We start from the raw sequence: 57,671 nt of genomic DNA, 5'->3' as shown, positions 1-57,671 counted from the left end.
GGATGAACTCCCCGAATGCTGTGGGGTTACCGTTTCATGATACATGCCCCCACGAATCACACAGACATCACCGGCATCGCATATATCCGCAGCTTTCTGAATTGTCCGAAAGGGATGCTCAAGACTGCCGTCGCTGGAATTTGAGCCGTTGGTGGCAACATAGTAAGTTTCGGATAAAACCACCACCGGTGCGAGAAGAAAAACAATACAGGCCGGGAAAGATTTGCGGGAACATTTCATGGGAAAGCCCTCTAAATCCATTTGTTTAAACGTTTAATTTTTTGCTTGAATTTACCTCCAAACATTTTTCCTGTTTAAATATAAGGAATTTTCTCGATTAAATGTTATTAATTCTGATTCAGGACCAGCCTTGCCCACAATAGCACGCTAACAACCCGGTTGCGACGGATTTACGGGCACCTGAGTAGCCAGCTTTTTTCTTAGAGCTTATCCTGAAACCTGCTTCGTTGCCGAGGCGAATTGAGAAAGAGCGTATGTGAACTCAGGGAACGGCCCTCTGGTTGTTCTTTGATGTTCTTTTATTTCTGAGATCGTTGTTTTTGCATCTCATAAAATTCGTACCGTTTTGCCGGAGTATCCAGATCCATTTTTTTTAGATAATTGTGAATCTTGAAATAGCCGCATCGATGATTGCCGTGAATCGGATCACGGAGCGCTTTTCTGATCTGCCCGGGAGTAAAAAATGGATTCTCGAAAATTATTTGCAGGATTTCTTTTTCAATGCCCGCAACCGTCGTGTGCATTTCCTTTGCAACATCGATTGTTTCCTGGGCGATGTTTCCCGATTTAAGGACCTCCATTTCGAGTCTTTGATTTTCTGATTCTACCTCTATTTCCTCCGAGAGAGGCTTTTTTTCATTCTTTCTGGAATTTAAAAATTCCATAGCCATATCGGTAGAATCAAAAAAAGAAATGTTTTCTCCGAATGAACCGTCTTTGGCATTTTCGATAAGTGACAAGGGGCAATGAGATACCAGAAGTACTTTATTTTCTTTTTTTAATGCCCGATTATGGTTACATAATATCTGCCATCCTTGTGCACTTATCTCTAAGATATTTTCAAACGAAATGACAACATCAACGCCCCCAGCGGCGAAAACATTGCATAGTATCCGCTCAAATTTATCTTCGGTACCGGTGTAAATTTTCCCACGAAGTTTCAGCAGGAAAAAAAGATGGTTCCGGTCAAGCATTTCCAGTTCAGCAAGAAGATCCTCCGAAGGCGGTGTTTCGGACGATTCGGGCCGATTTGTCTCGACCGAAGCGATTTCGGTTTTTAAATGAAGATGCTCATCGACAGCCCCTTCTATCTCTTCGGCAAAACTTTCAAAAGAATCCTGAGCGTCTTTTTCGGACATGACCTCGCCATTTTCAGGAATCGTTGCCGTTTCTTCAAGTCCCCCCTGGTGAGAGCCCCCATCTGGGGCCTGAGCAGGTTTCCGCTGCCTGAATATGAGAGTGACTTTCCCGAGTTCAATTATGTCTCCATCCTGTAAAACAGCTTCTCTTATCTTGATCTCGTTAACATAAATGCTATTGAGAGAATTGAGGTCTTTTATTCTGAATCCTTTATCGGTGAAAGCGATAAGTGCATGATGACGGGAGATGCTTTTATCGGCGATGGAAATCGAATTATCCCGTGAGCGGCCGATTGTCACTTCTTTTTCGGGTAATTCGTAAGAGACAAGAATGGCATCCTTTTCTTTCAGATCCAGTACTGCTTTGACCATAAAGTCTGTACCTTTCCGGTCGGTTTTTCTGCTTTCCAGGAAACAACAGATACGTTCATTTTTTTTCTACCTGTCATCTTTCCGGCAGCCTGGTTTATTCAATATAATTTTCTACACCGATTATTTAAAATCGGAACATCCAATTATTCCATATCGAGGAAACACTGCTTGAAAACAGTTCCGAGTTGCTCAGAATCGTCTCGAGAAGCCTTATCGATAATTCTTCGTATGAACCTTCAATGATTTTAAAGCAACCGTCGATATTTCCCCCAGCTGAATTATTAGAAGTGCCCTTAACAGGATTGAAGAACGGGCCGGTCGTGGTGAATAACTGGAGTATGTTTTGCAAAAGCCGATTAATTCCGGTTTAAAGAAAATCGGCACTATCGCTGTTAAATTTAGTATATTATTGGATAATAAAGGGATTAGGCTGTAAAATCTCCCTTCGAGCATGTTCTTTCCAATTCAACGGAGGTCAATTTATGATTTTTAATCGTCATACAAGGCTTTTAACGGTATGTTTTGCTTTTTTAATAGCCGTACCTTCTGCAGTATTCTCAGCGATTGCACCCGGCGATACCATGTACGGCTCGAGGTACAATGAAACAACCGGTGAATGGGATTGTGCATACGATTTATCAAATGATAGTAAGTATTGCGCCAGTGGCGGTGTTGGTGATTTCAATGTTGGAGACTGGATTGCATTTCAGGATGTTGATTTTGCAAACGGTTTTAAATATTTATATGTTTACTATTCATGTGGAAACCTCTGCGGATGTCTTTTTGAATTCCGGACCGACGATGTTGATAACGGCACATTAATAGTTGACAATATACAAGAACGCCTGCACACCTATCCATCGGGGGGATGGAAGGCCGGAATCATTCACCGGATTCCGGTAAAGTCCAGTGTAACGGGTGTTCATGACCTCTATATAAAAGGAGGGATGTGTGGTGGTGCAGACCCTGGCGGTGTTGGTATTATCGCATTTAAATGGATTTACCTCTCGAATGATTCCAGTGGCTACCGGTTTTACGATGAAATTGTCCCTCCCTATATCACCATTCCACAGTCCGCAACAAAAACAAAACTGTCTAGGCATACCAATCGTCGAAAGAGCTTCATTACAACAAGCTCAGGTATTCGGATCGATCTCGAACAACAAGGACAATACACTATTGCACTTTATGGTCCTGACGGATCTCTTGTAGCCAAATCCTTTCAGAGTGGTCCATCCAGATACACGCTTCCTTCACATTCGATGGCACCGGGCATGTATATATTCAAACTGACTGCTCCGGATAAAAAGCAAACCGAACACATGTTCATGAACAGAAAGTAATCTGAAAGGTAAAAAAATGAAAAAATCGATAAATACACTTTTTTATCTATGCAGCATCTTGATATTTATAACCGTAGTGGTTCATGCTTACGCTGAAAACATTGTGTTTCCTCCCGATGCCGGCATTGTTGATGTAACGCAATACCCTTTTAATGCCCCCAATGATGGTGTTACTGATGCTACGGATGCGATACAGACGGCAATCAATATCTGTGCAAATAAAAAGGTTATTCTCTACTTTCCAAACGGTGTCTACCTGATATCAGGAACTCTTCAATGGGGGAAGAATGATTTCGGTGAGGTAAGCAACCCCTATTACGATTCTACCGATCTGGAGCACGCCTGGGCGGCATCCGAAACGATCCATCCGAAAAACGAAATAGTACTCCAGGGCCAGAGTACCGACGGCACCATTATTCGACTTGCACCGGGAACGTTTACCGAGCCCACCCAACCCAAACCAGCGATTTATACCGGAGAGGCACCGGCGCAGCGATTCAGGAATTCAATCAAAAATATGACTATCGATATTGCCGACGGCAACACCGGCGCATTCGGTGTTCAGTTTAATGCAAGCAATACCGGTACTATTCGTGATGTAAAAATCATCAATAACGATCGTCAGGCCCTTATCGGACTCGACATGGCTTTTACCGGCCAGATCGGTCCTTGTCTGATAAAAAATGTGCATATTACCGGTTTCGGCAGAGGAATCAAAACCGCACAGACAGCAATTAACAGTATTACTTTTGAAAACATCACCCTGGAAGATCAGGTCATTTTTGGTTTCCTCAATCTCGGCCAGACAGTCAGTATTCGAGGGCTTGTAAGCAATAACGATGTTACTGCGGTCTCGAATACGGGTTTAGGGTTTATGGTTCTGATCGATTGTATCCTTACAGGAACCGGGGATGTTGCCAAAACAAAGCCTGCAATTACCAATGCAACAGGAACACCGGTTTTATTTGCCCGAAACATTCAAACCACAGGATATGACAAGGCGATCTATAGCGTATCGGGTGGCAGTGGTCATTTTGACGGCCCTGATATCGATGAATACGTTTCTCATCCGGTACTCTCTTTATTTGATACCCCCCAAAAGTCGCTGAATCTTTCCATTGAAGATGCACCCGAAGTACCTTGGGATGAAAATTTCGACAACTGGGTCAGCGTATCCGATTTCGGTGCTTTGCCCGATGACGGAATTGATGATGCAGGCGGAATCCAGGCGGCAATCGATTATGCAGCGGCCAACAATAAGACGACGGTCTATTTTCCCCACGGCCATAGCGGTTTGTATGATATTCATGCCGATTCTACGGTTACCATTCACGGCGCGAGCCTGACCCGTCTGATTGGCACTGAAGCAGCCCTCTGCAAAGAATTCAGCATGAATCTGACTCCTGCCATAGAATTCGGCAACGATGCAGCCGATGTTGTTATCATGGAGCATATCGATATGCCGTGCCCGATACCGATCGGCTATCTGATACATTTCAATTCAAGCAAAACACTGGTAATGAGCAGTTGCGGGGGCAATATCCATTCACAGGGAACCGGAAAAATATTCCTCGAAAATCATGGTGCCTTCCAATGTTATTTTTCCGGCGATACAAAAGTTTTTGCCCGAGGTTTAAACATCGAAAACACCGAATACAGCTCAGCATTCAGAGGGAAAATCTGCAACGATGGAGCTCAACTCTGGATACTGGGATTCAAGACAGAACGTGATGGAATAATCATTAAAACTACCGGTGGCGGTTTCACCGAATTACTGGGCGGATTCAGCTATTCGACACGCGACCCGGGTGATGCGCCGATGTTTACCAACGAATCTTCGGTGCTGTCAGTCAGTTTCTCGGAGATTAAAGGACGGGGTAACTACGATCCCCTTGTCGCGGAAACACGCCTGTGTACACTTAAGACACTTGCCGCCTCAGAAGCACCGGTCAGGTACAACCCATCGCACTCAATACCCCTCTATGTAGGGTATGAAACCGATGCATCAGGACAACCGGTTGCCGGGGTCATTTGCCCCCACAAAATACCGGTTACCCAGGGGATTAATGAAGCAAAAATAGGACCTTCCCTCTCACCCCGTAAGGTAACGGCACTCCGCCCTGCAGGCCAGGGAACCCCGATTGCTCTTCCCAAAGGAGTTGCGGGTTTCGAACTATTTGACCTCCAGGGAAGAAAGGTGTGGGAATATCGACGTGTTAATGTTCGGACAAGCACTTCAATCCAGCTGCCGCAACACGTTACAAGGAGTGTAACAACAATTAAGTATATCGATAAATAGTAATTTATCATCGATTACCACAGGAAAACACCGCTTCTGTTTTTATGACAAAAGCAGTGTTATTTTTATTTTTTACCGAGTATTCTTATCAGTCGTTCCATATCTTCCGGAAGTTCTGCTTCGATAACGCATGGTTCTCGAGTAAAGGGATGGTCGAAGGTAATCCGGGTACAGTGAAGAGCCTGGCGCTGTATCCATTTATCGGATTCTTCTGGCGACTCTGTTCCGTAAACATGATCTCCGACAAGAGGACAATCAATTGATTGAAGATGCACTCTGATCTGATGGGTTCTTCCAGTGTACGGGATGACGGTAAGCAGACTGTGTGAATTTCCGATTCTCTGCATAGTGATTATTTCCGTCTTCGAACTCTTTCCATTGTCGAGATCAATATGGTAGCGGGGGTATTTGGTACATTCAACATTTTTTGCAATCGGTAAATCTATTGTATAAGGCACTGTATGAGGAGAAGAATGAACAAGGGCAAAATATTCTTTTTTAATATTCCGGATATGGAACATCTTTCCAAGTTTCACGGCTGCATCGCTGGATTTCGCCGCTACAACAACGCCCGAGGTATTCCTATCCAGACGATTTATTACCGAAACATCTTTGTATTCCTTTTTCCGGATGCGTAACTGGTAAACAAGATTCTTCGTAAATGCCTTGCCTGCACGATGGACCAACAGATTGGGGGGTTTGTTTACCCCGATATACCATTCATCTTCGTACACAATTTGATAATTTAAATTTGCCTCAGGCTCACTAAAAGGCAACGGTTTATACGTGACAATATCACCCCGCATGACAGTGGTACCGGGTGCGGCCGGCTTATCATTGAGCAGGATGCGGTTTTCTCTGATATGAATCAGCCATTGTTCCCGGGGATGATAGGTAAAGCGTTCCGCAAGATAATCAATAAGTGTGTGTTGAGCAAGATGAGAAGGAACTTCAGATTTAAAAATCATAATTCATTGATATACAGCGGTTTATATCCGCTGAATTTTTTAGCATTGTAGTTTATGAGGATTATCTCAGTCTGTTTGTCTTTTTCAATATTAACTATGACCCTATCGATATATTTGCGGGCAATGAAAAGCCCCCTGCCGTGGCTGTCGTATAAACCGATCGGTATGCCCTCTTCGCCGGACGTAATCTGTCTGTGCAACCAGTAAAGAACATTATTTTTCTTTAGTCTGCCTCCGTTATCGAGAATTGAAATGCCGTGTTTGGTATCGTCATAAATAACCGAAGCAGTTATGGCATCGTCTTCGGAAAGCTCAAAATCAAAATCCCAGTCTTCTTTGCTTTCGGGTGATTCATTCCGAATACCGTAAAATACTGCATTAGTCAGGATCTCAAACAGTACAAGTTCGAGCTTTTTAAATTTTTCCGGTTCGGGAAGACAGTTGACTATGGTACGGGCATTATCCTCGAGGGTATCTCCCCTTTTTATAATAAAAGTGTGGCGTTCAGCATTACAATCGAAATATTTATCCACCCCGAAAACAGTATTATTAATCAGGCTTTCGATAAGCACGACGAGCTCTTCAAAGTTAAAGGGGATTGTTTTAATGAAAATGTTACCTATATCGTATTTCATGGCAAGTTCGAGATAATCCTCGACATTGTATGCAGTAATAAGAACTCTTTTAATATCCGGGTATTTTTCACGAACAGCTTTCAACAGTTCAAATCCTTTCATACCGGGCATATTGATATCCGATAGAATTATATCGATCTTTTCTTTAGGAAGCACATGTTCGAGAGCATGCGAACCACCGGGCGATTCGAACACAGTGTAACCCTTGATGTCCCGAAGATAATCAGCAATAAAACTCCGCATTTCAGGTTCATCATCTACAACCAAAACATTGGTTGAATATATATTTGAATCAGTCATCTTATGAAAACTCCGGGGAAAACAATACTACTGTTAATTCACTGGCATAGGGGAATCGGTTTCGACTCATATGCATTTTACAAAATACCGATTAAAACATTACATGCCCGGCCTGAATTTAATGCTCAGATTACCCGCATTTACAGGCTGGCTTTTCCTTTGTGCAGGAATAATTTCAGGCCACTTTGTCCTGTCTGGCCTTAGCACTATAGTGTACCCCAGAATCGGTTTCATGTCAACCGCATTGTTGCTGATTGCAGCACTAATCAGTTCAAAACTGATTTTTCGAAACATATTGATATATATTGCCGGAATTTTACTGATAACGAGTACCGTTTCTTCAGAAAGAATCGCTTATTCCAACATATCCCCCCTCCTTCATCTGAACGAACCATGCTATGTATCGGGTACCGTTACCTCTCCGGTTCTCCCCTGTTATGGAAAATACCGATTTGTTATAAAAGCCGACTCGATTCATCATCCATTCATCGGAAGTGTCCTTCATAACAAAAATTTAATATGTGTTACCGATCAACCGCTCATACAGGGCAGCAAAATCACTTGCAAGGGGGAATTTATACTCCCTTATCCCCCGAAGAACCCCGGTGCTTTCGATGAATACTCATATATGCATTCCCGCCATCTGTGGGGGAAATTCTATGCCGATTCGGTGTTGACCATCACCCACGGGCCCTCATCAGTTGCTGCTCTGTCTAATCTCCTCAGGAATAAAGTCCTGTCAACGCTTTCGCATATTAAAGATCTCGACAACAGAGCCATACTCCAGGCAGCGTTTTTAGGAGAGCGTCACCTTTTAACAAACGAAATCAAAACTCTTTTTCGAGATGCAGGGGTATATCATCTCCTGGCAATCTCAGGATTGCATCTCACCATTATCACCGGTTTCATCTATGCCTTACTCTTTCTACTGCCCCTTGGAAAAGGGGTGAAAATAGTCATTGTTCTCCTGCTTATCTGGTCCTATCTTCTTTTCATTGGATTTATACCATCACTTTTCAGGGCTGTTATAATGATAACGCTATTTTCCTCATCATTTTTGTTTCAGCGCCATAATTATTCGATTAATACGCTTGGTATGGCAGGGATTCTCTGGCTTCTCTTCTCTCCCAAAAGTCTGTTCATGCCTGGATATCAGCTCTCATTTGCCGCCACTTTCGCCATAATTGCCCTTACTCCTTTGTTAAAGGAAGGCTTTGAACCACTGATGCAAACAACTGCAGGCAAACTCATGCATCGAGCAATAATTTTGCCCCTTGAGATAGTAATAGCAGGTTTTATTGGCACGGCTCCGATTCTGGCGTACCATTTCGAAACAGTTTCACTATTTGGATTTTTTGCAAATATTTTTTCACCCTTCCTTATGTCCTTCTGCATGTGCTTCTTTCTCGCAGGACTAATGGCGCAGTCACTCCTGCCACCTCTGGCTTCAATTCTCACTTATATCGCTGAAGTTTTTCTCAATCTACTCGTTTCAAGTGCACAACTGTCCCAGAAAACGCCTCTTTCATCCCTTACCCTCTCGGTTATACACCCGGAAATTATTATTATTTATGGAATAGTTGTAGCAGGGGTAATTGGAATTACCCGAAAATTCAGAACAACCTGGCTGCTCTATACTTCAGCGGTTTTTCTCTTTGCCTTCCCTCTGATCTTCTGGCTTAAATCAAGAGATAATACTGTGGAAATTACCTTGTTCAATTGCCCCGAAAATGCTGTGGCCGGAATACGATGGCCCGGGAGGAAACTCTGGATAATCGGACTGGGAAATGAGCATCCTATGTCATCCACCTACCGGAAAATTATCAAGCCCTGGCTCAGACAACACCCCCTCTGCCGTATCGATGCTGTAATTGCTACCGGATTACAGCCAAATCCGATCCATTCGCTTGATCCGTTATTGAAACAACATAAACCAGGCTCAATTTATACCCTGAACTCTCAGCAGAATAGGAATCCCTCTTCAACTATAAAGGAATTTGCCGATGAGTTCGGAATACCAACACTCCCGATATCGCCCGACACCAGGTTTGTACCGGTTCGGCCATGTACCTGCACAGTCAGCTATGTTCAGGCTTCTAACAAAAGAATGAATGCGCCTCCGATTTTTCATATATCCGCTTATGGACACCACCTTACCCTGGGTCCCGACAACAAGGATTACTTGCTCATAGAACCTTCGGAATCAATACCCCTAAAGAATAAAAAAGAAGGCACGAACAGTATTCGAACGAATACAGGAAAGGGAGCATGGGTTTTAAAGATTAAACCCAATGGGATCAGGGAAATAAAGAGGGTTGTATCATCCCATCACCCCCTACACGACCTTTTGTAAACCGGCAATTCCAGAGTGCACCCGGACAGGAACAGTGTGCATTTTCCTCTGCTTTGCACAATGATGAAAAGGAGGTAGAACATAAACCGCAGGTAATGACCTCTATGGTTCTGTCGGCAAGCATATAGGTTGCAATTGTCGACACAGACCTGTTCTTTACAGGACATTTATCAGGACACTCCCCCTTTGAATGCCTCACTCTCTGATAAATCCCATAAGCAGTCGATGAAGAAGCTATTTCTTTTCCTTTATTTTTTTGATACTTTTTCCATTCCTCTTCGTGCAAATATGTATCCTCAAAATTCAGCCTTTTATTTTCAATTTTATCTTCCTCCGGCAAATCGACTGAAGGTGAGATATTACCCGTCAAATCAATAACATCAACAAGCTTCGCGAGTCCACCTCCCGGTGTACCGGCCCAGATCACAGAGGCATCATAATCGATATAGACTGCGCAAATCGAATTCATCGGAAGACAGGTATTTGAAGAATCGAAAGTCACCCATTGATCGGCTCTATGATAGATGAGTCCCCGGGAAAGTGTCCCGATCCAGAGGCTTCCCAAAGGATCTTCTTCTAAAACCCAAATGTAATTGCATGGTAGTTTCGAGTTTTCGGTTGTGAGATATGTCCACCCATTGTTTTCATACTGTGCAAGGCCATTTCCCCAGGTTCCGACAATTACGGGGCCCTTTCGGTTATCGATAATGCATTCCACATGAGCTATATTGCTGTTTGTACTATCAAATATTCTCCAGTCAACGCCATTGCTGAAGGCCAGCGCTCCATCCTTACTGCCGTGATTCCGTGTACCGATCCATAATTCATTTTTACGTGAAATGAAAACTGAACTGATAAGATTCGAAGGAAGATATGAATTACCGGTATCCATTACACTCCATGAATTATCATCATAAACAGCGATACCGCCTTCCAGGGTACCCGCAAAAACAGCTCCACTCCCCCTTTGGGCAAGACTCCATACGCTATTATCGGGTAATCCCGAATTATCCCGATAAAAGACATCCCACGACTGGCCGTCATACCTGAAAAGACCGTTGCCATAGGTACCAACCCACAAATGTCCATTATTATCTTCTAAAAGCGACAGAATATGCGATGATGGGAGACGATTCCCATTTCTGTCATGAAGAGTCCAGGTATAATTATCGTATCGTGCCAGCCCGCGGCGAGTACCCACCCATAGAGTACCGAACCCATCTTTCAAAATGCATTGAACGGAATTTGCAGGAAGAGAAGAATTATGTGTGGTGAAGGTTACAGAAGAATCCTGGGCACGTGCTGAAAACAATAAAAATGCGATACAGAGTGATACCGAAATACTGCCGCTCATCCGCCCTTTTGCCATGCTCTCCATCATTTCCTCCCGAGCATACTGCATCTCTGTCGTATAACAAAGATACAGGATATCCGAAAGGATTTCGCTTTTCCCCAAGGCATATTTGGGGAAATCTCTGTTTTTTTTGAGGAATTTATAAAGAGCACCCGAAAAGAAGCTTGACACAACCACATCCTGTATAATACCAGGAAGTTAGGCTTGAATATTAACAACGAATATTATGCAACCATGGTAACTTCTTTATTTTTCATAAGATTAGCGGGTATAAACTGAAATTCATCGTTCAGATTTCTTCATCCTCTTCTTCTTCATCGGGAGAATGAGGCTCCAAACGCTTTGTTTCGGCTACATAGGTGTCAACAATATTATTCTTCGAAGAAAGATATTCAACAAGTTCTTTGCATTTCTCTTCATCGAGAATAATACGGCTTTGTTTGGTTATTTTCGATGTATGCTCCCACGTTTCGAGTACGTCGGGAGTTAGCTCGAATGCATCTTCACAGGAAACAAAACATATATCATCAGCCCGAAGAGCGATGCAGGAATCAGCATTGATACAGGGAGTGTCACTTAAATAGCGGAGATGAATCCTGTTAACATCGGCAGTTTTAACTATCCGATAATAACCGGTCACCAGAATCTTTTCGCGAAAGTCCTCTTTGGTACCTTCATATTTTGTCATAAAAAACAGATAGCGGTGCTTTGATTTTGTAAATGTAGTTCGCGCCTTATTCCGTATGCAGCCATAAAAACCATACGTACCGGTTTCGTAATTTGGTTCGGGTAAAATATCGGTGGATGGAATCTCTTCCGGTACCTCGCGAATCGGCAGTTCAGATACCGGATCAGAGGAATACATTACTATCATTCCCGAATCCGAAGCCCGATAATCCTGCCAGGGAATGCTGTCAACTGATTTTTGAACTGTTCCTTCAGAAAATAACACGATTCTTCTCCTTGGAAGAGCATTAACAATAAAATAAAGCCCGTATTATTTATACGGGCTATCGTACTCAAAGTATATGTTATGAAAGATAACTCTCTGGTGCCGTATGAGTCAAATCAAAGAGATGATCAATAATGTTGTTTTGTTAGGGAATTAATACCGGAAAATTATTTGTGTGTTAGCTCTTTGTCTGAAATTGAAATTACAAACAAACGGTAAGCAAAGAAATTGACAATAAATTTCTACAAGACAATCATGGCATCACCATAACTGTAAAAACGATATCCTTTTTCAACAGCTCCTTTGTATGCTTTCATTACAAAATCAAAGGATGCAAATGCACTGACAAGCATAAGCAGTGTGGAACAGGGAAGATGAAAATTTGTAATGAGTCCATCGACAACATTAAACGTATAACCGGGAAGAATCATCAGTGAAGTTTCTCCCTCTGATCCTTCACCACGACTCAATGAATCGGAACAATGCTCAAGCACCCTTACAACAGTTGTACCGACAGCGATTACCCTTCTTCCCTGCCGATGAGTTTCTTTGATTTCTTTTGCCGCACTGTCGCTCAGTATGTATGACTCTTTATGCATCGGATGTTTTTCGGGATCCTCGTCTTTTACAGGGAGGAATGTTCCGGCTCCTACGGACAGTGTTACAAACGAGAAGTCTATTCCATTTCTGCGCAGTATATTCATAATTGACGGGGTAAAATGTAAACCGGCAGTAGGTGCGGCAACCGCGCCGGGATTTTCTGCAAAGACTGTCTGATACCGGTCTTTGTCGATAGCTTCACTCTTTCTTTTAATGTAGGGAGGCAAAGGCATATCTCCGTAGTGCTCGATAATATCGATAAGTGAACCATTGCTGTCTGCAGCTCGTACCGACACGTATCCTTCAGAGAGAATATCATCTATACTAACACCTTTATCAGGAGACTTTTCAATGCTCAGGTGCATCCCCTTTTTTAACCTTTTGAGCGGTTTTGCCAATGCTTTCCAACGTCCGGAAGCATCCGGTTCAATAAAAAGCAGTTCTATTCTGGCGCCGGTTTCTTTTGTACAGAAGAGACGAGCAGGAATAACTTTTGTATCGTTAAAAACAAGGCGGTCCCCCGGCGCAAGAAGGGTGGGAAGATCTGAAAATTGCTTATGGGAGATCTGTCCGTTCCCCTTATTCAGCGACAGCAACCTGCTTTCACCACGGCGAGAAGGCGGGTACTGGGCTATAAGCTCCGGGGGCAGATAATAATCGAAATCACTTGTTTTCATTACTGTTCACCTCTCATTACCCGATTATTTTTACCCGACCATCCAATAACCCGTTCATTTTGCAATGTAACACAGACCGGCTTCCCGGTTTTGTCTTTATAAAACCATGTTCGATGGTCTCCCAATCCGAGAATGAATGCCATTTCGGCATGTAACGGCTTACCCCACGAAGCCCTTACCTGTTCTTCAGTCATATCCATGCAGATCTGACCATTTCGTACGGCCCGTTGTATTCGCCGGGGCCATTCCGGATGTTTGCGTAAGATAACCAGCCGCCGTTTTTTGTCCTCATCCCCCTGAAGGCGGCCGGCAATGAAATCTGCATTTAAATCAGAAACATATCTGATATTCTGCGCCCGTACCCACCCACTCGCCTGATCGTTTACAACCCGGAACCATGGTTGTTCTGTTGAATCGACATGCAGACTCTCCACATAACAGGTATCCAGCTTGTCGATATAGTTGCGCGGCAAAGTGCCTTCAACAGGCGTTTCAAAACAGGGTACCGACTTAAGAGCAATGGCCGCTCTTCGATTTTCTCCGGCTAAAACCAGAAAAGGAATGCAGAATAATAAAAAATATTTTAGCATTTAAAACTCATTTCCGGATCTTACTCTTCATGGAAGTAAATTAAAATAACTTTCGTTCAGACCTTTTTCCTCATTTTAAAAAACAACGGTAAACAGATGGAAAGTGAGGAAGCTCCGGGGAGCAGTACTAATCTTCATGAATAAATGAAAGCATTGTCTCGGCCTGATCGTATTCCAGAAGAAGGTCGGTTTCAAGAAGGTCAAGGGAAGACTCATCAATTTCAATATTGTGTTTTTTGAAAATATCCCATAATTGTTCATCGGGCGCAAGAGGACATTTTCGACCTGAATTGCCGATTGAGGCCTTATGGCAGAGATAATTACTGAGTGATACGATTGCCACAAGCACCGACTCAAATCGGGATTCCCATGGTATGTGATGGAAACGGATACTTTCGGCTATTATTTTGGGAAGTCGCCATTTATCGGCGAGCCATCCACCTATTTCCCCATGGCTCGTTCCCAGCACCTTCTCCTCTGCATCATCAAGGTTTGTCTCTCCATTTTGAACAGAAACAATAATCTCATGAAACTCTTTGGAAACATAATGATTGAGTATGACTTTTCCTATATCATGAAGTAATCCTGCGACAAAGGCCTCTCCTACCAGACGGCGGTGAAATCGACGAGCGAGCATTTTAGCACCAATACCACAGCCGACTGAATGCTCCCAGAATTTCGATATATCAAAAACATCTTCTTCACCCTTATTTTTGAAAACATCCAGAACAGTTAGTGAGAGCCCCATATCCCTGACACTATTAAATCCGAGTACAACAATTGCCATATCGACAGTATATATTTCCCGGGGGAAACCATAATAAGCCGAATTAGCGAGTTTGAGTATACGGGCGGTAAGGGCCTGATCGGTTGATATCAGTCGAGCCAGAGATGCAGCCGAGGTTTTCGGATTGTCGACAAGTTCAAGCATTTTCGATACGACGGTAGGCAGTGTCGGAAGGCTGATTATGCTTTCCGTTATCCGTTTGATCCGTTGAACCTGTGTATGGGAATTTTTCATTGATTACCACATGCCGCGCAGAATTTTCCGTTAAAGAGGTTTGATTCAGGCATCAATATCCACAAATAGACCATTATTGCGAGGTCGTTTGTGCTCATTCGTATTCTTGTTTTTCCGCCTCTTTTTCCGCTCGCCTTCAGCCTGTTCTCGCCGTCTTTCTTCAGGATCGATATTCTTTCCTTCAGTCTCATCAGGTTGAACCGGCATTTCTACACGCTGAGCGGCTTTCTGCCGGGCAATCTCAGAATTGCGTTCCTGATTTAACAACGGAGCCTTGTGAATATCCTGCTGATGACGATCGAGTTGAGTCAGATTGTTAAGCGATGCCCGAAAATCAACACCTTTCATTGAAGCTGCCCTTGAGAAATATCACCCTGTACCGGAGCATGTGGCCTTGAGATAAAGCAATGGAATGGTGGAACAGTCAAATAAAATATATGAGCCTCAAATGAATATGCTGCCAGGATACTCTTGTTCATCTGTGCCACCACTTCCATACACTTAATAATCATGCATTAATCCGCTGCAAAAGTCGGCCCCGGAGTTTCAGGATTGCCTTTGAATGGATCTGACTGACCCTGGATTCAGATATTTCCAGGACAACTCCGATTTCTTTCAACGTAAGTTCTTCATAATGATACAGAGCAACAACCAGCCGTTCCTTTTCCGGCAAATTTGCTATTGTTTCCTTTAAAATGTTTTTTATTTCTGCAAACCCGAGAGCTTTTAAAGGGTTTTCGCTTCCAGGATTCTCAATGGTATCAATAAGCTTGATTTCCTTGGAATCGGCTTCTCGATTCGGCATAGCTTCCTCGAGTGAAAGGATTGTTGTGGGAGTGACCTCAGAAAGCAGCTCTTCATACTCCTTCATAGACACTCCCATTTCCTGGCATACTTCATCATCATAGGGCATTCTTCCCAATTCATTTTCTAATTTTGAATAGACCCGCTGGAGGTCTTTTGATTTTTGCCTGACCGATCGTGGGACCCAATCGAGTGCCCGCAATTCATCCAGGATAGCCCCTCTGATTTTATGCCCGGCATAGGTTTCGAATTTAAAACCCCTTTCAGGATCAAAGGTCTCGACAGCTTTAACCAGCCCCATAATGCCTGAACCGATCAAATCATTTTTATCAACTGACGCCGGCAGATTTACTGCAAGACGATAGGCAACATATTTCACAAGATGTGCATATTCCACCAGCAGCTTATCTTTTGCAATTTTCGACTCAGTTTCCCTGTATTCCTTCCACAGGGCTTCTATATTGGCCATAGGAATCCCTTTCCGAGGTCCGAGATGCTTTTCTGGTTGCCCGGGGCACCAGCGGCTATCCTTAATATTGTAAAATCACGGCTCATTTCTATCAAGTGGTAGTCCCCTGTTTTTTGCCTGTTTGCTGGATGCCGTATTTTGAGCGTTCTTTTTCTTCCCGTACACGCTGCAATAAACCATCATCGAGAACATCGTTTTTTTGATCATCAATATCCTCAAGAAGGTTTTTTAAAATGATATCGGCCAGCAAGAAACTGCAGAGCCATACCAAAACCGCGGCACCGCCTCCCTTAAAGAACGCCCATGCAACGGTACCGGTGTTCAACGGATCATAAAAATCCAGACTGAGAAAAAAAATTATAAAAAACGATCCTGCACTGACGGTTTTTGATATTTTTTTAATCCAATAAATCATTACCCAGATTCTCCTCTATGAATTCTTTCCAAAAAGCCTGCCGAAAAAACCTTCCTCGCCACGTGAAGGTACCGAACAGAGCGAACGGGCAATCGATTTTATACGACAAGACATCAATTGTTTCGGTTTTTTTAAAAACAGAATTTGTTGTTTCCGTATCAGTTGAGGAACAGCTTTATCATAGGGTAAAATTCCGCTTAATACCACCGAACGGTTCAGAAACTTTTTTGCGATTGAACCAAGCTTTAAAAATGCTTCTTCCCCTTCCCTGTCCGAATTGCTCATATTGACGATTACTTTGATATCCGAAGAACGTTGTTCATAGAGCACCTTAATCATGGCATAGGCATCTGCCAGCGATGCAGGTTCGGGGGTCATCACCAGCATTACGGCATCGGAAAAATGAATAAACTCCGTTGTCGAGGCACCGATACCGGCCCCGGTGTCGATCACGATAAAATCGTATTCCTGTTCGAGTTCGTTTAACTTCCTGTGAAGAATCCCAAGTGCCATCGAATCCATATTTGCCATCTGGCGTATTCCCGAAGAGCCCGGTACAATATCGATACCAAGCGGCCCTTTGCAGATTGTGTCCCGGGCCGAACACGCTTCATTGGCAACATGAGACAAATTAAACCGCGGCGACAATCCAAGGAGGATATGAACATTTGCAAGTCCGAGATCTGCATCAAAAAGAAGCACTTTCTTATTGAGTGAGGAGAGTGCCATACTCAGCATAAGAGCAATATTGGTTTTTCCCACGCCGCCTTTACCACTGGTTACGGCTATGCTACGAGGTAGCACACCTTTGGCTTCTTTCCTTTGCACGAGACTTTCGGTGGTGGCGCCATATTTTAGCCGTGCCATATGCCTTAACTTCAACGCCTGATCTTTCACAGCCTTGTTCCCTCCCAGAGCCTGCGCATAAACTTCGATGAATGAGCCGGTTCAATATCATCAGGCACACTCTGCCCGGCGGTAAAGTAGGATACCGGTATCTGGGTCTTATCGACCAGCGTGTAGATATTTCCCACGTGACGGGTTTCATCGAGTTTAGTAAAAAGTAGACGATTTACATTCATTTCTCTGTACCTGCCGACGATATCTTCCAGATCGGAGTCTTTTGTGGTAGCGCTGAGCACAAGATGAACTTCATCCGGATGAAGGACTTTTAACTGCTCTTTCAGCTCGTTCATATGTTCACTGTTATTCTGACTTCGACCTGCCGTATCGACAAAAACAAAATCATCATTTTCGCATGCAGCAAGGGCATCGGGGATCTCTTCGGGGGAAAAGACAACATGAAGTGCAATACCGGTGATATCGGCAAATGTCCGGATTTGTTCTATTGCAGCAATTCGGTAGGTGTCGGCCGTAATAACCGACACCATATTTTCCTGCTCCAGAGCATATCCGGCGGCAAGTTTTGCCAATGTTGTGGTTTTCCCCGCACCAGTCGGTCCTACCAGGGCAACAATCTCAGGCCCATCCATCTTCGACCTGATAGGCCCCGATACCGGAAAATACCGTTCGAGTTCTCGAATAAATGTTTCATCGATGGTAACATCGTCGGTTTCATACTTACTTCTGATATTAGCGATAAGCCGCCCGGCCGAATCAGGCTTCACTTCGGAATCGACAAGGCATTTATACAAAACAGCCCAGCCCCGTGTAAAGCCCCCTGCCGCCATCGTATCCTCCGGCCTTGCCAAAAGCCGAACCAGTTCTTTCAACTCCCTGATCTCATTTTTAATCTCATTATAGCTTTGAATCTGAACAGGTTGCGGGCTGCTGCTTTTGGGGGCGCTTTCCTTTTGGGGAAAAGCCGGTTTGACAGGAGTAACAGCGGGAATGGCTGAATCACCCGCACGGGTCGGACGGGGCCGCCGGTATACCCCGGGATCGGCCAGATGAATGGGATTTGCCTTTTGTTTTGAAGGACCGGCATTTTCATCGATAGCAGCAGTGACTTCAATCTGATCACCTTTGCCCAAAGCAAACAGGTTGCCCTGCAGCTTATTTGTCTTTAAAATAACCGCTTCTTCTCCCAGATCATCCTTGATCTTCAGAAGAGCTTCCCGCATGTTTTTTGCGGTATATTTTTTAATTCTCATATATCAGCCTTCATTTTTAACATACTTTTCTTCCTGTCTCCCCACAATCATCCCTGTGACGGCTTATCAGCCTGTGGTCTTTCAAGTGAAATCATTCCTGATGATCGTATTTCGATTCCGGGAATAATCTCATTATATGACAGCACAACAAGATCTTTGAAATTACTTTCCGTCAAACGTTTTATTTGAGAGCGAATGGTCGGCGAGCATATAATTATCGGAATTTCATTCCGTTTCTTGGCATTGTCGACCTGAACACCACAGGCATCGAGTATCCGTCCGACTTCCGAGGGCGATAAGGCCAGCCGGAATCCGGCCTCGGTTTCCTGAATATTGGCTTCAAGCTTGGCCTCGAGATTTGGATCGACCGTTATTACAGGAATAATATTCGACTCATCTTTATAGATGTCGCAAATTTGTGGCGCCAGAGAATTGCGTACATATTCGGTCAGAATTTCGGGGTTCTTATTTTTCACACCCACATCGGCCAGAGTTTCCAGAATTATCGGTAAATCACGGATCGGGACCTTTTCCCGGAGAAGGTTCTGCAGTACCTTATGAACTTCTCCCACCGTAAGAATATTGGGAATCAACTCGGAGACAACCGTCGAATGCTCGTCCTTTATATTGTCAACAAGATTTTGTACATCCTGACGGGTCAATAAATCATGCGCATGGTTCTTAACTAACTCGGTTATATGAGTCGCCAGTACGGCCGGAAGTTCGACAACTGTATAACCTGCCAGTTCTGCATTTTCTTTCTGGCTCTCGGTAATCCAGAGTGCAGGAAGGCCGAAGGCCGGTTCAACGGTTTCGATACCCCGTATTTTTTTTGTTGCAGTCCCCGGATCCATCGCCAGATACGACCCGCTCATCAATTCGCCTTTGCCCACCAGGATTGTTCGAATTTTTACTCTGTATTCATTGGGCTTTAATTGAATATTATCGCGAATCCTTACCGGGGGGATGATTATTCCGAGTTCTGTGGCGAGTTGACGGCGAATCATGGTAATCCGATCGAGGAGATCTCCACCTTGCGATTTATCAACAAGTGGAATAAGACCATATCCGATTTCGAGTTCCATGGGGTCAACATGAAGGTAGTCTTCCGCACGTTCCTGTTCCGGCTGTGCGGTTGGAACCGCTTCAGCCTGCTTCTGCTCTTCCGCCTTTATTCTTTTCATGCCGATATACCCGGTTGCGATAACCGAAACCCCCAGAGTGATAAAGGGAATCTTGGGAAAGCCGGGTATCATAGAAAAAAGAAGCATAACTCCGCCGGCTACAAACAGAACTTTATGATTTTTTAAAAGCTGGGTACTGATTTCATCACCCAGACTGCTCTTTGAAGCCGCACGGCTTACAAGAATACCGGCACCGGTAGAAATCATGAGTGCGGGTATCTGACTGACAAGACCGTCACCAATTGTCAGACGGGTATATGTTGAAATGGCTGTCTGAAAGTCCATTCCCATCTGAGCAATACCGATAATAAAGCCGCCGATAACATTAATAATAGTAATAATAATGCCTGCAATGGCATCACCCCGCACAAATTTGGAGGCTCCATCCATGGCCCCGTAAAAATCGGCTTCCTGAGAAATTTTCATCCGCCGATCCCGGGCCTGTTCTTCAGTAATCAATCCCGAGTTGAGATCGGCATCGATCGCCATCTGTTTCCCCGGCATAGCATCAAGAGTAAACCGCGCAGCAACTTCGGCAATACGCCCTGCACCTTTAGTGATCACAACAAACTGAATTAAAACAATGATAATGAATATGATAAATCCGACCAGCGCATTTCCCCGGGTAACAAAGGTACCGAATACCTCAATTACCTGTCCGGCATCCGCCTGGCTCAATATCAGACGGGTTGTCGCAACATTAAGTGACAACCTGAAGAGTGTCACTGTCAACAATAAGGCGGGAAACACCGAAAAATCCAGGGCCTCCGAACTGTACATGGTCGATAAGAATATTATCAGCGCCAGGCAAAGATTCAACGTGAGCAGAATATCCATGAAAGCCGTGGGAATCGGAATTACCATGACAATGAGTATGGAAACAACTCCGATGACGATCAGCAGGTCTTTTCGCTGCGCAATACTCTGCCAGATCGGACGATTAACGGTCGCGCTTATGGCATTTGATAGGTTCATATCCCGGATCCTGTTACAGAAATTTCGATATATTTTTCCACCAGACCATCCTTTGAATCTGTTACTCTGAGTGATAACGTATCGGCATAGGTGGAATCCTTGCAGACAAAGGTCGCAGTGTCTCCGACCGCAATTTCAGTTGCATCATTCAGCCATGCATATCCAACCGAATCACCGTGCACGGTGTCGGGATCTGCCGCATAGGCTTTTAAAACCAGAGTATCGGCACCGTTCTTTGCATAGGAATACAAAGAAACATCACTGGTAAATGTCGTGTCGGTACCGCCGGACACAGAAATACTGTCGAGAACAGGATCATTATTGAAGACATTGATAAAGACCGCTTTACCGGTATCAAAGACGCCGTCGGTTGACGTAACCAGTATTCTGTCGGTATACGTCGAATCTTTCGCGATATACCGTGCTCCTGTATCTCCTATTGCTGTTACACTTACTCCCGGCCCGGTAAAGGGTACCCATGTTGTGGTGACCGAATCCCATGGATCGGTATCCGAGGTGTATATCCGTAAAGTAAGTGTGTCACCCTGAAAGAGGTTGATATCGATGGTGTCACGCTGTGTTGTTGTGTCGCCAATGCTCATACTGTCAATAACCGGCGGAATATCGCCGTGAACGACCTGAACAGCCACAGTGTCGCTGTTATTCCGAGGGTCGGTAACGGCAATTTTGATTGTATCGACAATAACCGTTGTACGCAGAGTGTCGCTGCAATTGCTTGCCGGGCAAATGTAGGAACCATGGGTAGTGTCGGAAGAAAGGGCGGTTGAATTCCGGGCAAGCCAGGTATAGGTCAATGTATCCTGATCGGCATCACGAGCAAAAACGCTTAATGCCATTGTGTCTAGTGACAATTTACGATAACGGAAGATACCGGAACTCCCCCAAAAGGTAGTACTGTCTACCCGTACGCTGTCGATAACCGGTGATGTATTGGGACTCAGCCGGTAAAGGATCAATGTTTTCCGCGCATGCCCGCCATCACCATCATAGGCCTGAATATATACGGTATCTCGGAAATAGCTGCCTGGGGTCGTATAATAGTTAAGGGAGCCTTTCCGGGATGCCAGCCTTGATGTAAACGGTTCGATCGGACGAAGGGTATCTAAGGTATCGCTCGCTGCGTACCAGGTAACATCATAAGTATTGGCATCATCATAATCATTCGCCACCACAGAGATGGTACACACGCTTGTTGATTCGACCTTATACTCCACAACATCAAAATCGGGGGATAATTTTGTGCTGTTTACCTTTATTTCATAGATAACCGGAGGAATATTGTATACATAAACTTTCACCACATTGCTTCGCAGCTTTTCGCCCCCTACCGTGACAAACACAGTATCGTAGGCCATACCTTTTGCCGAATCATAGTTCTGAGGAGTATATAACCAGGTCAATTCGACTTCCATGCGACGATATTTTTCCTCAGAACCTGCATAAGGATACTCGAGAAATCTGGCTTCACCCATATTCCAGTTCAGATCTGAAAAATAGAGTGAATCGTTGGGAATAATAATAACCTTTACAGGATTGCCGCTGAAGGTTGCTGTTGTTTTGTCGAGTTCATCCAGATAGATCATGATCGGGAATTCATCTTCCTCAACATTTGTTGGTGATACACAGGTGAGAAACATGCCGATCAGGCACCACCCGGTCAGGATTCCCCTGAGGATCGAATTTTTATTTGCTCTCATGCAGCCACCTTATTTTTGAGCCGGTAGACATAGGCCAGAATTTCGGCTATAGCGGTAAAGAATTCTACCGGGATATCTTCACCGGGTTCGACTTTATCGTACATTGCCCTTGCAAGTGGTTTATCTTCTACAATAGGGATTTCATGCTCCCGTGCTGTGTCCTTAATTTTTTCAGCAACATGCCTTTTCCCCTTTGCCAGCACGCGGGGTGTCGCATTTTCCTCGGGTTCATACCGAATGGCAATGGCGATATAGGTAGGGTTTGTTACAACGACAGTCGCTTTCGGAACTTCCTGCATCATCCGCCGCCGGGCCATTTCTCTTTGCAGTGATCGGATTCTCGATTTGATCTGGGGATCCCCCTCCATCTGTTTCCGCTCTTCCTTGATCTCTTCTTTTGTCATTTTCAAATTTTTTTCATGTTCATACCGCTGATAGAATAAATCGAGCAGAGCCAGAATAATCAGGACAAGCACAATTCTCCATACAATAGTGAAAGCCGTGGTCATGAAAAAGACCCAGATGGCGCCGGGGCCTGTATCCGCAAGTTTCATAAAGTGAAAAAACCGGCCTCTGATAGTTATATACGCAATTATGGCAATGATTGTAATTTTCATGAGATTTTTAAATGTTTCAACAATCGATTTCATAGAAAAAAGTCTTTTCATCCCCGAGAGAGGATTTATTTTTTCGAGTTTCGGCTGTAATGGTTTCAATGTAAAAAGCACCCCGATCTGCAAGTAGTTGGCAATCAGCCCGGCCACCAGAATACCCAGAACGAGCGGCATGGCAACTTTGGCAACCATAAAAGCAGCGTCTCTGAAAATGCCGACAAAGATAGCGGGCGACATCCCCACGTCGGATAACATACCAAGATAATAATTGAAAATCCCCCCGATATCTTCGAGCATTCTCCGGCCGAACATGCGTAGAAGAATGAGACCGGTAAGAAGAATAATAACCGAATTTAATTCGGTGCTCTTCGGAACATTACCTTTCTCGCGCGCCTCGGCACGCCTCTTCTCGGTTGGGGCTTCAGTCTTTTCCTGAAAGCCATCTTCAGCCATAGTCTGCTATCCTCTACGATCAGGCCATTAAGTACAACAGTTTCCATAAATCCTGCATCAATGCATCAAACATCTTTTTAAATACAGTTGTCAGCATGGGCAGGGCAACAATCATTGAAACAAGTCCCACTCCGATTTTGAGTGGAAGACCCACAAAAAAAACATTAACCTGCGGCACAGTCCGCGCTACGATTCCCATTGTGATCGAGGTCAGAACCAGCGCGATAAAGACCGGTGCCGAAAGCTTCAACGCCGCGACAAAAACATTCCCGGCCATCGATACCAGAAGAAATGCTATCTTTCCTCCGGGCATTGATACTCCAAGAAGAGGAATAACCTCAAAACTTTTCTGGATTGCCAGAATCAGAAAAAAATGACCATTTATCAAAAGGAAAAAAATGGTAAAAACCAGTGTTTTAAACTGCCCCATGGTCGACACCCGAGCATCTGTAAAGGGGTCGATCAGCTGAACAAGAGCAAAACCCATCTGGGTATCGATAAGTCGCCCGGCAAACTGAACTGCGGCAAAAAGGAAGGTTGATGCAAAGCCGATGAGTAATCCTACAAATACCTCTTTGATAATCATTACAAAAAAATGAACCGTCGAAAACTGATCAAGCCTTGTTGAAGGTATCGGCACCATGGGAAAAATTATTATCGCCAGAACAAATGACAAGATAACCTTTACATGTACCGGAATATTCTGGGAGCCGAGAACCGGCAACAGCGATATCATCGCGGTGACACGAACAAAGACCACCAGAAAAAACTGTACATTTTCAAAGGACAACCAGGTCATTATTATCCCGTAACCGTTGGAATGATTTCAAATATACGAATAGTGTAATCGATGAATTTTATCAGCATCCAGGGCAGCAATGCCAGAAGCACACCGACAATAGCCAGAATCTTCGGTATAAAGGTCAAGGTCATCTCATGAATCTGTGTAACGGCCTGAAATATTCCGACCAGCAGACCGACAACAAGCCCGGCAAGCAAAAGAGGACCGGAAATGAAGAGCACCGTAATCAATGCTTCTCTTCCAATATCGACTGCTACTAATGGTTCCATTATTCTTCGACCTCATCTCCGTCGGTTATTGAAATGAAACAACAAGTTGCCTTACCAGCAAGTGCCATCCATCAACGAGTACAAAGAGTATTATTTTAAAGGGCATCGATATCATTATTGGCGGAAGCATCATCATTCCCATCGACAAGAGCACACTCGCTACGATCATATCAATTACCAAAAAGGGAATATACAGTATAAAACCGATGATAAATGCCGTTTTTAATTCACTGGTAATAAATGCCGGTATCAGAACTTCGTAGGGAAGGTCGTTTGCATTTTTCGGTAGAGGCGAACTCGAAATCCTCACAAAAAGAGCGACATCTTTTTCATTGACCTGTTTGAGCATAAATTTACGCAGCGGGTTCCCCGCCCTTTCTAATGCCTGTTTCCAGTGAATCTCTTCGGCAAGATAGGGCTGAAGAGCTTCGTCGTTAATCTGCATAAATACAGGCATCATGATAAACATGGTCAGAAACAGTGCCAGGCCAACCATTACCTGATCGGGCGGCATCGTCTGAGTCCCCAATGCCCTTCTGAGAAAGGAAAAAACAATCACAATCCTTACAAAGGAGGTTACCATGATCATTATGGATGGAGCCAGGGCAAGAACGGTGATCAAAAAGAGAAGCTGCAGGGCCACTGCAACATCGGCAGGCTTTTCGGCATCGGCAACCGACAAGGTTACTTTTGGCAACACCTGAGAAAAGAGGGGTGAAACTAAAGCCAGGCAAAAGAAGTATGAAAGGACAATTTTTTTCTTTGAAAAAAAACTGCTCAAGCTTCTTTTAAAAAGAGCCGATACCGATAATGGAGAGGTCTGTGGATGCGTGCATTTCACGATGATTTTTTTCCCATTTTTCCGACAAAATTCTCAAGTGTATCCTTGAACCCGTTAATGGAAACGCCTCTCTTCGAGGATGATATTATTTCGAGGGCCTGAGGCCCTTCGATTTTATCCAGAACATTGATAGTATTCTGTGTTTGCCCTAAAAGTATCACCTGATCCATCACCCGTACCATCAGAAGGCTTCTGTTTGTTCCCAAGTGAAGGACTTCCAGGATATCCATTGAGCCTCCGCCTATTTTGGAACCGCCGGCAAACCCTCCCTTTCTGACCAGCCAGGCAATTGCAAAAATCAGTACGACAATCAACACAAGATAACCGGTAATTCGCAAGATTACCAGAATAAGATTTTCCGACTCTTCTTCCCCTCCGGTTGCGGCTGAATGAGCCGGGGCGCTGTCGCCGGAGGCCGATTCTGCGGCAACCAGCCGCTTGACTTCTTTTAGATCAAGCTTGCCCTTATCATCCTGCGCCGTGCACAAGGAGGTTCCAAACAAAACAATAGAGATCACCAACAGACACCCCGTACACCTGATTATCGACATTAGCGCAAACTCCTTATGCGGTCTTCTGCAGATACCAGAGAAACAATCCGGATTCCGAAATTTTCATCAACGACGACAACTTCACCTTTTGCGACAACTTTATTATTCACCATAAGATCGACCGGTTCGCCTGCCATTCTATCCAACTCGACGATTGAACCCGGTGCCAGCTCCAGAATCCTTTTAATAGAAAGGGATGTTCTTCCAAGCTCAATGGAAACATCAAGATCCACATCCATAAGCATATCGACCGAATCGCCCTGCGATTTCGATCCTGAGGATTTATCCATGAGCGGGGATTCCTGAAACGAATCACCGCCGTCAAAATCTGAGGATACCGAAGCAAGATCATTGAGCTCATCCGCGCTGAGGCCGATACCTTCATCCAGATCCTTTTCTTCACCGCTCCCCTCGTTTGCACTTCCCTGGCGCGCGATCATTGCTCCGCTTATCTCATCGGAAAGAACCATGGCGATAGTAAACCCCTCCATGCCTTCAACCGTTACGTTTAGAAGGGCCATATCAGAGGCAGCACTATCAAAGGGTAGTGATCCCGAATCGCATTCCTGAACTTCGATATTACCAAAGGAAACACTTTCACCGAACTTCTCTCCAAGTTCAACCCCGAAGGGATTGATCATCTGACTCGCAAGTTCACTGATTGCATCCTTGTGATCGTCAACATATTCCGCGGTACCATCACCCATCATCATAAGATCAGAAAGCACCGCTACCGCATTTTTAGTGATAACCAGAAACAGATCACCGGACACTGCGCCTTCTGCAGTTATCTTTATGGACAATAAATCACCGGAAACAGTTTCCTGAATGGCCGATGTATCGGTTTTTTCACAACGAGTGATTTCAAAACCGATTTGTTTATTGAGAACGGTGGTCAATACATTCTGGGCATGATTATTGAATAATTCAACGGTTTTCTGTAATGTATCGTAATTTTTTTCACCACCCGAATCATTTCCCCCGCCCATGTCAAGGGAATCCGCGCTAATACCTTCCCCGGTATCCTGGGACAGCAAATCGTTAATTTGATCTTCTGATAATGGTTCACTCATCGCTACCCGGAACCTCCTTCTCAATTATCTTTGTAACTTTCACCGCTTTTTTGCGGCCTATCAGGCCGGTTTTTCCCGCCATTTTTGTTTTACTGCCAACCTGGATCGCCAGATCGCTTTCGGCAGGTTTTTCGAGGCACAAAACATCCCCACGCTGAAGCTGTAAAAGGTCTCTGACTTTCAGTTTAGTCTGACCGATCACCGCCGAGACCGGAAGCTTGAGCGCCTCGATTTCATGTTCGAGAACCTGTCGTGTCTCAACTGTGGCGGTGCTCTGTGACGACATCCACGATTCACCCGAAAGTTTACTGATAACACTTTCTAAAACAACATAGGGAAAACAAAGGCTCATCAACCCCGATGCATTCTGCATCCGGACTTCCAGTGAAATCAGGATAACCGTTTCACCGGGAGGAGCAATCTGAACAAACTGGGGATTAGTTTCATACGTTTCGATTCGTGGAGTAAAGACACCGATATGCTCCCAGACATCTTTCAAATCACTGAGCCCCCGGTCGACAATGCGCCGGATTACATTCTCTTCAATGAGCGTTAGCTCTCTATTCTGTTCCGAAGGCTTGCCCTGACCGCCGAACAGACGGTCGATAATGAAAAAGACCAGTGATGGATTGATTTCCATTATCGCATTGCCCTCCAGGGGATCCATCTTGAAAACGTAGATACAGCTTGGATTGGAAATCGACATTATGAATTCGGAGAATGTCAATTGATCCACACTGACCAGTTCGATCTCCACGAAGGTGCGGAGAAAATTTGTCAGGGATGTTGAGTATTGGCGTGCGTAACCCTCATGCAGATTCTGCAAGGTGCGCATCTGATCTTTGGAGACACGGTCCGGACGGCGGAAATCGTAAAGCGAAAGTGCTTTTTCCTGCTCCGCTTCTTCTTCGCCCCCTCCCATCGATCCTTCATCAAAACCGCCAAGATCGCTGTCGCCACCGGCGGAAACCGCACTCAACAGGGCATCGACTTCATCTTGTGATAATATGTCACTCACAACTCATTCCTTTTCTCAACTTACTGGATTATAAACTGATCCAGATAAACATTACTTACTTCCCCTATTTTCGGCGGCAGAGTACTGTTTATCCGTCGTAAAAATTCTTTCCGGATCTTTTCCTTTGCTGCAGGTTCACTGAGTTCCATTAGAGTCATCTGCGAGAGCTGGTCAATGAGAATATTTTTAAACCGCGGCGCCCGCCTGACCAGTTCCTCGGGGAGATCTTTATTACTTTCATTATATTCAAGTATGACCACCACTTTCAGAAAACGTTCGCCGTCAGTATCGGCAATATTGACAACGGCTTCTATAGGCTCCGAAGTCGCCCCCATTGCCGTTGTCTCTTCCATGACTGTCTGAGCCGAATCCACGGCAACTTCGGCTGCTTGATCTTCTTCGCTCTTGGGCCTGGTCACATTAAAAAGAATGAATGCCATGATCAGATTTATAACGACAATGCCACCGATAATTCCGAAAAAGAGGATTGTATTCGATCCTTTTTTTTTCTCCCCCTTTTCAGAACCTTCCCCTTGTCCCTGTTGTTCCTTCTGCTCCTGTTTTTTTTCTTCCTCTGCCATGGATTCCTCCGTTTACACTGATAGTCCTGTGCGCCATTTATCGTTATGAGGCTTCAGCTCTTTAGTTCGTCCATTTCTTCTTTCTCAAGATATTCGACATAAATTTCGATCCGGCGGTTTTTTTGTCTGCTTTCCGGCGTATCATTGGGAGCAACCGGCCTATATTCCCCGTATCCGACGGCGCTCAGTCGTGCCGGTTCAATCCCGCATTTATAAGCGAAAAATTTGACGATATTAAGCGCCCGTGCCGCGGATAATTCCCAGTTCGATGGAAATTTCCGTGTGTTAATCGGCACATTATCGGTATGCCCCTCAACTCTGATCTGCGCATTGGGATCGATATTGATAATCTTGATTAATTTATACAACAGATCAGTAAATTCAGGCTTGATTTGCGCCTCCCCCACATCAAAGCCGATGGGATCGGCAATCTTTATCGCCAGCCCTGCATCGGTGACTTTAACCTTGATACCATCCTGCATATTCTCCTGTTTTGCCACTTTCAGTATTCTCCGGCGGGCATCGATAGCCATACGTTTATTCTGCTCATCACCACCTAAACGGGGTATCAGAATGTCTTTGCTGATAAGTATGGATGGAAAATCTTCAAGAACCCCGCTGAATGCATTCTGAAACGAGGATGCCGCAACATGGAATTTAGCCGGATCAATAGTTGACATTGCAAGAAGCATCACAAAAAAGCACAACAGAAGCGTCATCATGTCACCATAGGTGGTCATGTACTCCGGTGCGCCTTTTTTCTGTTCTTCCTTTTTCTTTTTGCCGGCCATTACTCGAATCGTCCTTACTTCTGCTGCTTCATTGCCTGAGCGCGCAGTGAAGGTTCAATGAATGCGGTCAATTTTTGCTCCACGATACGGGGATTATCCCCCGACTGGAGTGACATAATTCCTTCAAGCATCAATTCTTTTATGAGAATTTCATTGGCTGAATAAACTTTGAGTTTCTGATTTATTGGAAGGCAGAATACATTGGCGATTAAGGAACCGTACATCGTTGTCAGCAGCGCAACGGCCATATTCGGTCCGATCGACGAGACATCCGCCATATTACCAAGCATGAGGATAAGACCGATAAGCGTTCCGATCATACCAAAAGCCGGAGCGAGAGTGCCGGCAAAATCGAAAATAACGGCGCCGTCTGCGTGACGGCCTTCAATAAAAGTTATTTCGGTGCTTAAGATATCTTTTATCAGATCCGGTTCGGTACCGTCAACCGCCAGCTGAATACCTTTTTTCAAAAACTCATCATCGATCTCAGATGCCCGCGCCTCCAGCGCAAGTATCCCCTCCCGACGGGCTTGTTCGGCAAATTCTACAAGCTGCTTGATAATCTGGACTGGAGTATTCTGCTTTACAAAAATCACATTTTTAATTACACCGCCCGTTGCAAGTACCCGGGATAGAGGAAATGCAGTAAATACCGCCCCCAGAGTACCTCCAACAACGATCTGCACCGATGGAATATCGATAAATGCTGCAGCATTACCCTTCATACCAAGAATTATCAAGGTAATTGCCGCAATTAGACCGCCAATCGTTGCGATATCCATATCAGCTTCTTTCTCCGATCACTATTCTTATTTCCAGATTTTGTATTCTATTGATTCTGCTCATTTTCGCCATTCTTCTGTACTACATTAACTGTCTGATTACAGAGCTGTTTATATTTGATGGTCTTTCTGACAATATCTTCCACCCCATTCCTTACAACAATCTTTTTGCCCGTAGAAAGGGTGATAATCGAATCGGGAGTCGATTCCACTGATTCAATAAAATCGGCGTTCAGAACGAATTCATCACCATTTAACCGTCGCAATGCAATCATTATTTCCGGTTCCTGTCATGTAACTTGTTATAGATGACTACCTTAACAAATTTTAATTTAAAAGCCACTTTAGGTCAACCCTATTATTACTATTAATCATTAATTATATACAAGGACAGAGGCGAACTTTCAGTTCGCCTCTGTTGTAATCATTTACCGGACCAGTTGTACAAGTTCCTGAAGCAGCGTGTCACTCGTGGTTATTACCCTGGCATTCGCCTGATAGCCACGCTGTGTGGTTATCATATTAGTGAATTCGCTGGCCAAATCCACATTGGACATCTCCAGAGCTCCCGGTTTCACTTTTGTTGTCGAACCGACTCCGGCCTCGAGCATTACCGCTTCTCCGGAATTATTGGACTGAGAAAACATACTGTTGCCGGTTTTTATCAATCCTGCAGGATTATTGAATTCGGCCAGATAAATCTTGGCGATCGACATATTGATACCATTGGTATAGATACCTTCGATTTCACCGAACTCATCAATGGAAATTTCCTGCAGATTGCCCATGGGATAACCGTCCTGATACCATGCGGCGGTAGTCGATGCCGAACGGAATTGTGTAATACCTTCCACCGATCCGGGTGAACCGGTATCGAGCGAAACGGAAACCACACTCGAGCCATTCATGGGATCGAATCTCAAACTGGTAGAGTTGTCATCGAATGTAAATGCAGCAGGAGTACCGTCCTGGCCAAAGGAGATCCGTCCGGTATTCCCGCCCAGGATCTCCTCCCCACCTTCGGTGGTAATTTCCCAGAGCCATTCCCCCGGTGTTCCCGAATGAGTAAAGGTAGTGGTCATAATATGGGCATCACCCGACTCATCGTAAACGGTAATCGAGGTTGAATGCTGCCCCGTATCCCGTGCGGCCTGTATCTCGGTAGCAACCATATTGGTGTTAAACCGGGTAGGCGCCGTTGAATCGTTGTCGTTATTGGTAGCCTGAATCGAAACATTGTTCAGGGCAAAGGCAAGTTCCGGCTGGCCTCGCACAACAAGAGCGCCGTCGGGTATACGATCATCGGGGGTGTTGGGATTATTGATATCCACCGACTGGTTCTGATACTGCGTTGCGTCGGTTGGCGGCAGTTGAAAAGCCGACCGGACAAGATCGGCCAGTTGTCCCAGGGTAGTTACCCCCCCCTGAACAAGCCCGGTTGAATCGACCGTGCCGGTAACAGGAGAAATTGTTCTTCCGCCTATTGCACCGTTAATACTGATCGTATCACCGTCTTCAAGCCCCAGTTGATTACCGCTTGCATCGTAGACATCTGCAATGTTGTCGGTCTCATCGGCCGGAGCAAGAACCTGGCTTGATGCCGGAGCTCCACCAACAGCAATTGATGGACCCCAGTTAAAAGTATTGGCGACATAGGGAGCTGATATGGGATCACTGCTTTGTATCCGAAGGTTATTAACCGCACTTCCAAGCGCACTGACCACAATGGTCCCATTTGCCGGATTAACTGCAGCCGAATTTGCCGGATTCACCGAACTGACAGCCTGTGAAATTGCACCGGCAAGCTCCTGAAGCGTTGTTGTATCGGTAACGTTGAGTGTTACCGGAGTACTTACCCCATCGGCGGAAATGGTTAAAACATCTCCGGCACCGATACCGAGACTCTGGCCATATTGGTCATACATTGAAACCAGGTAATCGGTAGAAGCACTGGTTGCAAGAAACCGGTTGGTATGTGCGACAGTTCCCAGACCTTCAGAATCGGAATCGAGATTGCAGCGATACCTAACGTCGGTGGTTGCATTTGCCGGCGCTTTTTCCCCAAAGGGAATACGGAGATCGCTGATCCGTGTACCCGGAGGATACGTACCGTCTTCGGCAGCCATCATCCCCTGAAGCCGGAAACCATTGGTTGGCGCCACCAGGTATCCCATTGAATCCATCTGGAGGGCGCCGTTACGGCTGTAAAAAACACCGTCACCGCTGGAATAGGCCAGAAAAGCTCTGCCTTCAAGGGCAAGGTCGGTAATTTTCCCGGTTGACTGCATGTTTCCCTGAGTCATCAGCATATCCACAGATCCGACATTCATACCAAGCCCGATCTGCTGAGCATTGGTACCTCCCACACTTTCTGTTGGCCGTGACGCTCCTTTGAGCATCTGCGCCATGGCCTCTTCAAACGTGACGCGTCCTGCTTTAAAACCTGTCGTATTGACATTTGCAATATTGTTACCGGTAACATCCATTGCCACCTGATGGTTCTTCAGGCCGCTAATGCCTGAATAGAGTGATCTGACCATTGGATTCCTCCTCGAAGCTGCAGACAGGTTCTGTGATTTTACTGCTTTCAGTCGGTCGGCAGCTATGAGCCCCTGTTTTCGGTGCAATGCAACGAAAAAAGTCCAGCTCTCTTAGTCCGCAATCACAGTACTGTCTATGTTTGTGACCACATTGTCTTTCATACTGTTACCATCCATGGCCGTTACTACAGTCCTGTTTGGAATATTGACGATAAACGCCATATCGGAAAGCAGGATAAGCGAATCTCTGGAGCCCTTGGCCCGGGCACCTTCAACAGCCTTGTCAAGCTTTGCCGTCATTTCTGGCGTCATGGTAATGTTGCGGCTGACAAGCCGGCTTTTCGCATGGGCCGAAAATCGTACGTTCCTCCGTGATTGTTCAAGGATCCGTCCAAACTCAATGCCGTTCTTGTCCTTGTGGGCATTATTAGGCCGCACCGATGGTCCTATGGTCCCCGGAGTCCTAATTCCATGAGTTCTCATAATAATTCCCTCCTATGAGTTTACCACCGGCGCAATATCAATGATATCCGACAGTGGTACCAATACCCCGCCTATCCGTAGCCGGGAAGTTCCATCCAGATTTGAAATGCCTTCAACCGTTCCTTCGGTAAAAGCATACACATCCGGATTATACGCTGCTTCCTCGATAACAATAGAATATGTACCGGGCTCTGCAAAGTCTGTTCCGTTCATAAGCCTGCCGTCCCAGGTCACGCTAGCCGTTCCATCATCGTTAAGCTGAGCCGGTAATTTCCGTACTGTTTCGCCTTTGTTATTTTGTATATTGACCGTTGCACTTGTAAGGCGCCCGGTATTGAGCTGGATGGTATGCTGTTCATTGTATTGCGCATTGTGCGAAATTTCATTACGCGCTACACGAACCTGCTTACCGAGAAGCTCGATAGCGGAAGACGAAGAAATTGTCCCGCCGCGCTTTGAGTTCTCACCAACCGATACATCAAGAACATTATCGATTGACAATTCCTTTCCGCCAACCTTGATAAGTGCTCCATCGGAAGCAAAGCGCACACCCTGCACCATATCCTCGACAAAGGCATACAGGGCCGGGTTGGTATCCTGACCAACAATGTTTATCTCGTAAGAACCCACCTGAGCGTAGGTACCGTCATCCAGGGTACCGTCCCACAGTATGGTGGCGGAATTTTCCGCATCCTTACCATCGGCACCAAGTGTTCTCACGACATTCCCATCGGAATCCAGAATCTGAACTTCCGCAGAACGGGCGTTTCCGAAATGGACCCGAATCGGAATGCTTTCATCGGGTTTCCCATAGTACGTGACCGCCTGCTCAAGAAGCCGTACTTCTTTACCAATCAGAGAAACAGCAGCAGCATTGGTCATCGATTGAGCACTATACTTCTGCGCATCAACGGTTCCGGCAAAGGCTTCTTTTAACCCTTCGATAGCCTGCTGGGTATTGTTGGCGCTTTCCAACTGCCGCATCTGGGTGAGTTGAGCCATGAACTCGTTATTGTCCATGGGTTGGAGCGGATCCTGCATTTTCATCTGGGTGATGAGTAGCAATAAAAAGTCATCCTTTTTCATTTCATTGCTCTCTTCAGCGAACAATCCGCCGTTCCGATCCCCCGTCACCTTCGTAGTCGATGGGTCAACCGCACCATCCTTTACCGACGCGGTGGCCGAATAAAGTGCTTCGGTGCTTTTTGATGTCAATGAACTGATGTCGCTTGTTAAGGCCATAGGAATTTCACCTCCTTTCGTCAGGCAAAATATTCAATAGTATTTGTTCCATATCGACGGCCGGTATCGGTTCCGGGCTCTGCAGACTCCGTTTCCTGCAACGATCCATCGGTAACAGGATTGTCTGTTGAAGACCCCTTCGGCGTTGAACCGCCGTCAGACTGCGCAGTTTCTCCGTTTGAACCATTGCCGACATTGACACTAAACTCCCCTGTTTGAAGGTTATGTTCGGCAAGAGCGTTTTTGAGGTTCTGAAGGTTGCTTTCGATAATCTGCTTTACCTGCTGACTCTCTACATTGATCCTTGCGACAACAACTTCTTCGTGAACCTGGATTTTCATCCGTACTTCACCAAGAGATTCGGGACGAAGGGTCAGGCGAATTTCGTTAAGACCGTTTTTGAGGACCGTGTTCATTTTCTCCACGATCTGTTTCATGACAGTCTCTTCGATATTACGCATCAGCGTCTGGCTCATCTTGGGACCGAGCAGATTCGTAAGCGTATTCATAGCCTGGGATTTTCCTGCGATTTCAGTTACCGGCAAAGTTCCCTGATCCGACAACGACATCTCTTTTACCGATGTTTGCAAAAATGTCAAATTCCAGGAGCGCACATTTTTAAGCACATCCGGTTTCGGCATTACAGTATCGGCAGAGAAAGCCATCCGATCACTACCCTGAGAATCCTTCCCGTCAAGCTTCAGCATTTTGCGCATAACCATCGTGTCAAAAGTTCCAACGTCGGTTTGCTTCACTAAATTCGACAAATCCGCCATACTTTTCGCAGCATTTTTCATTTCCTCTTCGGAAACGATTGCCGATGCTGCGATATTTTGCAGCAGATTCTTCATTGCAGCTTCCCTGGAAGCAATGTAGGTACTGAAAAACTGTCTGATTTGATCTGCCGGCATATCGACTTTGTCGGGATTAGCGGCCTGGAGAAGACCGACATCCATTGGCCGGTTTTCAAACTCCGCAACCTTCATGGCCACGTCTTTTGAAATACCGAGCTTCGCAAAAGCAAACTCGATGTGCAGAAGCTGGGTACGGACAACCTGTTCGGTTTGCAGCGCCTGGGCCGGATCAAGAGTTGTTCCCTTGATTTCAACCGATTGATTGTTCTCACCTGCATCAGCAAGGAGTAATGCTATTTGCCGCAGAATATGGACCATTTCCGACAACTGGTTAACAATGCTCTCCGATGGAGCACTAATTTCCAACTTATCCAGATCCTGTGCAAGCTCGAGATCCAAAGCCTCAGACACAACCTCAAGTGACGTTCGAATCATATCAGTTGCATCTTCGGCCGTATCCGATTCTTTCGGAATTTTTCGAGTCTCTTCTGCGGCATGCTTCTCAATGCACTCCTTCATGCTCCCAGCTTGCGCATGAACGGCATTGTCATCTCTGCGCACTTCAACTTCCTTATCATCGAAGCGCCCATGATTCTCTACCGTCTGAAATGCTTCCCGGTTTTCACGAGCAACTGATCGATAAACATTCCTGAAATCTTCAGTTCCAAATCGATCCGATACTGTGGCCCCGTCATTTCTACGGGCAAGCTGTGCATTGCGGTCCATACATCGAGACTTATTTCTCGTCCCTTCAATAGTGACTTTCAGCAGATTTAAAATGTTAGGCTGTTGCATCATTTTTTTCACCTCCTTTCTTCTGGTTAAAGGTTATAATCCAAATGTCAAGACTTTTGTCTTCTTTATTATATACGTGTATACTCATACGTTCATTCTTACAGGTCCGACAGTGATTTTCCCATTTTTTTACTTATTCGTGAGGCTTTTTTCTGCGAAATTGCAGCAACAATTTTTGCTTTTTGACGATCATCATTGATCGAATTCAAAATTTTAATCAAAAGATCATCATCGAGAGTCTCCAGAATCCGTGCAGCTTCCGTGGCTCTCATGGATCCGTACACTTTGGCCAACTGTCGTATACGCTTTTTCTCGAGTTCCGATGTCTCCTTAACCAGTTGCTCCATTTCCTTCTTCTTTGCTATCAATTCGGTTTTTGCAGATTCAAGCTCCTGTTGCATTATCGCCACATGTTCCTGCTGTTTTATCAGCTTTTCCCGCTCCTTTTCGAGTTCTTTGAGTTTTTGCTGATTTGCCTGAAAAGATTTGGAATGGACAGCAGCGAGTGAATCAATCCGTTCCGATTGTTTTTCGAGACGAAGTTCGCCCTCTTCCCTTTTATCGAATTCCCGTGGCCCGAATTCAATGCGGGCATGGCCGGTCATGAAAAGGACTGTCATATACATAACCGGGAAGGACAGTATTGCGACCGCACCGATTGCGATCAATTCCTTGAGTTTCAGATTGGGAAGCTTCATAGGCCTATTCCTTATTTATGTATGGTACCGGTGAAAATTCAGCAATGCCTATGCCATGTTGATGGAGCATTACCCACAAATATTCATAACATTCTGATTAATTATAAGATAGGAGAAATTCCCCTTCACCACAAATGCAGAAATTCTATCCTTTCTGCCCTGGAAATCAGGTTGTGAAGGGGGAAGCAAATGCCGGGGAGAGGCAGATAATGCCTATTAGTGGCGGCCTTGATTCAACCTGTTTAATTTACCGTAATGAACATACGGAACAGGGGAATACATATGCATAAACAGCGCCATACAGATGCGCGGATCGAAATATTTGTATTACCGGAACCAGCCCGAACTCGGCCAGGATCAGACCTCCGATACAGAGACGATGACAGTCATAACCGGAATACATGATATGAAATACCGAAAAACGTGTAGAGAATTATTTAACCATGGATTTTCTTTAACGATCGATAAATAATTAATCGTGGTCTTCGGCTTCGCCGTTGAGACGTTCCTGTTCCAACTCTTCTTCAGTCCAGTTTTCCTTACAGGTTTCACAATAATCACGCTGAAAACAATCAGGACACCATCCCGTACAGCCATCAATAATATGATTAATTCCGAAATCATTATCAGGCAGTGTGTCTTCCCGGGGAATATAATCTTCCACCAGAAATTTGTATATGACCTCGTCGGGAACATCGTTTGCAAGCTCGAGATAAATGTTGTGTTGCTCGAAGATGTCAAGAATCGTATCAAGTTTATTCTCCAATTCCTCTTTGGACATCTCCTCAATTTTAGGAAAAGAAAAATCCGGAGGGAAAAGAGAAGTCATTTTTACTTTCGGTAATTTGTCGAGTTCCTCATAGTTTTTTACATAATTCAGGAAATTGTTTTCGAGTTCGGGATCAATATCGTTTTCTTTATGGAATTCTGCTCCTTGTAATTTCAGGTCGAGTTCCAGAGCTTTGTTTTCCAGCTCCAGATCGATCTTTTTATCGTCTTCGCTTCGCCAATCTTCTTTAAGCATAATTACCACCTCAATATAGAGTTTTTTTTAAAATACATCGAAAATTACCAAATAAAAAGCAATAAATTGTAGAAATCAAAAAATTTCGTTTATCGGATACGATTATTATATACAGCTGTTATTCTGCAAAGAGAGTGCATACTTAACTGCCCACCACCCCATACAAGCCCGACAAGCCCTACTGTTTTGCCGGCCTCTTACCGCATGGCGCCCAAAGGCAAATAGAAGGTTAGCGCCAGGCTGCTCCATTTAACCTGTTGGTGATTTGAAAACCCTTGTTGCCATTAGTTGTAAAAAGGAGTATATTGAGATTTAATATGAAAACACGAGCCGAAAACAGAATGAAATTCTGGATGATTGCCGAAGGTCTGCTTATGCTGTTTTCAATGACTTCAGCAAATGAGCCGCCCTTTCCGCCAGTGAAAGATTTCGAGCTGGATCGCTATCTCGGGACCTGGTATGAAATCGCCCGGTTGCCGAACTGGTTCGAAAAAGGTTTGACCAACGTAACCGCAACCTATTCCTTAAAAAAGAATGGCATGGTGAAGGTTGTCAACAAGGGTAAAAAAGATGGAAAGATCAAAAAGGTGGTTGGGAAAGCCAAATTTGCAGGCCCCAGAGATATCGGGCATCTGAAAGTTTCCTTTTTCTGGATTTTCTATTCGGATTATATTGTTGTCGAACTGGCCGATGATTACTCCTATGCCCTCGTTACCGGTGATTCTCACGATAACCTCTGGATACTTTCCCGCACGCCGGAGTTGGACCAAAAAAGGGTGGATATGCTCGTAAAACATGCTCAAAAGCTTGGTTTTGATACTACGAATCTCTATTTCACCCCCACCCCCCATACGAAGTAATTATTTTCAAAACCATAAAAAAATGGGATTTTGAAAGCAGATCCTGCTCACAAATCCCCAAAAGACCGCATCACCTACACCCCGGCGGTTATCGTTGGCATATCCAACCTACATCATCATTCCAGTTTTCGGTGATCTTATATGTACTTTTCCGTTGCCAGATACCATTGGTATCTTTTCGATAAACATACAGCCGTGTTACCTGTGCCCGATCTTCTTTTCTTTCAAGCCAGCTTCTTACCGCAACGCAAACGCCTTTTTTAGTTTTCCGCATGATCTGTCCGCGTCCCTCAACCCAAACTGTTTCACCACAGCCAAGACTGATATCATCACGACACCACACCGGAATCTCGCCAACTTCAGCAAATTTCCAGTTGTAGCAATCGCTTTTGTAAATTCCATCATATTCAGACTTCATCTTATTATAATCCCGCTCGATCCGGTCGGCAAGATTTTCATATTCTCCTGCTTGTGTACCGAAGGAAATCATCAAAAGAATCAGTAAAAACAGCATAACATCCTCCTTAAAAGTTTTATGAGTAACGGCGGCTTTCCATTCACTTATAATTATAAAATACTCTGTTAAAAAAAACGGAAAGATCATTTCCGTTCTGCATTATAGGGGATAATTGAAAGGAGGATGAAATACGGTAGACTGAATTAGATATTAAATGATATGCCGGTCAATTTCTCTGAAATATCCCAGAGTTTTCCGGCCCTATCCTGATTATAAGACTCTTTGCTTGATTGAACCTTTTGGGGATGCCCGTGAAGCTGAAAAAGGCCATCGGGCCCATAATACTCACCACCACGAACGTTATCGGCGGTGGCTGCATACAGCATTGGCCAGGCACCTTTCTCGGGTTTCTGAGCGAAAAGAGGGTTAAATATCCGAAAAAAGAATGAATTTCGCTGCAAATTGGTAGCAGCGTATCCCGGATGAGCGGCTAATGCTTTTGAATCGGTATTTACCGACTCAAGTTTTCTCTGTAATTGGTAAGTAAAAAGCAGATTCGCAAGCTTGCTTCTTCCATACGCAGGCCAGGGAGAATACCCTTTTCCCCAATTCAGATTATCAAAATCCATAGAACCCATATAATGAGCGCCGCTGCTCATCGTAACAATCCGGGAATTTCCGGTTTTTAGCAGAAGGTCGAGAACCAAGCCGGTGAGGGCAAAATGTCCCAGATGGTTGATGCCGAATTGAAGCTCAAATCCATCCGATGTTTTCGAATATGGCGGCGCCATAACCCCGGCGTTATTGAGAAGATGGTCGATTCTGTTGAATCTGGTTTTAAATTCATCTGCAAACTTCCGCACCGAACTCAAACTGGCCAGATCGATTTTCATAACTGAAAGGCGGGCATCATTAGATAACGCTCTAATCTTTGCTGCTGCAGCCTCACCCTTATTAATGTTTCTGCATGCCATGATTACTGTGGCGTTTTTCTGCGCCAGTGCCGATGCCGCTGCAAAACCCAGTCCACTGTTGGCACCGGTAATGATGGTTATTCTGCCGGTCTGGTCGGATATATCATGATGAGTCCATTTGTGCATATCGAGATCCTTTCGGATGAAAAAGTATCGCCCAGATCTGAATATATATTTTTCCGTATAGTATTTTATCTGCTTCCATGGAAAATAAAGTAATGAGACTGGCCCGGACGGCTGTCCGGAGAGGACTCGCCGAGCCCGATACTCCGCTGGTTGGCATGCGTAACAATACCACTGTCTGGAACCGCAATGACAGCCGTATACCGGAACTCGAAAAGGCATTATCGTTGCTTGCGGTCAATTCTCTTTTTTTCGGCATCCCCAAAGAACCTTACCGTACAATAGTAAATACGTTTACGGAACTCTATGAGAACACCATCAATCCCACCGACTGGGAATCCCGTGTCTATTTCCACGATATACCTATTGTTCCACATTTCAGTGCCGTCCGGATTGCAGGTGCGCTTACAAAGCATAAAGCTGCGCTTATCGCCGGTGAAGGAATCATTACGGTCGACACGGTCGATCCCGAAAAAGCATACGTCTATTATAGCTCTGTTTGTTTCGCCTTTTTTGTTAAATTTTTTGTTGATTACTTATCAGAGTTGCGCACCTCGATACGCCCTTCAATTCCTCCACATATTTTCGAACGCGTGTGTTCTTTTCTTCCGCCCGAAATATCCGGACAATGGGTTCTCGAACAGGGCCCCTTTTCAGAACCGGAAACTGTTTATCCAGCAATTAAAGAAGTGGGGAAACTGACGGTTGATAATGGACTGGTCGATTCTGTCCAGGGCAATATTTCATATGTTCTCGATAAAATGATCCATATCACCCGGTCCGGCGCACCCTTGGATAAACTTGACGGCTGCATTGTCGCCTGTCCTGTTGAAGGTTCTTCGCCTGCAATAGCATGCGCATCCAGTGAACTTCCCGTGCACCGGGCAATAGTCCAAAACACCCACTACCGGGCAATCCTTCATAGCCATCCGAAATTCCCGGTCATACTCTCCATGGATTGCAACCGTCATGGCTGTCACCCATCGGATACATGCTATACCGGCTGCCCCTATAAACGGTACATCGGAACAACACCGGTGGTTTCAGGTGAAGGTGGAGCGGGAGAGCATAGCATAAGCAAGACAGTTCCCCCGGCTATCACCGGGCAATCGGGCGTAATCATATACGGTCACGGTCTCATTACTGTGGGCGAAGATGATTTCACCCTTCCATTCAATAAGCTTGTTGAGATCGAGAATTTCTGCCGGAACGAATATTTCAGAAAAGTTGCAAGGGCATATGAATAGGAAGCCAAAGTCACAGATCAAAAATTGCAGGTAATCAAATCCTTCGCTTTTCAATTCTGTTTCACTTCAATCAGTGTTCCGTCGGGGTCTTTGCAGAAAAACAATTTGCCGCCGATGAGCTGTGTAACCATTTCACAACCGGCATCTTTGAAGGTTTCGTAGCATTTGGCGACATCCCCTACGCCGATTGCGATATGATTGGCGCCGAGATACCGGAGTTCTTCAATAAGGGAACCGGTGGGCTCTTGGGTTTTGCAGGATTTATAGGGCTGTAGTATTTCGAAAATAACAGTATCAAACTGAAGTACGACGCCTTTGATTTCAAGTTCGGGCTTTTCAAACCGTTTTGTAACCCGGCAACCGAAATGATGTTCGTACCATGCAATCGAACGATCAATATCCGACACACTCAAACCAACATGAATAAACCTGGCCTGCTTTTGTAGCGATGACATCAAATAAACTCCGCCTTATCAACAAGAGGGTGATAAAAAGAGGACAAAGACATTATTATTTGTTTGGCTCTATGATAACCTTCAGACATTCATCGGGCTGTGCGCCAATCGAAAAGGCCTCCTGTATTTGATCAATACCAAACCGGTGGCTGATCATGTCGGTAACGGTAACAACCCTCCGCCCGATCAACTCGAGTGCCTGCATATTATCCAATGGCGCAGCGCCGTAACATGTTTTGATAGTGATATCATTTCTCCAGAAAGGATTAAAATCAACGGGGATGGTTTCTTCCGGTTTTGGTACGGCGAAAAAGAGGACAAGCCCTCCTTTATCCACCGATTGGAGAGCCGATTCTGCAGCAGGAACTGCTCCGGCGCAGATAATAACCGTCTCCGCAGAACGGCCATCATTTACCTCTTTTACAAAGGAAGGTATATCCTCGGTGGCCTTTGCAGTATGATCCGCTCCGAATTCCTTCGCTTGTTTAAGGCGATATTCACTCATATCAGTGGCTATAATATTTCCGGCACCGAGTGCTTTAGCGAGTTTAATGAAAAGCAGTCCGGCAATACCACTGCCGCACACGAGAACCGACTGTGCAGGTTTCAGCTCAACCGTACGAAGAGCTCTTACTGCTGTGGCCAGCGGCTCGATAAACGCTCCCTGCTCCCAGGAAACATCATCAGAAAGAACAAATGTACCGGTATGAAGGCTTCTTCCGGTAATACGGAGATACTGAGAAAACCCTCCCGGATCGAAGTTATTTACGCTTTGAAAGACCGTGCAAGCGGTTTCATGTCCTGTTTTGCAGTAAAAGCATTCATCACAGGGCACATGATGAGTTGTAAAAACCCTGTCACCGATTTTAAATTTCTGCACCTTTGAACCAACCGCGATAATTTCTCCCGCAGGTTCATGGCCCAGAACAAGAGGTGCCCGCTTGATACGGTACCATTCCATGAGATCGGATCCACAAAGACCGCTTGCCATGACCTTGAGAAGGATATCATTATCACCCACCTCAGGAATGGGGCGCTCTTCAACACGGACATCACTGTTAGAATAATAGACAGCTGTTTTCACTGGTTTTTCAATTCCTCATATAACTGATAAGCTTCTTTCACCGACATATTCTGATGCACGATTTTACGCACCGCTTTAATCATAGCGACCGGAGCATCAGACTGAAAAATATTCCTTCCCATATCAACACCACTGGCCCCCTGATCGATAGCATCTCTGGCCATTTGAAGGGCATCTTTTTCGGGGAGTTTTTTACCTCCGGCAATGACGATCGGAACGGGACATCCCGCAGTTACTGTTTCGAATCCGGGGATAAAATATGTTTTCACAAAAGATGCACCGAGTTCGGCGAGAATTCTGGTGGCCAGTCCGATATACCGGGCGTCACGGGTAAGCTCTTTGCCTACTGCGGTTACCCCGAGAACCGGGATACCGTATCGCATTCCCATATCGACCAGGCGGGTCATATTATTAACCGTCTGAGTCTCGAAAGGACCGCCGATAAATACCTGAACAGCCATGGCGCTGACATTCATGCGAAGAGCATCTTCCATATCGACCGCCAGATGTTCGTTGGACAACTCCTTGAGAATACTCGGACCACCGCTTGCACGCATAACCACGGCCCTATTTGTCGACGGCTCTATCATTGTTCTGAGCGCCCCCCGGGTAAGCATGAGTGCATCGGCATAGGGGGCCAGCGGACGAATTGTCACGTCAATGCGCTCCAACCCTGTTGTCGGCCCCTGAAAATAACCGTGGTCAAAAGCCAGCATGACTGTTTTACCCGAATCGGGATTAAAAATGCGGGAAAGACGATTTTTCATTCCCCAGTCATAGGCATTGGAACCCTTGAGAAAAAATTTCTCGCTGGTCTGTGGTATCTCAAGATGAAAATTCTTTTCCTTTGAAACATTATCAGCTTCAGGCATGGTAATACCTCCTGTTAATACAGCAACAACACAATTTATATTAAGGATTTCATCGTTCCGGATACGGTCGAAAAATATAGGTTGATACGATTGGGGGAGTCAAGCCGAAAATGGAGATTCCACTCCCATCGATACAGAAAAAAGCAATCCCGATGTCATTTCATTTTCAAAATCTTATTCCTCCGTCGAGCACGGGCTATGTCTCTTTCTCTGCGCCTGATCTGGGATTTTACAAATGATTTCAGTTTCCTGGGTTTCGGGTTTTCTTTTCGGGACCCCGTGACAGTTTGATATTTTTTTATCAACTCTGCCATGACATCTTCAGTAGAACCATTGATATTATTAATCCCAAGGTATCGAACATAAAGATCATACTGGCCTTCACCACCGATATGCGATTGAATCCAGCTGTGGAGCTTGCAAAGGTCCTGATGATATTCAACCGCTTTGGCCGATTTCTTTTTGAATTCCTTATACAGCTCCTTCCTTCTATCCACAAGGTACTGTTGGTAGGCAAAAATAAGCTCATCCACAGTAGCTTCTGAACTGATATATTCCCGTTTGATAAGAGCTTTTTTGATCTGTTTTGTCAGCGCCATAGGGGAAACATCAGGGTTTACCCCCAAATCCTCGGCAAAACCGCTATAAGTAGGATCTTTCCCCAGATCCCGTTGCATTTTTTTTGCCGGTTCGACCAGAACGGCAACGCCATCAAGAGCCTGGTAAACATCCTTCGATACCGGATCGGTTCCCTGGGAAACCAATTCCAGAGACAGCAGTGAATCACGCACTTCGTCAAGATCGATATTCTCTGTGTTCACATCAAGAAATGCGGCTATACCGGGATAGGCCTTGAGATTACGAAATATCGCTTGTTCCCACTTATTTTCTGCTGTTGTATTTGATGCCAAGAGGCATAAGAATATCATAGATATGTATACCATATTTTCACCATATAGTTGAAGCGCTTAATATGATTTGGGAGTGGAATTAATGAAAAGAAAAGGTATTCCTCCTTCCCCGCCCCCACGGGCTTATAAATCTCAAATAATAATATAAGCCAGGGAGGCAAACCTCGACAATCCTGCAATGCAATTCCGAAACAAGGGAGACCTGATCGTTAATAACGGTACCCGCCGGGAGAAGTCCGGATCGATTAAAAGGGGATTCAGGATTCTTCCAAGGGCCCGAATTCCCGGCCATCATCCTGATTATAAACCTGGACATCATCACCCCGTCGAAGCATTACTTTTCCGAGTTTGGGGAATTCAGCAATATCAAGATCCCTGATTTCGCCGCCGACAAGATAGAGAAGATCTTCATTAAAAGGGTTTCGCAAATGATGCGCTGCTGATGGAATTGGAAAACCCATGAAATCACCGGGACCAACTTCATATTCCTCCTCATCGATTTCAGCAATCCCCTTCCCTGCAAGAATATAAATCCACTCTTCCTCATTTGAATGGGAATGATAGACAAAACTCTCCTTGCCGCCGGGAATTCGCAAAATATTGACACCGGTCCGCCCAAGCCCGGTCAACACACCAAGTTCGACACCGAAAATCTGGGAATTTTTATTCCAGGGATGAGAAAATGCAGCTTCCCTGTTCTTAATGTCTTCCGCTTTGATCAGCCGGTTTTTACTGTATTCGAACATAGATTCGCTCCGTTCTACCCGTATATTTTTGCTGAGGTTTCTGGCTGATCTATCAATATAATTTGCACCACCAAAATCAAGGCTAATTTTTTCCTTTTTTTATACCCTGATTTTTATAATGATTAAGCTTACGCAGAAAATTATAATAACTATTTCGCTTATTATTTCAAAAACTGGAAAGGACTGAAAAGTCATGGGGATTCACAACCCAAGCCCTTTCAAATCCCGATTTATCCGCACGATAATATTAACCGTCTGGCTTTTCTTCGGAATACTGCAAACTCTGTTTTCTTTCTGAATGACTCTCCCCCCATTTTCTTGTAAATTATTTGGGGGGCTTTGAAATCCTCGTTTCTTTCTACGATGAAAGTATGATGGCAAATACATTTTTTCCCCACGGTGATACTATCGACCTCAAAATAGTCGCAAAAAACAGAGGACTCTCCAACCTTTCGAATAACGTAATGGTATCCATATTTGTTTACCTCCCCGAGCCGTCTCTTTATATTCTCTCAATTTTTGATATCAGCGGGAGGCTGATTCTGAAACGATATGGTTTGAGGCCAATTGATAAACATGTCGAACTCGTCGATGTAAATATTTTAAAACCAAAAACTTATATTGTACAGATCAACCACCGCACAAAATCGATTGTTACCAGATTTGTATTATCGAATAGCCCATCTCATCATTGTGCCGCTCCAGAGTTCACTGTTTAACGATCGACCGTATAAAAGAATATCACTCAAGTTAAGAAAAAACTTCACACATTACTTTAACTTTCCGATAAGCATTATATACCATCACCGACAAGGAGACAAAATGGCTCTGAATTCAATTATTCCAACACCGAGTGAAAGCGTTATTTTGCCGACCAGCCCCCAATCTTCTAAAAAGGCTGAAGAAATAGATAAATCGCTTGAGACATCAGATCCTGAGCTCAATCAGCAGAAAGACTTAATTGAAAAAATGTTCGTGAAAAAGAAGGATGAAGCAACTAACGCTCCAAGTATAGTAGTACGTAATGAAAGCGATAGTGGCGAGATGAAAGACAAAGCTTCTATCTCCAAAGAATCCATGGAGTTATACAGACAAACTCAGGCAAAACTTGAAATTGAAACCCATAGAGGAACGTTCAGTGTAAGCTATGAAAGTGAAAAATATGCTCGTGTTGAACTCGAAGGGCAGGAAGTAGAATCACAGGAACCACTTGTTTTCGATCTTGATAATGACGGCGTTGAACTTACTGATGTCAGAACCGGTAACGGTGTTTCTTTCGATATTACAGGGGACGGTAACAATGAAAAGGTATCGTGGGTATCGCCGCATGATGGATTACTGGCCTTAGACAAAAATGACAATGGAGCTATCGATAATGGCAAAGAGCTTTTCGGTGATCAGAATGGTGCCCTTCACGGCTTTGAAGAACTCTCGAAATATGATGACAATCAGGATAACATAATTGATTCTAACGATAAAATATTCAACAAGTTACGTATATGGCAAGACTTTAACCAGAATGGACATTCCGAAGGCAGTGAATTATTTGAACTTGATCACTATACCATCAAGTCGGTGGAACTTTCTGCAAACGGGGAAAAAGACGTTGTTGCAGGGAACAGCATCGAGGGCTATGGAGCCTACCATACTGCTTCGGGTAATGGAAAAATCGGTGAAGTTTATCTGAATTACCTGGCCTGATATGTTTTAATATTTCAAACACCATCATTCCACTCTTCCCTTGTCATATTAAGGACCGGAAATATCAGTATATTCCTCCCTTGCCGGTAATTTCAACTATTTCGGTTACAAATTGGTTCTGAGCCGCAAGACTTCCTTATCATCTCACAACTTCAAAATTTTCAACACCTTAAATATAGGCTCATCAAAGATATATGTCTTATTAACATAAACTAAATAATTCTATTTAATTTTTTAATTGCTTTTTAAATTGGAAATTAGTATACTGCATAGCTCAACCTATTTATTAGCAAAGGACATTCGGTGCAGGCCGTATTAAAAAGAACAGTCAGAGAAACCCTGAAAAGCAGTTATCATTCTCTGGATAGAATAGCATCTTCCCTGGGAAACAAACTCAATATCCGTCTGATGACCAGCCCTGATTCAAGTCCCCCGGACCAGACTCGGCTGAACAGGTATCATGAAAAAGTTCGTACGACCTTTTTAAATCATACCCCTCCTATTGAAATTGGTGATTATATCGGCACCGGAGGATTTGCCGATGTGTTCAAGGCGACTTCGGAGTATGATGGGACCGGGAATTTTGCCATAAAAATTCTCCGTCCGGATCTTCTGAAAATCCACAAAGGCTCCGGTTTTAATCCGGCCGAGGAACAAATGCGGCTAAAGGATATCAAAAAGAGGTTCAGCAATGAATCGTATATCCAATGGCATCTTTCAAAAAGCCTCTCTAAAAATGTTGCCGAAAGTGTGGTGCAGGTATATGATCACGGAGAATTCGGTTATCCCGATAATTATCGCTTTATCCTTATGGAGCGGATGGGAATGACATTGCGTGATTGTATCAACGATAAAAGGAATTTTACTCATGACCGTGATGTGCTTGTTTATAAGACTATCCTCATGACAAAAATTGCGGATATAATCAGGAATGTGCACCATGAAGGAATTATTCATCGTGATATAAAGCCCGAAAATATTCTGTTTCCCTATAGACCCGCAACATCCGATACAATGCTGTACGATTCTCCTGCCAAGCGATGTGCCAAAAACATCCATGTAAAACTCGCAGACTTCGGTACAGTCAGATGGATCAAATCATATACCGACCGCTATGACGGTGTTATAATCGGTTCCCAGTTTTATATGTCTCCAGAGCAGATATTTACCCCTAAAATGATAGATGCCCGTACCGATATTTATTCTTTTGGTGTAGCCTGTTTCGAACTTCTCTATGGATATCACCCTAAAAATGTTAATCACAGCACCTCCGATCTTCTCGAACGGCTTGCTCTGGAAAAACCATTGATGCCCACACCTCCAAAAGATTTTACCGTACTGAATAATATCATTTATCGCTGCATGAAAGATATCAATCAGCGTTTCCAGACTATGGATGAAGTTTTCGATGAGCTTCGTGATTTTACTCTTAATTGCCTGCGATTGGATGATGAATTATTGCATTGTTAGGAATTTCAGAGGAACTGAATCACCCCCTGCCGACGGATGTGTCTCTGCAGTTTTCAAGATTTTTGACCGATATGCCGATAATAAATAATATGGGGTATGTCTCATGGATAATATTCAACAAATTAAAGAGATTGCTCACTACCGGCGCCGGTTATCCAGAATAGCCGGTAAAGATATCCCCTTCAATACAGCTGCCCGTATCTGGGTCCGAAAGTATGCAAAGCTCTGGCGTTTACGCCATCCGGATTTCGAACCCTGTTCCTCTTACCATTGTGTTTCGGCATAAGTTCGTTGGCCTTCATTGATTTTCCTGTGGAAAATGTGCGATTTTTATTGTTGCCCGGTACTCATCCCAGGGTTAATAAAAAGCAGATATTATTTTCTCTTTTATACCTTCATTTTAACCGGACCAATTGAATCGATGGTATATTCTTGAGAGGGCCCTGTAATGTCACACCTTTTTAACCCCATTCTTATTTCTTTAATTTCATTCATTGCTATAATTTTATGTAGCTGCTCGCGTTCAAATGCTCCTTTCAAGCACACATTTTACCGTATGGATACGATTATTCGAATCACCCTTGTAGCGCACCCCGATGATAAGAGGGTGGATTCAACCTGGACATCGATCGACAGTCTTCTCAGGGATTGGGAAGAACGGTTTTCACAAACCCATGAACGTTCGGAAGTCTTTGAAATTAATACCCTTGCTGATGACTCATGTGCGGCAATCCCCTCCCCGGTTCTGGGTGAAATGCTCTACGACGGACTTCGGTATGGAGATACTCTCGATGGGATGTTCGATATAACGATCCTTCCGGTAAAGAAACTCTGGGGATTTGGAGAAAATGATCAAAAGCAAAAAATCCCGGATTCTTCATCGCTCAAAAAAACACTCGAACGGACCGGGTATCACAGTGTATGGCTCAGTAGTGATAAAGACACCATCTGCTTTGGCAAGAATACCATGGCAATAGATGTAGGCGGTATTGCCAAGGGATTTGTCCTTCGTGAAATCTCGCTACTCCTGAAAAGACGGGGGGATTATGATTATCTTATCGAGGCAGGGGGTGACATTCTGGTTCATGGTGAGCGAAGTGACGGTTCGGAATGGAGAATCGGTGTTCGTCACCCGAGGGAATCAGAGCTTCTGGTAGTTTTCCCTCTCGATAGCGGATGCGTGGTCACCAGCGGTGATTATGAGCGGGTCTGGTTTCATGAAGGCCGGAGGATTCATCACATTTTTAATCCTCATACAGGATATCCATGCTCGACGATTCAGAGTCTCACGGTGTGGAGTATGGATCCGGTGGAGGCGGATATTGTAAGTACCGGACTTTTCTGCTATGATAAAGATTTTATACTCTCATTCATAGAAACCCGCCCGCGGTTCGAATGCATTATTGTCGACAGTGGCGGTGAAATTACGGTAAGTGATGGATGGAAACGGGTAGTCGAATTAAAATAACAGTCCATTTTGATTTCAAAAGGAGGATGACATGAAAGCAACGATAATTGGAGCAGTAATGGCGCTGGGAGTAATTCCGGTATCTCTGCAGGCTCAACCTTTACTGGAGAAAAGGATTCAAACACTGGAAGAGCGTGTTTCCAAGCTTGAAAAGCGGGTGGCGCAGCTCGAAACGCCAAGTGTTGAAAAATCTTCAGAAAAAATCCGCCCATCCTCCAAAAACCCGCAAAAATCAGAAGCTACACCTTTACCTGCCGAAGAAAAGAAAAAAGATTATCCCACAGATAAAGTAAAGGTCGAGCTGATTAAAAAGGAGGCCAATCAGGTTGCGCTGGAATCGGGCGATGTAGCGAAACAGCTCCAGATCATGCTGATGTTCACCAATACAACCGGCCATAACGTTACAAAATGCGAAGGCATAATAGGATTCAAAAAGACTACCGGAGAAGAGATCGTCTCCTTTGATCTAACCTTCGATAAAACACTGGAAGCGGGGAAACAGGCAAGCTGGTATGGAGCCATCGATATCAGTACCCCCAAAAGCCGAGACCTTCTGCAACTCGACAAAAAAGACATTGTTTCCGAATACGGCATAAAATCGCTAACCTATGCCGACGGGACCGTTAAGACCTATTAACCCGAATTCCGCAATTGAATTCCGGCAATCTGCATACGCTCTTGCGCGATTTATCCTCGCAAAAAACCTCAATGAGGCTCGGCCCCCTTATGTATCCATATACTTGCCGGTATAGGCGTCCACTTCGCCTTCCACTATCGGCAATCCCTCGTCGCAATCGATATCCTCGACACTTTCACACATCAATGGGGGGCCACTTTCCACCCGGATACGGACTGCCCGGCAGGTCATTTGCCGAACATCACGGCAGATCATACCCTTTTTTGCTTCCATATAAATATTATTCAAGGTTACATCGGTGACAGGCATCTCCGGGAGTCCTACAAAGTGAGGTCCCTTTTTGGCGCCGTCGGCCATAATATTCGAAAATACGAGTTTTCGAATCGAAGGCGTCGTTTCATCAACCGGATGAGGATTCCGGTCTTCCTCAAGATCATAGTTATACATATCGATTACAATGGGATAGGCAACATCGTGCATAACAAAATTGGAGAAAACAGCATTTTCCACCCCGCCGCCGAGTCCTCGCCGTTCCTTAAGGCGGATACCCCGGTGGTTGCCGATACATGTGCAATTTGACACCGTCAAATTCCTTACCCTTCCGTTTAATTCATTGCCGAAAACGATTGCTCCGTGGCCGGCGCCGAACGTACAATTTTCAATCGTAAATATTTTCGCAAACGCCGTAAGGGCGTTCGGGAAGTCCGGCTTTCATACAAATACAGTCGTCACCTACCGAAATATGACAGTTGGTAATGCGCACATTGCGGCAGGACTGGGGATTGAGCCCGTCGGTATTCAAAGAATTCTCGGGATTTACGATGCTGAGTCCCTCAGCGAGAACATCATCACACTGCAGAAGATGAATGTTCCAGGCAGCAGAATTCTGTGCGGTAAACCCGGCCAGACGGACCTTCTTACATCGCTCCATCCTGACCAGTTGCGGACGCAAAGGACGTCCCTCTTTTATGCCCAGTGCATCACCGCGACCATCATGTTTTTTATGCCAGATCAAAAACTCATCCTGCCATACTTTGCCGTTGCCGTCAATGGCGCCGTACCCCGTAATACTCACATTTTCAGCATCCTTTGCATACACAAGGGAACGGAGCTTGATTGAAGGATGCACCGAATTGAAATCGGTATCCGTATAGTCTTCCCTTTCACAGGCGCCAAGGATCGTTGCCCCGGGGTGGAGAAAGGGGGTAACATTTGATTTTAGCGCGACAGAACCGGTGAGCCAGGTTCCGGAAGGGATTATAACAATACCGCCCCCCGCCTGCGCGCACGTATCGACAGCCTTCTGAATCGCGGCAGTGTTTTTTGCCTCGCCGTCACCGCGAGCGCCGAAACGATCGATTGAATACTCCCCTGAAGATTCTGAATAGGCCATAGTATATCCTTGTTGATTCGGTGATAGAGAAGGTGGAAAATAAAATAATTATTGTAGCCACATAGGTCATCATGGATAATCCGGGCTACCATTCCGGCTTTGGCCGGGATAAACGGACTACTTTTTAGAAGCAGTGTTTTTTCGGCGAACCAGGCCCACACCGAAAAGGCCCAGCAGTCCGGACGCCAGGAGGGTAATCGTGGAAGGTTCGGGGACCGATACCGGGGGTTCGGGGGTCGTGATACTGCGGAAAGATATCGACAGGTTACCGGTAGAGGTTTTAATGCCGCCGGGTTCCGGCCAGGCTACCGTCGCAGTGTTAAAATTGAATGAATAATTTTTGTTTGCAGTTAAAGTTCCGGTGGTCGAACCGGACAATTCATTCTCCGAATCGCCGCCGGTCGCCCCAACGGTGAACGATTCGTTGACAACATCTTCACTGTATTGATAATTGCCGAACAGGGGTTCGGTAGTGTTGCTTGCATACAAACTGACGTCATACGCCGCGGTGCCTGCTCCATCCATACCGTAAAACCCGGTAATAGAGTATTCGACATCAACGGAAGGCCTGAATGTAACATAACCCCAATCGCCCGCCAGGGCGCCGCGGATATCACTGTCGACCAGATGATTGAAATTTATTGTCAACTCATTGGCCTGTTCGCTTTCGGTAAAAACTATATCGGTTGTAGCGGCAAGACCGGTATAGCTTGACTCCAAAGTAAAATCAAAAGCTCCGGACACAGGGACATCGGCGAGTACCGTGTCGGCGAAAAAGAAATTTATATCATCAGCAACGAAATTCTGAAGGTCGCCTCGCTGGATTGATACAGGTCCGGCAACCACGGCCAGGGAAAGAAGAAATACGGCGAAAGCTGTGTTGCTTTTCATAATCAAACCCTCAGTGCTGTTGATATCATACATAAAATCTTCACTTCTGAATATATTATTTGTTGTTTAATAATGCAATATATTTTCTCCGCCTTACCCTTCCACCCGTTAAACATCACACTGCATCGATTATCATATCCGCCAATTGACGGGCGTCCTTTTCAGAAGGGGCTTCGGCATAGCAGCGGATTATTGGTTCAGTATTTGACGGTCGTACATGGACCCATGATTTTTCTCTGATAATTTTAAGGCCATCTTGTGTATCGGTCGTTTCATCAGAAAATTTTTCAACGAGCCGGGCAATAACATCGTGAGGACTTTTATTTTCACAGGGGATCTTCTCTTTGACTAATGCATAGGAAGACCACTCTTTGACAAGAGATATCAAATTTGTCATTTTTCGGGCCATAAGCTCGATGATCAAGGCCATAGCGGTAAACCCGTCACGAGCGGTCGATACCCGTGGATAGATTACCCCTCCGTTTCCTTCTCCGCCTACAGCGCATCCATGGGCTTTCATTCCCTCAACGACATTGGCCTCACCGATTTTTGTGCGATACACTTTCACGCCAAATTTTTCGGCAACATCATCGATAACCCGGGAAGTTGAAAGATTTGTGACAATATCTGATTTTTCATTCTCCAGTACCGCATTCAGTGAAAGAGCAAGTGTCATTTCTTCAGAAACAGCCTCGCCATGCTCACCCATGGTTATGAGACGGTCGGCGTCGGGATCAAAGCCAAAACCGGCATTCAGCCCTGAAGAGTTTTTCAGAAACTCTGATAACTGAATGAGATGTTCGGGGCGGGGTTCGGGATTATGAGCAAAATTGCCGCTCAAATCGGTGTTAACGCCATGCCAGGAGACACCGAGTTTCTCGAGCAGAAGCGGGAAAACCGCTCCTGCCGCGCCGTTTATTGAATCAACTGCAACCGATAAACCCATATTCCGTATGGTGTCGACATCAACAGCATTTAATATCAGTTCCACGTGCAGTGCTGATGCATCAACGGTTCGACCGGGTGTGCCGTCATGCGCTGCTATTTTTTCCTCATATATTTCCTTGCTATTTCGATACCTGTTATAGACCTCTTCGCATTCGGCGCCGGTATAGAGCCTTCCGGAGTGGTGCACCATCTTGTAGCCATTGTACTGAGAAGGATTGTGGCTGGCGGTTATAATTATGCCGGCCTGCGCATTCATTTCCTTAACTGCCACACAGGTGGTAGGAGTTGGCGCAATACCGATATCCACCGGGATCCCTCCGGCCGCACGGACCCCTTTGCATATCGCCTTCATAATACTCTCGCCCGACGGACGTGTATCCCGGCCAATAATAACATCTCCTCCACCAGCAATCTTTGTCTGGCAATAGGCCATACTACTGCATAGTTCCGGAGTAAATGATTCTCCAACTATCCCCCTGATTCCCGACACCGACATTATTGGCTGATCACTCATTTGTTATCCTTTTGTTGAAAAAACTATGTTACAAACTATATTATAAGAAAAGAGTACTTGATATTGAATTATCAATATAATTTATGAATTCTATAAGAAAGCACCATTCAGAAAGGCATCGGATTTAACAATATGTCTATTGAGCTTCTTTATATTATCCCTCTTGTCGCTCTCAGTTTTTTTGCTTTGATAATTCTTCTTAACGTTCAGAAAAAAAATGAAAATAAGGAAAAGGAAGAACATGAGCTGATTAAAGAAGTCGAGGAATTCAACGCAGGAACGCCATCCCAGACCATATCACCCAAAGATATTCCCGGAACTCATCTGGGCGAAATAGAGAAGACCATATCACTGGTTAGCAGCATGCTTTCCAACCAGCAAAGTATTATTGAAGGAGTTCAGGGAGTCAACATCAATTATACTAATGAGGTAAATAAGCTGAAAAACCGCCTCAGGGAGCTTCAAAAAGAGTACGATATTGTTCTCAGCGAGAATTACTCCTTACGGGCCAGGATAAAAAAGCTTTCTGAACGACTCGGAGAAAAACCACCTGAAATTGCTCAGGAATTTCATATCCATGAGTCTGATTCGGGGTTGCCGACAAAAACATCCAGCGAAAACGGCAGGTGTTCGGCTCTTCTGGACGACACCCAGATCCTGCAGAAAATAAACCTGGATGATACAACAGAAATAAATATTTCCGAATTAAGAGATTTTCACGACTGATATGCCCGCCCCCTTTCCACTTTTCTGAAAATATCGGATAATGAATTTTCATTATTGCATGATCGATGAATAAAATGTATCTTTTAGCAATTTGGATACTTACAGGTTTAACCTTTTGCAGAATGCCGTATTTAATCCATGAATGCATGTGCCAGTAAAATTATCGTATGGGCTTTTCTGATTTTTATACCTTGTTGTCTTAATGCGCAAGTCATTGAGGGCACATCAAGAATGAAACTCAAATCTCCCGTTACCCGGGAGATTTCTTCAAAAGCGCATGATCGAGCAAAAGAGAATTTGAAAAGGAACATTCTCCGATGGATGAGAGACAATGGGAACACAATGTTGGACACCTCGAATCCGGTTATTTCCTATCACCTTAATTCGCTCATGCTCTCTGCGCTGGACAAAGCCCGCAAGGATACGCGATTCGAACAGCGAGACTGGATACTTACCTTATCTGTTCCAGAAGAAATAATGCGTTCGGCACTGCAGGCCTATATTGCTCAATCCGATCAACTGGCTACAAAATTCTGGAATGAAGCACTTACTTTCAAAAAGCCAGAGACTCTCCCCTCCTTTGTCGGCAACGGCCTGAAATCTCTTTTTTACAATCTGGGATGTTTTGGAGGATGTATGAACATGCCGGCCGAAGCTGCGGTTAAACAAACCCAGGAAGTCATTAATAAACTCACCCTCAAAGCAGACGAGATCGTTATAAGCGGAAAACCAGGTCAAAAAGCAAAAAGTGCACCGGTTATCCATGTGATGATCGATTCCATTCCGTTTTCGGGAATTCAACTGGTTGGAAAATTGCCCTCCGATGAACGGGTATTTGCACTGCAAACAGGGCCGGAAGGGGTGGTGAAACTTGACGATATGAATATACCTTATGTTGCCAAGGGCACCTTTCTCCATATTCAACCCTACTATGGCGCAGTCATTGGCATTCCAATCGATTTTGATGCTGTCGATCTTGGCCTGCAGGCCGGAAGCAATAAAGAGATCTCAATGATTTTTAATATTACACGGCCGGTCTATTCACTTAAATATAAAGTCAATGCCGCCAGCGACATTACCATTCCCGAACATTTTGCCGGCAGCGCCCACCTCGAACAGTATCTGCAGGATTCATGCTACATGGAAAAACAATCAAGCGATGACATTGCCGATTTGCTGATAGAAACCCTGTGCCAGGTGTCGATGTATTCCAGTGATGAAACTGAAGAGGTATACATTAAAGTTGAAGGTAAGTTTATCGTTCATCCAATCCAGGAGGGAACCCGCATTGAAAAGGATGTTTTGATTCATTCAAAAGCATTCGAGGCGGGCAAAGACATTCCATTCGGTCTTTTTTTCTGGGAAAGCGCTACAGCGCTCAAACATAAAGTTAAAGATCTAATCAGCAGTCTATAGGGACAGCATAACTACCTGCCCGTTTGGCCCTTTATTAAAATCCTCTCCCCCACCACTGCTTATTGCTTCAGTTCGGGGGATTCTTCCAAAACCTTTTTAACCCGTTTCCTCAGCAGCCAGTGCTTCTGTATGGCCTTTAGAATGATCTCGGTTTCCCCCAGATCTCGCTCCAGAATGTTGAGTGTATTGGAGAGTTCTTTGGGAACGGACTGGACATTGCCGACTAACGTATCGAGCCCCACAACAAACTTCTCGAATTGATTGATCATGCATACAACCGAATCGATCAGCATTCCGCCATCCTTTCCAAGGTCGGAAAAGGAGACAATGACCGAATCAAAATTGGATAAGGTTGTATTCGCTCCTGCTGCGATTCCGGTGACTTGCCTGGTTATTCCGTGGATCTGACGATAGAGTGAGTCCTCCATGAGGATGCGGCCTACCGAACCCTTGCCTTCTGAAACATGGGTCAGGATCGTCTGGATCGTGCCAACCATATCGGTTATCTGAGTGATAGTCTTACCCAGCGGCAAGGGCAAAACAGCCTCGAGAGTATCACCAGCTGTTGCAGGCGATGCCCCGGGGCTTCCCATAGTCAATGCTACTTCCCAGTCCCCTACTGCAAAACCTTTCTGCTTGAGTTTCGCCTTGCTGTCTTTTTTCACCAGGGGCATGTACTTTTCCTTGATTTTAAGCGCAACCTGAACATAGCCCGAATCATCAAGGGTCATAGTTTTGACATGCCCTACTTTAATACCGTTTATTGTAATGTCATTACTTGTATTCAGACCTGTTGTACTTGCGTATTTCACATGTAATTCGGTCCATTTTTCCATAAAGGAGAG

At 44.8% G+C, this 57,671-nt stretch carries 58 protein-coding genes (1 of these 58 running past the window's edge); 13 read left to right on the top strand and 45 right to left on the bottom strand.

All coding sequences use genetic code 11. The features are described 5' to 3' along the window. Window positions 1-261, bottom strand: the start of a protein-coding gene (locus GF401_10580) for a T9SS type A sorting domain-containing protein (GenBank protein MBD3345496.1). Its footprint begins 2,070 nt before the window's first position; only the first 261 of its 2,331 coding nucleotides appear in the window; its start codon is at window positions 259-261; its stop codon lies off the left edge, out of view. A gap of 278 nt (window positions 262-539) precedes the next feature. Beyond that, the gene (locus tag GF401_10575) at window positions 540-1,751 is read right to left on the bottom strand and encodes an FHA domain-containing protein (protein ID MBD3345495.1); all 1,212 of its coding nucleotides are present in this window, start codon (window positions 1,749-1,751) and stop codon (window positions 540-542) included. Window positions 1,752-2,233: 482 nt separating this feature from the next. Here GF401_10575 and GF401_10570 point away from each other — a divergent pair, with 482 nt between their 5' ends. Next, window positions 2,234-3,094, top strand: coding sequence for a carbohydrate-binding protein (locus GF401_10570; protein ID MBD3345494.1), 861 nt, complete (start codon window positions 2,234-2,236; stop codon window positions 3,092-3,094). 16 nt (window positions 3,095-3,110) lie between these two features. Next, complete coding sequence (locus GF401_10565) at window positions 3,111-5,393, top strand: endopolygalacturonase (protein MBD3345493.1); 2,283 nt, start codon at window positions 3,111-3,113, stop codon at window positions 5,391-5,393. 65 nt (window positions 5,394-5,458) lie between these two features. On the opposite strand, the gene GF401_10560 is transcribed toward GF401_10565, so the two are convergent. Together GF401_10560 and GF401_10555 are read right to left on the bottom strand one after the other, a co-directional pair. After that, window positions 5,459-6,361, bottom strand: coding sequence for an RluA family pseudouridine synthase (locus GF401_10560; GenBank protein ID MBD3345492.1), 903 nt, complete (start codon window positions 6,359-6,361; stop codon window positions 5,459-5,461). Then, the gene (locus GF401_10555) at window positions 6,358-7,296 is read right to left on the bottom strand and encodes a response regulator (GenBank protein MBD3345491.1); all 939 of its coding nucleotides are present in this window, start codon (window positions 7,294-7,296) and stop codon (window positions 6,358-6,360) included. The genes GF401_10560 and GF401_10555 overlap by 4 nt, the downstream gene beginning before the upstream one ends. 70 nt (window positions 7,297-7,366) lie before the next feature. Between GF401_10555 and GF401_10550 the strand changes: the two genes are divergently transcribed. After that, a complete protein-coding gene (locus GF401_10550; GenBank protein ID MBD3345490.1) occupies window positions 7,367-9,649 on the top strand; it encodes a DUF4131 domain-containing protein in 2,283 nt (760 codons plus the stop codon). On the opposite strand, the gene GF401_10545 is transcribed toward GF401_10550, so the two are convergent. The 29 genes from GF401_10545 to GF401_10405 all read right to left on the bottom strand — a co-directional run bounded on the left by GF401_10545 (window position 9,594) and on the right by GF401_10405 (window position 37,933). Further along, window positions 9,594-11,174 (bottom strand): hypothetical protein, encoded by a 1,581-nt coding sequence (locus GF401_10545; GenBank protein MBD3345489.1) that lies wholly within the window; start codon window positions 11,172-11,174, stop codon window positions 9,594-9,596. The genes GF401_10550 and GF401_10545 overlap by 56 nt on opposite strands. Before the next feature lie 118 nt (window positions 11,175-11,292). Beyond that, entirely contained in the window at window positions 11,293-11,955 is a 663-nt protein-coding gene (locus GF401_10540) for a hypothetical protein (GenBank protein ID MBD3345488.1), read from the bottom strand. A 242-nt stretch (window positions 11,956-12,197) separates the two neighbouring features. Then, complete coding sequence (gene queA / locus GF401_10535; GenBank protein MBD3345487.1) at window positions 12,198-13,232, bottom strand: tRNA preQ1(34) S-adenosylmethionine ribosyltransferase-isomerase QueA; 1,035 nt, start codon at window positions 13,230-13,232, stop codon at window positions 12,198-12,200. Next, entirely contained in the window at window positions 13,232-13,822 is a 591-nt protein-coding gene (locus GF401_10530) for a hypothetical protein (protein ID MBD3345486.1), read from the bottom strand. Before GF401_10530 ends, queA begins: the two co-directional genes overlap by 1 nt. 127 nt (window positions 13,823-13,949) lie before the next feature. Then, window positions 13,950-14,843 (bottom strand): HDOD domain-containing protein, encoded by an 894-nt coding sequence (locus GF401_10525; protein MBD3345485.1) that lies wholly within the window; start codon window positions 14,841-14,843, stop codon window positions 13,950-13,952. A gap of 45 nt (window positions 14,844-14,888) precedes the next feature. Continuing rightward, window positions 14,889-15,191, bottom strand: a complete 303-nt coding sequence (locus GF401_10520) for a hypothetical protein (GenBank protein MBD3345484.1) — start codon at window positions 15,189-15,191, stop codon at window positions 14,889-14,891. Window positions 15,192-15,351: 160 nt separating this feature from the next. Beyond that, the gene (locus tag GF401_10515) at window positions 15,352-16,116 is read right to left on the bottom strand and encodes a FliA/WhiG family RNA polymerase sigma factor (GenBank protein ID MBD3345483.1); all 765 of its coding nucleotides are present in this window, start codon (window positions 16,114-16,116) and stop codon (window positions 15,352-15,354) included. 91 nt (window positions 16,117-16,207) lie between these two features. Further along, window positions 16,208-16,531 carry a hypothetical protein gene (locus GF401_10510; GenBank protein MBD3345482.1) on the bottom strand — a complete coding sequence of 108 codons (324 nt, stop codon included), beginning with the start codon at window positions 16,529-16,531 and terminating at the stop codon, window positions 16,208-16,210. Between the two features lie 15 nt (window positions 16,532-16,546). Further along, window positions 16,547-17,398 carry an AAA family ATPase gene (locus tag GF401_10505; GenBank protein ID MBD3345481.1) on the bottom strand — a complete coding sequence of 284 codons (852 nt, stop codon included), beginning with the start codon at window positions 17,396-17,398 and terminating at the stop codon, window positions 16,547-16,549. Between the two features lie 26 nt (window positions 17,399-17,424). Next, on the bottom strand, window positions 17,425-18,645 hold the full coding sequence (gene flhF, locus GF401_10500) for a flagellar biosynthesis protein FlhF (GenBank protein ID MBD3345480.1): 1,221 nt from the start codon (window positions 18,643-18,645) through the stop codon (window positions 17,425-17,427). A gap of 47 nt (window positions 18,646-18,692) precedes the next feature. Further along, on the bottom strand, window positions 18,693-20,750 hold the full coding sequence (gene flhA, locus GF401_10495) for a flagellar biosynthesis protein FlhA (protein ID MBD3345479.1): 2,058 nt from the start codon (window positions 20,748-20,750) through the stop codon (window positions 18,693-18,695). A gap of 50 nt (window positions 20,751-20,800) precedes the next feature. Beyond that, window positions 20,801-22,522, bottom strand: coding sequence for a hypothetical protein (locus GF401_10490; protein MBD3345478.1), 1,722 nt, complete (start codon window positions 22,520-22,522; stop codon window positions 20,801-20,803). Continuing rightward, window positions 22,519-23,589: a flagellar biosynthesis protein FlhB gene (flhB, locus tag GF401_10485; protein ID MBD3345477.1), complete on the bottom strand. Its 1,071-nt coding sequence runs from the start codon at window positions 23,587-23,589 to the stop codon at window positions 22,519-22,521. Before flhB ends, GF401_10490 begins: the two co-directional genes overlap by 4 nt. 19 nt (window positions 23,590-23,608) lie before the next feature. Further along, complete coding sequence (fliR, locus tag GF401_10480; protein ID MBD3345476.1) at window positions 23,609-24,388, bottom strand: flagellar type III secretion system protein FliR; 780 nt, start codon at window positions 24,386-24,388, stop codon at window positions 23,609-23,611. A gap of 2 nt (window positions 24,389-24,390) precedes the next feature. After that, window positions 24,391-24,660, bottom strand: a complete 270-nt coding sequence (fliQ, locus tag GF401_10475; GenBank protein MBD3345475.1) for a flagellar biosynthesis protein FliQ — start codon at window positions 24,658-24,660, stop codon at window positions 24,391-24,393. Window positions 24,661-24,685: 25 nt separating this feature from the next. Further along, complete coding sequence (gene fliP / locus GF401_10470; protein MBD3345474.1) at window positions 24,686-25,414, bottom strand: flagellar type III secretion system pore protein FliP; 729 nt, start codon at window positions 25,412-25,414, stop codon at window positions 24,686-24,688. A gap of 83 nt (window positions 25,415-25,497) precedes the next feature. Further along, window positions 25,498-26,052, bottom strand: coding sequence for a hypothetical protein (locus GF401_10465; GenBank protein MBD3345473.1), 555 nt, complete (start codon window positions 26,050-26,052; stop codon window positions 25,498-25,500). Beyond that, entirely contained in the window at window positions 26,052-27,125 is a 1,074-nt protein-coding gene (gene fliN / locus GF401_10460; protein ID MBD3345472.1) for a flagellar motor switch protein FliN, read from the bottom strand. Before fliN ends, GF401_10465 begins: the two co-directional genes overlap by 1 nt. Further along, on the bottom strand, window positions 27,118-28,143 hold the full coding sequence (gene fliM / locus GF401_10455) for a flagellar motor switch protein FliM (protein ID MBD3345471.1): 1,026 nt from the start codon (window positions 28,141-28,143) through the stop codon (window positions 27,118-27,120). Before fliM ends, fliN begins: the two co-directional genes overlap by 8 nt. Before the next feature lie 20 nt (window positions 28,144-28,163). Next, window positions 28,164-28,724, bottom strand: coding sequence for a hypothetical protein (locus GF401_10450; GenBank protein ID MBD3345470.1), 561 nt, complete (start codon window positions 28,722-28,724; stop codon window positions 28,164-28,166). Window positions 28,725-28,777: 53 nt separating this feature from the next. After that, on the bottom strand, window positions 28,778-29,515 hold the full coding sequence (locus tag GF401_10445) for an OmpA family protein (GenBank protein MBD3345469.1): 738 nt from the start codon (window positions 29,513-29,515) through the stop codon (window positions 28,778-28,780). Window positions 29,516-29,529: 14 nt separating this feature from the next. After that, entirely contained in the window at window positions 29,530-30,297 is a 768-nt protein-coding gene (locus tag GF401_10440) for a motility protein A (protein MBD3345468.1), read from the bottom strand. Window positions 30,298-30,344: 47 nt separating this feature from the next. Beyond that, window positions 30,345-30,572, bottom strand: coding sequence for a flagellar protein FlbD (locus tag GF401_10435; GenBank protein ID MBD3345467.1), 228 nt, complete (start codon window positions 30,570-30,572; stop codon window positions 30,345-30,347). A 153-nt stretch (window positions 30,573-30,725) separates the two neighbouring features. Then, window positions 30,726-32,837 carry a flagellar hook-basal body complex protein gene (locus GF401_10430; GenBank protein ID MBD3345466.1) on the bottom strand — a complete coding sequence of 704 codons (2,112 nt, stop codon included), beginning with the start codon at window positions 32,835-32,837 and terminating at the stop codon, window positions 30,726-30,728. A 111-nt stretch (window positions 32,838-32,948) separates the two neighbouring features. Continuing rightward, window positions 32,949-33,320 (bottom strand): flagellar biosynthesis protein, encoded by a 372-nt coding sequence (locus tag GF401_10425; GenBank protein MBD3345465.1) that lies wholly within the window; start codon window positions 33,318-33,320, stop codon window positions 32,949-32,951. Between the two features lie 12 nt (window positions 33,321-33,332). Continuing rightward, complete coding sequence (locus GF401_10420) at window positions 33,333-34,562, bottom strand: hypothetical protein (GenBank protein ID MBD3345464.1); 1,230 nt, start codon at window positions 34,560-34,562, stop codon at window positions 33,333-33,335. Window positions 34,563-34,582: 20 nt separating this feature from the next. Then, a complete protein-coding gene (locus GF401_10415; protein ID MBD3345463.1) occupies window positions 34,583-36,214 on the bottom strand; it encodes a hypothetical protein in 1,632 nt (543 codons plus the stop codon). Between the two features lie 95 nt (window positions 36,215-36,309). Beyond that, window positions 36,310-36,909: a hypothetical protein gene (locus GF401_10410; GenBank protein ID MBD3345462.1), complete on the bottom strand. Its 600-nt coding sequence runs from the start codon at window positions 36,907-36,909 to the stop codon at window positions 36,310-36,312. A 472-nt stretch (window positions 36,910-37,381) separates the two neighbouring features. Next, on the bottom strand, window positions 37,382-37,933 hold the full coding sequence (locus GF401_10405) for a hypothetical protein (protein MBD3345461.1): 552 nt from the start codon (window positions 37,931-37,933) through the stop codon (window positions 37,382-37,384). 317 nt (window positions 37,934-38,250) lie between these two features. Between GF401_10405 and GF401_10400 the strand changes: the two genes are divergently transcribed. Next, a complete protein-coding gene (locus tag GF401_10400; protein MBD3345460.1) occupies window positions 38,251-38,793 on the top strand; it encodes a lipocalin in 543 nt (180 codons plus the stop codon). 88 nt (window positions 38,794-38,881) lie between these two features. On the opposite strand, the gene GF401_10395 is transcribed toward GF401_10400, so the two are convergent. Together GF401_10395 and GF401_10390 are read right to left on the bottom strand one after the other, a co-directional pair. Continuing rightward, a complete protein-coding gene (locus GF401_10395) occupies window positions 38,882-39,307 on the bottom strand; it encodes a hypothetical protein (protein MBD3345459.1) in 426 nt (141 codons plus the stop codon). A 146-nt stretch (window positions 39,308-39,453) separates the two neighbouring features. Next, window positions 39,454-40,350 (bottom strand): SDR family NAD(P)-dependent oxidoreductase, encoded by an 897-nt coding sequence (locus GF401_10390; protein MBD3345458.1) that lies wholly within the window; start codon window positions 40,348-40,350, stop codon window positions 39,454-39,456. A 77-nt stretch (window positions 40,351-40,427) separates the two neighbouring features. Between GF401_10390 and GF401_10385 the strand changes: the two genes are divergently transcribed. Next, entirely contained in the window at window positions 40,428-41,594 is a 1,167-nt protein-coding gene (locus GF401_10385; GenBank protein MBD3345457.1) for an rRNA adenine dimethylase, read from the top strand. Between the two features lie 50 nt (window positions 41,595-41,644). Here GF401_10385 and GF401_10380 read toward each other — a convergent pair whose 3' ends face one another. The 5 genes from GF401_10380 to GF401_10360 form a co-directional block, all read right to left on the bottom strand. Beyond that, window positions 41,645-42,049, bottom strand: a complete 405-nt coding sequence (locus tag GF401_10380) for a hypothetical protein (protein MBD3345456.1) — start codon at window positions 42,047-42,049, stop codon at window positions 41,645-41,647. A gap of 55 nt (window positions 42,050-42,104) precedes the next feature. Beyond that, window positions 42,105-43,133 (bottom strand): alcohol dehydrogenase catalytic domain-containing protein, encoded by a 1,029-nt coding sequence (locus tag GF401_10375; GenBank protein ID MBD3345455.1) that lies wholly within the window; start codon window positions 43,131-43,133, stop codon window positions 42,105-42,107. Then, window positions 43,130-44,005, bottom strand: a complete 876-nt coding sequence (lsrF, locus tag GF401_10370) for a 3-hydroxy-5-phosphonooxypentane-2,4-dione thiolase (protein ID MBD3345454.1) — start codon at window positions 44,003-44,005, stop codon at window positions 43,130-43,132. The genes GF401_10375 and lsrF overlap by 4 nt, the downstream gene beginning before the upstream one ends. A gap of 155 nt (window positions 44,006-44,160) precedes the next feature. Beyond that, window positions 44,161-44,934 (bottom strand): hypothetical protein, encoded by a 774-nt coding sequence (locus GF401_10365; GenBank protein MBD3345453.1) that lies wholly within the window; start codon window positions 44,932-44,934, stop codon window positions 44,161-44,163. 239 nt (window positions 44,935-45,173) lie between these two features. After that, window positions 45,174-45,662, bottom strand: coding sequence for a cupin domain-containing protein (locus GF401_10360; GenBank protein MBD3345452.1), 489 nt, complete (start codon window positions 45,660-45,662; stop codon window positions 45,174-45,176). 371 nt (window positions 45,663-46,033) lie between these two features. On the opposite strand from GF401_10360, the gene GF401_10355 reads away from it, so the two are divergent. From GF401_10355 to GF401_10330, 6 genes are all read left to right on the top strand, one after another. Continuing rightward, window positions 46,034-46,381, top strand: coding sequence for a hypothetical protein (locus tag GF401_10355; protein MBD3345451.1), 348 nt, complete (start codon window positions 46,034-46,036; stop codon window positions 46,379-46,381). 103 nt (window positions 46,382-46,484) lie between these two features. After that, on the top strand, window positions 46,485-47,363 hold the full coding sequence (locus GF401_10350) for a hypothetical protein (GenBank protein ID MBD3345450.1): 879 nt from the start codon (window positions 46,485-46,487) through the stop codon (window positions 47,361-47,363). A 303-nt stretch (window positions 47,364-47,666) separates the two neighbouring features. After that, window positions 47,667-48,833 (top strand): protein kinase, encoded by a 1,167-nt coding sequence (locus GF401_10345; protein ID MBD3345449.1) that lies wholly within the window; start codon window positions 47,667-47,669, stop codon window positions 48,831-48,833. Between the two features lie 103 nt (window positions 48,834-48,936). After that, window positions 48,937-49,119: a hypothetical protein gene (locus GF401_10340; protein MBD3345448.1), complete on the top strand. Its 183-nt coding sequence runs from the start codon at window positions 48,937-48,939 to the stop codon at window positions 49,117-49,119. Window positions 49,120-49,281: 162 nt separating this feature from the next. Further along, window positions 49,282-50,301 (top strand): hypothetical protein, encoded by a 1,020-nt coding sequence (locus tag GF401_10335; protein MBD3345447.1) that lies wholly within the window; start codon window positions 49,282-49,284, stop codon window positions 50,299-50,301. Window positions 50,302-50,332: 31 nt separating this feature from the next. Then, a complete protein-coding gene (locus GF401_10330) occupies window positions 50,333-50,938 on the top strand; it encodes a hypothetical protein (protein MBD3345446.1) in 606 nt (201 codons plus the stop codon). Between the two features lie 87 nt (window positions 50,939-51,025). Here the strand turns inward: GF401_10330 and GF401_10325 are convergent, their stop codons facing one another. From GF401_10325 to glmM, 4 genes are all read right to left on the bottom strand, one after another. Continuing rightward, window positions 51,026-51,610 carry a hypothetical protein gene (locus tag GF401_10325; protein MBD3345445.1) on the bottom strand — a complete coding sequence of 195 codons (585 nt, stop codon included), beginning with the start codon at window positions 51,608-51,610 and terminating at the stop codon, window positions 51,026-51,028. After that, window positions 51,597-52,331 (bottom strand): hypothetical protein, encoded by a 735-nt coding sequence (locus tag GF401_10320; protein ID MBD3345444.1) that lies wholly within the window; start codon window positions 52,329-52,331, stop codon window positions 51,597-51,599. The genes GF401_10325 and GF401_10320 overlap by 14 nt, the downstream gene beginning before the upstream one ends. A gap of 117 nt (window positions 52,332-52,448) precedes the next feature. Next, window positions 52,449-53,255 (bottom strand): PEP-CTERM sorting domain-containing protein, encoded by an 807-nt coding sequence (locus tag GF401_10315; GenBank protein ID MBD3345443.1) that lies wholly within the window; start codon window positions 53,253-53,255, stop codon window positions 52,449-52,451. An 82-nt stretch (window positions 53,256-53,337) separates the two neighbouring features. Continuing rightward, the gene (glmM, locus tag GF401_10310; GenBank protein ID MBD3345442.1) at window positions 53,338-54,684 is read right to left on the bottom strand and encodes a phosphoglucosamine mutase; all 1,347 of its coding nucleotides are present in this window, start codon (window positions 54,682-54,684) and stop codon (window positions 53,338-53,340) included. A gap of 132 nt (window positions 54,685-54,816) precedes the next feature. On the opposite strand from glmM, the gene GF401_10305 reads away from it, so the two are divergent. Beyond that, window positions 54,817-55,410, top strand: coding sequence for a hypothetical protein (locus GF401_10305; GenBank protein ID MBD3345441.1), 594 nt, complete (start codon window positions 54,817-54,819; stop codon window positions 55,408-55,410). Window positions 55,411-55,641: 231 nt separating this feature from the next. Next, window positions 55,642-56,826, top strand: a complete 1,185-nt coding sequence (locus tag GF401_10300; GenBank protein MBD3345440.1) for a hypothetical protein — start codon at window positions 55,642-55,644, stop codon at window positions 56,824-56,826. Between the two features lie 59 nt (window positions 56,827-56,885). On the opposite strand, the gene GF401_10295 is transcribed toward GF401_10300, so the two are convergent. After that, window positions 56,886-57,671: MCE family protein (locus GF401_10295; protein ID MBD3345439.1), on the bottom strand; the 786-nt coding region annotated here is incomplete at its 5' end.

This window comes from Chitinivibrionales bacterium (genome assembly GCA_014728215.1).
GTDB lineage: Bacteria > Fibrobacterota > Chitinivibrionia > Chitinivibrionales > WJKA01 > WJKA01.
The sequence above is the reverse complement of the archived record's forward strand: the minus strand, read 5'-3'. Positions and strand labels throughout refer to the sequence as shown.

What these genes read in the sequence shown, in the direction of transcription:
- GF401_10575 (MBD3345495.1), bottom strand. Translation starts at nt 1,751, where the DNA reads ATGGTCAAAGCAGTACTGGATCTGAAAGAAAAGGATGCCATTCTTGTC.
- GF401_10570 (MBD3345494.1), top strand. Translation starts at nt 2,234, where the DNA reads ATGATTTTTAATCGTCATACAAGGCTTTTAACGGTATGTTTTGCTTTT.
- GF401_10565 (MBD3345493.1), top strand. Translation starts at nt 3,111, where the DNA reads ATGAAAAAATCGATAAATACACTTTTTTATCTATGCAGCATCTTGATA.
- GF401_10560 (MBD3345492.1), bottom strand. Translation starts at nt 6,361, where the DNA reads ATGATTTTTAAATCTGAAGTTCCTTCTCATCTTGCTCAACACACACTT.
- GF401_10555 (MBD3345491.1), bottom strand. Translation starts at nt 7,296, where the DNA reads ATGACTGATTCAAATATATATTCAACCAATGTTTTGGTTGTAGATGAT.
- GF401_10550 (MBD3345490.1), top strand. Translation starts at nt 7,367, where the DNA reads ATGCATTTTACAAAATACCGATTAAAACATTACATGCCCGGCCTGAAT.
- queA (MBD3345487.1), bottom strand. Translation starts at nt 13,232, where the DNA reads ATGAAAACAAGTGATTTCGATTATTATCTGCCCCCGGAGCTTATAGCC.
- GF401_10530 (MBD3345486.1), bottom strand. Translation starts at nt 13,822, where the DNA reads ATGCTAAAATATTTTTTATTATTCTGCATTCCTTTTCTGGTTTTAGCC.
- GF401_10525 (MBD3345485.1), bottom strand. Translation starts at nt 14,843, where the DNA reads ATGAAAAATTCCCATACACAGGTTCAACGGATCAAACGGATAACGGAA.
- GF401_10520 (MBD3345484.1), bottom strand. Translation starts at nt 15,191, where the DNA reads ATGAAAGGTGTTGATTTTCGGGCATCGCTTAACAATCTGACTCAACTC.
- GF401_10515 (MBD3345483.1), bottom strand. Translation starts at nt 16,116, where the DNA reads ATGGCCAATATAGAAGCCCTGTGGAAGGAATACAGGGAAACTGAGTCG.
- GF401_10510 (MBD3345482.1), bottom strand. Translation starts at nt 16,531, where the DNA reads ATGATTTATTGGATTAAAAAAATATCAAAAACCGTCAGTGCAGGATCG.
- GF401_10505 (MBD3345481.1), bottom strand. Translation starts at nt 17,398, where the DNA reads ATGGCACGGCTAAAATATGGCGCCACCACCGAAAGTCTCGTGCAAAGG.
- flhF (MBD3345480.1), bottom strand. Translation starts at nt 18,645, where the DNA reads ATGAGAATTAAAAAATATACCGCAAAAAACATGCGGGAAGCTCTTCTG.
- GF401_10490 (MBD3345478.1), bottom strand. Translation starts at nt 22,522, where the DNA reads ATGAGAGCAAATAAAAATTCGATCCTCAGGGGAATCCTGACCGGGTGG.
- flhB (MBD3345477.1), bottom strand. Translation starts at nt 23,589, where the DNA reads ATGGCTGAAGATGGCTTTCAGGAAAAGACTGAAGCCCCAACCGAGAAG.
- fliR (MBD3345476.1), bottom strand. Translation starts at nt 24,388, where the DNA reads ATGACCTGGTTGTCCTTTGAAAATGTACAGTTTTTTCTGGTGGTCTTT.
- fliQ (MBD3345475.1), bottom strand. Translation starts at nt 24,660, where the DNA reads ATGGAACCATTAGTAGCAGTCGATATTGGAAGAGAAGCATTGATTACG.
- GF401_10465 (MBD3345473.1), bottom strand. Translation starts at nt 26,052, where the DNA reads ATGTCGATAATCAGGTGTACGGGGTGTCTGTTGGTGATCTCTATTGTT.
- fliN (MBD3345472.1), bottom strand. Translation starts at nt 27,125, where the DNA reads ATGAGTGAACCATTATCAGAAGATCAAATTAACGATTTGCTGTCCCAG.
- GF401_10450 (MBD3345470.1), bottom strand. Translation starts at nt 28,724, where the DNA reads ATGGCAGAGGAAGAAAAAAAACAGGAGCAGAAGGAACAACAGGGACAA.
- GF401_10445 (MBD3345469.1), bottom strand. Translation starts at nt 29,515, where the DNA reads ATGGCCGGCAAAAAGAAAAAGGAAGAACAGAAAAAAGGCGCACCGGAG.
- GF401_10440 (MBD3345468.1), bottom strand. Translation starts at nt 30,297, where the DNA reads ATGGATATCGCAACGATTGGCGGTCTAATTGCGGCAATTACCTTGATA.
- GF401_10435 (MBD3345467.1), bottom strand. Translation starts at nt 30,572, where the DNA reads ATGATTGCATTGCGACGGTTAAATGGTGATGAATTCGTTCTGAACGCC.
- GF401_10430 (MBD3345466.1), bottom strand. Translation starts at nt 32,837, where the DNA reads ATGGTCAGATCACTCTATTCAGGCATTAGCGGCCTGAAGAACCATCAG.
- GF401_10425 (MBD3345465.1), bottom strand. Translation starts at nt 33,320, where the DNA reads ATGAGAACTCATGGAATTAGGACTCCGGGGACCATAGGACCATCGGTG.
- GF401_10420 (MBD3345464.1), bottom strand. Translation starts at nt 34,562, where the DNA reads ATGGCCTTAACAAGCGACATCAGTTCATTGACATCAAAAAGCACCGAA.
- GF401_10415 (MBD3345463.1), bottom strand. Translation starts at nt 36,214, where the DNA reads ATGATGCAACAGCCTAACATTTTAAATCTGCTGAAAGTCACTATTGAA.
- GF401_10410 (MBD3345462.1), bottom strand. Translation starts at nt 36,909, where the DNA reads ATGAAGCTTCCCAATCTGAAACTCAAGGAATTGATCGCAATCGGTGCG.
- GF401_10405 (MBD3345461.1), bottom strand. Translation starts at nt 37,933, where the DNA reads ATGCTTAAAGAAGATTGGCGAAGCGAAGACGATAAAAAGATCGATCTG.
- GF401_10400 (MBD3345460.1), top strand. Translation starts at nt 38,251, where the DNA reads ATGAAAACACGAGCCGAAAACAGAATGAAATTCTGGATGATTGCCGAA.
- GF401_10395 (MBD3345459.1), bottom strand. Translation starts at nt 39,307, where the DNA reads ATGCTGTTTTTACTGATTCTTTTGATGATTTCCTTCGGTACACAAGCA.
- GF401_10390 (MBD3345458.1), bottom strand. Translation starts at nt 40,350, where the DNA reads ATGCACAAATGGACTCATCATGATATATCCGACCAGACCGGCAGAATA.
- GF401_10385 (MBD3345457.1), top strand. Translation starts at nt 40,428, where the DNA reads ATGGAAAATAAAGTAATGAGACTGGCCCGGACGGCTGTCCGGAGAGGA.
- GF401_10380 (MBD3345456.1), bottom strand. Translation starts at nt 42,049, where the DNA reads ATGTCATCGCTACAAAAGCAGGCCAGGTTTATTCATGTTGGTTTGAGT.
- lsrF (MBD3345454.1), bottom strand. Translation starts at nt 44,005, where the DNA reads ATGCCTGAAGCTGATAATGTTTCAAAGGAAAAGAATTTTCATCTTGAG.
- GF401_10365 (MBD3345453.1), bottom strand. Translation starts at nt 44,934, where the DNA reads ATGATATTCTTATGCCTCTTGGCATCAAATACAACAGCAGAAAATAAG.
- GF401_10360 (MBD3345452.1), bottom strand. Translation starts at nt 45,662, where the DNA reads ATGTTCGAATACAGTAAAAACCGGCTGATCAAAGCGGAAGACATTAAG.
- GF401_10355 (MBD3345451.1), top strand. Translation starts at nt 46,034, where the DNA reads ATGATGGCAAATACATTTTTTCCCCACGGTGATACTATCGACCTCAAA.
- GF401_10350 (MBD3345450.1), top strand. Translation starts at nt 46,485, where the DNA reads ATGGCTCTGAATTCAATTATTCCAACACCGAGTGAAAGCGTTATTTTG.
- GF401_10340 (MBD3345448.1), top strand. Translation starts at nt 48,937, where the DNA reads ATGGATAATATTCAACAAATTAAAGAGATTGCTCACTACCGGCGCCGG.
- GF401_10335 (MBD3345447.1), top strand. Translation starts at nt 49,282, where the DNA reads ATGTCACACCTTTTTAACCCCATTCTTATTTCTTTAATTTCATTCATT.
- GF401_10330 (MBD3345446.1), top strand. Translation starts at nt 50,333, where the DNA reads ATGAAAGCAACGATAATTGGAGCAGTAATGGCGCTGGGAGTAATTCCG.
- GF401_10320 (MBD3345444.1), bottom strand. Translation starts at nt 52,331, where the DNA reads ATGGCCTATTCAGAATCTTCAGGGGAGTATTCAATCGATCGTTTCGGC.
- GF401_10315 (MBD3345443.1), bottom strand. Translation starts at nt 53,255, where the DNA reads ATGTATGATATCAACAGCACTGAGGGTTTGATTATGAAAAGCAACACA.
- glmM (MBD3345442.1), bottom strand. Translation starts at nt 54,684, where the DNA reads ATGAGTGATCAGCCAATAATGTCGGTGTCGGGAATCAGGGGGATAGTT.
- GF401_10305 (MBD3345441.1), top strand. Translation starts at nt 54,817, where the DNA reads ATGTCTATTGAGCTTCTTTATATTATCCCTCTTGTCGCTCTCAGTTTT.
- GF401_10300 (MBD3345440.1), top strand. Translation starts at nt 55,642, where the DNA reads ATGAAACTCAAATCTCCCGTTACCCGGGAGATTTCTTCAAAAGCGCAT.